At 66.3% G+C, this 56,788-nt stretch carries 54 protein-coding genes and 5 tRNA genes (1 of these 59 cut by a window edge); 24 read left to right on the top strand and 35 right to left on the bottom strand.

What is annotated here, in order from left to right:
• From nusA to rnr, 7 genes are all read right to left on the bottom strand, one after another.
• Positions 1 to 86, bottom strand: partial view of a transcription termination factor NusA gene (gene nusA / locus BV908_RS12900; RefSeq protein ID WP_047350559.1) — the start only. Its footprint begins 1,399 nt before the window's first position; the window shows 86 of its 1,485 coding nt (coding positions 1–86); the start codon lies at positions 84 to 86; its stop codon lies beyond the left edge, outside the window.
• Between the two features lie 69 nt (positions 87 to 155).
• The gene (rimP, locus tag BV908_RS12895; RefSeq protein WP_047350597.1) at positions 156 to 749 is read right to left on the bottom strand and encodes a ribosome maturation factor RimP; all 594 of its coding nucleotides are present in this window, start codon (positions 747 to 749) and stop codon (positions 156 to 158) included.
• A gap of 189 nt (positions 750 to 938) precedes the next feature.
• Positions 939 to 1,328, bottom strand: coding sequence for a thioredoxin domain-containing protein (locus tag BV908_RS12890; protein WP_103738370.1), 390 nt, complete (start codon positions 1,326 to 1,328; stop codon positions 939 to 941).
• A gap of 10 nt (positions 1,329 to 1,338) precedes the next feature.
• Positions 1,339 to 2,613, bottom strand: coding sequence for a cytochrome c (locus tag BV908_RS12885; RefSeq protein WP_103738365.1), 1,275 nt, complete (start codon positions 2,611 to 2,613; stop codon positions 1,339 to 1,341).
• Positions 2,610 to 3,296: a cytochrome c4 gene (locus tag BV908_RS12880; RefSeq protein WP_210434026.1), complete on the bottom strand. Its 687-nt coding sequence runs from the start codon at positions 3,294 to 3,296 to the stop codon at positions 2,610 to 2,612. The genes BV908_RS12885 and BV908_RS12880 overlap by 4 nt, the downstream gene beginning before the upstream one ends.
• Positions 3,297 to 3,339: 43 nt before the next feature.
• A complete protein-coding gene (locus BV908_RS12875) occupies positions 3,340 to 4,095 on the bottom strand; it encodes an SDR family oxidoreductase (protein ID WP_041838809.1) in 756 nt (251 codons plus the stop codon).
• A gap of 41 nt (positions 4,096 to 4,136) precedes the next feature.
• A complete protein-coding gene (gene rnr, locus BV908_RS12870) occupies positions 4,137 to 6,431 on the bottom strand; it encodes a ribonuclease R (protein WP_103738364.1) in 2,295 nt (764 codons plus the stop codon).
• Between the two features lie 19 nt (positions 6,432 to 6,450).
• Here rnr and BV908_RS12865 point away from each other — a divergent pair.
• From BV908_RS12865 to BV908_RS12855, 3 genes are all read left to right on the top strand, one after another.
• A tRNA-Leu gene (locus BV908_RS12865) sits at positions 6,451 to 6,535 on the top strand.
• A gap of 180 nt (positions 6,536 to 6,715) precedes the next feature.
• Positions 6,716 to 6,800 (top strand) — tRNA-Leu (locus tag BV908_RS12860).
• Between the two features lie 117 nt (positions 6,801 to 6,917).
• Positions 6,918 to 7,292 carry a hypothetical protein gene (locus BV908_RS12855; protein ID WP_103738363.1) on the top strand — a complete coding sequence of 125 codons (375 nt, stop codon included), beginning with the start codon at positions 6,918 to 6,920 and terminating at the stop codon, positions 7,290 to 7,292.
• Positions 7,293 to 7,349: 57 nt separating this feature from the next.
• Here the strand turns inward: BV908_RS12855 and BV908_RS12850 are convergent, their stop codons facing one another.
• The 16 genes from BV908_RS12850 to rpsB all read right to left on the bottom strand — a co-directional run bounded on the left by BV908_RS12850 (position 7,350) and on the right by rpsB (position 22,525).
• Positions 7,350 to 8,132 carry an RNA methyltransferase gene (locus BV908_RS12850; RefSeq protein ID WP_011805765.1) on the bottom strand — a complete coding sequence of 261 codons (783 nt, stop codon included), beginning with the start codon at positions 8,130 to 8,132 and terminating at the stop codon, positions 7,350 to 7,352.
• A 30-nt stretch (positions 8,133 to 8,162) separates the two neighbouring features.
• Positions 8,163 to 8,792: a ribonuclease HII gene (rnhB, locus tag BV908_RS12845; RefSeq protein WP_011805766.1), complete on the bottom strand. Its 630-nt coding sequence runs from the start codon at positions 8,790 to 8,792 to the stop codon at positions 8,163 to 8,165.
• Positions 8,767 to 9,924: a lipid-A-disaccharide synthase gene (gene lpxB / locus BV908_RS12840; protein ID WP_103738362.1), complete on the bottom strand. Its 1,158-nt coding sequence runs from the start codon at positions 9,922 to 9,924 to the stop codon at positions 8,767 to 8,769. Before lpxB ends, rnhB begins: the two co-directional genes overlap by 26 nt.
• Before the next feature lie 15 nt (positions 9,925 to 9,939).
• A complete protein-coding gene (lpxA, locus tag BV908_RS12835) occupies positions 9,940 to 10,731 on the bottom strand; it encodes an acyl-ACP--UDP-N-acetylglucosamine O-acyltransferase (RefSeq protein ID WP_011805768.1) in 792 nt (263 codons plus the stop codon).
• Positions 10,732 to 10,748: 17 nt separating this feature from the next.
• Positions 10,749 to 11,189: a 3-hydroxyacyl-ACP dehydratase FabZ gene (gene fabZ / locus BV908_RS12830; RefSeq protein WP_011805769.1), complete on the bottom strand. Its 441-nt coding sequence runs from the start codon at positions 11,187 to 11,189 to the stop codon at positions 10,749 to 10,751.
• 15 nt (positions 11,190 to 11,204) lie between these two features.
• Positions 11,205 to 12,185, bottom strand: coding sequence for a UDP-3-O-(3-hydroxymyristoyl)glucosamine N-acyltransferase (gene lpxD / locus BV908_RS12825; RefSeq protein WP_047351155.1), 981 nt, complete (start codon positions 12,183 to 12,185; stop codon positions 11,205 to 11,207).
• Positions 12,186 to 12,209: 24 nt separating this feature from the next.
• Positions 12,210 to 12,731, bottom strand: coding sequence for an OmpH family outer membrane protein (locus BV908_RS12820; protein ID WP_047351154.1), 522 nt, complete (start codon positions 12,729 to 12,731; stop codon positions 12,210 to 12,212).
• The gene (gene bamA / locus BV908_RS12815) at positions 12,731 to 15,028 is read right to left on the bottom strand and encodes an outer membrane protein assembly factor BamA (protein ID WP_015912869.1); all 2,298 of its coding nucleotides are present in this window, start codon (positions 15,026 to 15,028) and stop codon (positions 12,731 to 12,733) included. Before bamA ends, BV908_RS12820 begins: the two co-directional genes overlap by 1 nt.
• A 45-nt stretch (positions 15,029 to 15,073) precedes the next feature.
• Positions 15,074 to 16,438: an RIP metalloprotease RseP gene (rseP, locus tag BV908_RS12810; protein ID WP_103738361.1), complete on the bottom strand. Its 1,365-nt coding sequence runs from the start codon at positions 16,436 to 16,438 to the stop codon at positions 15,074 to 15,076.
• A 119-nt stretch (positions 16,439 to 16,557) separates the two neighbouring features.
• Positions 16,558 to 17,730, bottom strand: coding sequence for a 1-deoxy-D-xylulose-5-phosphate reductoisomerase (gene ispC, locus BV908_RS12805; protein ID WP_103738360.1), 1,173 nt, complete (start codon positions 17,728 to 17,730; stop codon positions 16,558 to 16,560).
• Entirely contained in the window at positions 17,727 to 18,581 is an 855-nt protein-coding gene (locus BV908_RS12800; protein ID WP_103738359.1) for a phosphatidate cytidylyltransferase, read from the bottom strand. The genes ispC and BV908_RS12800 overlap by 4 nt, the downstream gene beginning before the upstream one ends.
• A gap of 33 nt (positions 18,582 to 18,614) precedes the next feature.
• Positions 18,615 to 19,349, bottom strand: a complete 735-nt coding sequence (uppS, locus tag BV908_RS12795) for a polyprenyl diphosphate synthase (protein WP_015912865.1) — start codon at positions 19,347 to 19,349, stop codon at positions 18,615 to 18,617.
• A gap of 28 nt (positions 19,350 to 19,377) precedes the next feature.
• Positions 19,378 to 19,938, bottom strand: coding sequence for a ribosome recycling factor (gene frr / locus BV908_RS12790; RefSeq protein ID WP_103738358.1), 561 nt, complete (start codon positions 19,936 to 19,938; stop codon positions 19,378 to 19,380).
• Between the two features lie 48 nt (positions 19,939 to 19,986).
• Positions 19,987 to 20,709: a UMP kinase gene (gene pyrH, locus BV908_RS12785; protein ID WP_011805778.1), complete on the bottom strand. Its 723-nt coding sequence runs from the start codon at positions 20,707 to 20,709 to the stop codon at positions 19,987 to 19,989.
• 57 nt (positions 20,710 to 20,766) lie between these two features.
• Positions 20,767 to 21,663, bottom strand: a complete 897-nt coding sequence (gene tsf / locus BV908_RS12780) for a translation elongation factor Ts (RefSeq protein WP_011805779.1) — start codon at positions 21,661 to 21,663, stop codon at positions 20,767 to 20,769.
• A gap of 109 nt (positions 21,664 to 21,772) precedes the next feature.
• A complete protein-coding gene (rpsB, locus tag BV908_RS12775; protein ID WP_011805780.1) occupies positions 21,773 to 22,525 on the bottom strand; it encodes a 30S ribosomal protein S2 in 753 nt (250 codons plus the stop codon).
• A gap of 201 nt (positions 22,526 to 22,726) precedes the next feature.
• Between rpsB and BV908_RS12770 the strand changes: the two genes are divergently transcribed.
• From BV908_RS12770 to BV908_RS22455, 4 genes are all read left to right on the top strand, one after another.
• On the top strand, positions 22,727 to 24,073 hold the full coding sequence (locus BV908_RS12770) for an amidase (RefSeq protein WP_103738357.1): 1,347 nt from the start codon (positions 22,727 to 22,729) through the stop codon (positions 24,071 to 24,073).
• A gap of 51 nt (positions 24,074 to 24,124) precedes the next feature.
• Positions 24,125 to 25,372: an FAD-dependent oxidoreductase gene (locus BV908_RS12765; RefSeq protein ID WP_103738356.1), complete on the top strand. Its 1,248-nt coding sequence runs from the start codon at positions 24,125 to 24,127 to the stop codon at positions 25,370 to 25,372.
• 309 nt (positions 25,373 to 25,681) lie between these two features.
• Positions 25,682 to 27,199: an NAD(P)H-hydrate dehydratase gene (locus tag BV908_RS12760; protein WP_103738355.1), complete on the top strand. Its 1,518-nt coding sequence runs from the start codon at positions 25,682 to 25,684 to the stop codon at positions 27,197 to 27,199.
• 176 nt (positions 27,200 to 27,375) lie between these two features.
• Positions 27,376 to 27,549: a hypothetical protein gene (locus BV908_RS22455; protein ID WP_172751389.1), complete on the top strand. Its 174-nt coding sequence runs from the start codon at positions 27,376 to 27,378 to the stop codon at positions 27,547 to 27,549.
• 67 nt (positions 27,550 to 27,616) lie between these two features.
• Here BV908_RS22455 and BV908_RS12755 read toward each other — a convergent pair whose 3' ends face one another.
• The 4 genes from BV908_RS12755 to BV908_RS12740 form a co-directional block, all read right to left on the bottom strand.
• Positions 27,617 to 28,297: a hypothetical protein gene (locus BV908_RS12755; protein ID WP_103738354.1), complete on the bottom strand. Its 681-nt coding sequence runs from the start codon at positions 28,295 to 28,297 to the stop codon at positions 27,617 to 27,619.
• Positions 28,294 to 29,304: an MlaD family protein gene (locus BV908_RS12750; protein WP_103738353.1), complete on the bottom strand. Its 1,011-nt coding sequence runs from the start codon at positions 29,302 to 29,304 to the stop codon at positions 28,294 to 28,296. Before BV908_RS12750 ends, BV908_RS12755 begins: the two co-directional genes overlap by 4 nt.
• Before the next feature lie 15 nt (positions 29,305 to 29,319).
• On the bottom strand, positions 29,320 to 30,129 hold the full coding sequence (locus BV908_RS12745; RefSeq protein WP_011805787.1) for an ABC transporter permease: 810 nt from the start codon (positions 30,127 to 30,129) through the stop codon (positions 29,320 to 29,322).
• A gap of 109 nt (positions 30,130 to 30,238) precedes the next feature.
• Positions 30,239 to 30,697, bottom strand: a complete 459-nt coding sequence (locus tag BV908_RS12740) for a MerR family transcriptional regulator (protein WP_103738352.1) — start codon at positions 30,695 to 30,697, stop codon at positions 30,239 to 30,241.
• Between the two features lie 40 nt (positions 30,698 to 30,737).
• Here BV908_RS12740 and BV908_RS12735 point away from each other — a divergent pair, with 40 nt between their 5' ends.
• The 13 genes from BV908_RS12735 (at position 30,738) to BV908_RS12675 (ending at position 43,807) form a co-directional block, all read left to right on the top strand.
• Positions 30,738 to 32,759 carry a cation-translocating P-type ATPase gene (locus BV908_RS12735; protein WP_103738351.1) on the top strand — a complete coding sequence of 674 codons (2,022 nt, stop codon included), beginning with the start codon at positions 30,738 to 30,740 and terminating at the stop codon, positions 32,757 to 32,759.
• Complete coding sequence (locus BV908_RS12730) at positions 32,756 to 33,175, top strand: DUF3703 domain-containing protein (RefSeq protein WP_047351140.1); 420 nt, start codon at positions 32,756 to 32,758, stop codon at positions 33,173 to 33,175. Before BV908_RS12735 ends, BV908_RS12730 begins: the two co-directional genes overlap by 4 nt.
• A 147-nt stretch (positions 33,176 to 33,322) precedes the next feature.
• Positions 33,323 to 33,949 carry a YitT family protein gene (locus BV908_RS12725; protein ID WP_011805791.1) on the top strand — a complete coding sequence of 209 codons (627 nt, stop codon included), beginning with the start codon at positions 33,323 to 33,325 and terminating at the stop codon, positions 33,947 to 33,949.
• A 75-nt stretch (positions 33,950 to 34,024) separates the two neighbouring features.
• Complete coding sequence (locus BV908_RS12720) at positions 34,025 to 34,426, top strand: hypothetical protein (protein WP_015912855.1); 402 nt, start codon at positions 34,025 to 34,027, stop codon at positions 34,424 to 34,426.
• A 103-nt stretch (positions 34,427 to 34,529) separates the two neighbouring features.
• The gene (locus BV908_RS12715; RefSeq protein WP_103738350.1) at positions 34,530 to 34,877 is read left to right on the top strand and encodes a hypothetical protein; all 348 of its coding nucleotides are present in this window, start codon (positions 34,530 to 34,532) and stop codon (positions 34,875 to 34,877) included.
• Entirely contained in the window at positions 34,874 to 36,307 is a 1,434-nt protein-coding gene (locus tag BV908_RS12710; protein ID WP_103738349.1) for a TolC family protein, read from the top strand. The genes BV908_RS12715 and BV908_RS12710 overlap by 4 nt, the downstream gene beginning before the upstream one ends.
• 1 nt (position 36,308) lies before the next feature.
• Positions 36,309 to 37,697: a copper oxidase gene (locus tag BV908_RS12705; protein ID WP_103738348.1), complete on the top strand. Its 1,389-nt coding sequence runs from the start codon at positions 36,309 to 36,311 to the stop codon at positions 37,695 to 37,697.
• Between the two features lie 16 nt (positions 37,698 to 37,713).
• Entirely contained in the window at positions 37,714 to 38,196 is a 483-nt protein-coding gene (locus BV908_RS12700; RefSeq protein ID WP_011805796.1) for a cupredoxin family protein, read from the top strand.
• Positions 38,197 to 38,263: 67 nt separating this feature from the next.
• Positions 38,264 to 38,725, top strand: coding sequence for a DUF411 domain-containing protein (locus BV908_RS12695; RefSeq protein ID WP_210434027.1), 462 nt, complete (start codon positions 38,264 to 38,266; stop codon positions 38,723 to 38,725).
• A gap of 23 nt (positions 38,726 to 38,748) precedes the next feature.
• Positions 38,749 to 39,132, top strand: coding sequence for a copper-binding protein (locus BV908_RS12690; protein WP_246867507.1), 384 nt, complete (start codon positions 38,749 to 38,751; stop codon positions 39,130 to 39,132).
• A gap of 55 nt (positions 39,133 to 39,187) precedes the next feature.
• Positions 39,188 to 41,398, top strand: a complete 2,211-nt coding sequence (locus tag BV908_RS12685; protein ID WP_103738345.1) for a copper-translocating P-type ATPase — start codon at positions 39,188 to 39,190, stop codon at positions 41,396 to 41,398.
• A gap of 55 nt (positions 41,399 to 41,453) precedes the next feature.
• Entirely contained in the window at positions 41,454 to 42,467 is a 1,014-nt protein-coding gene (locus tag BV908_RS12680) for a P1 family peptidase (protein ID WP_103738344.1), read from the top strand.
• Positions 42,468 to 42,469: 2 nt separating this feature from the next.
• A complete protein-coding gene (locus tag BV908_RS12675) occupies positions 42,470 to 43,807 on the top strand; it encodes a TAXI family TRAP transporter solute-binding subunit (RefSeq protein WP_047351132.1) in 1,338 nt (445 codons plus the stop codon).
• A 29-nt stretch (positions 43,808 to 43,836) separates the two neighbouring features.
• Here the strand turns inward: BV908_RS12675 and BV908_RS12670 are convergent, their stop codons facing one another.
• Entirely contained in the window at positions 43,837 to 46,062 is a 2,226-nt protein-coding gene (locus BV908_RS12670) for a DUF1631 family protein (protein WP_103738343.1), read from the bottom strand.
• 57 nt (positions 46,063 to 46,119) lie between these two features.
• Positions 46,120 to 47,781 carry an energy-dependent translational throttle protein EttA gene (gene ettA, locus BV908_RS12665; RefSeq protein WP_015912846.1) on the bottom strand — a complete coding sequence of 554 codons (1,662 nt, stop codon included), beginning with the start codon at positions 47,779 to 47,781 and terminating at the stop codon, positions 46,120 to 46,122.
• A 256-nt stretch (positions 47,782 to 48,037) separates the two neighbouring features.
• On the opposite strand from ettA, the gene BV908_RS12660 reads away from it, so the two are divergent.
• From BV908_RS12660 to BV908_RS12645, 4 genes are all read left to right on the top strand, one after another.
• A complete protein-coding gene (locus BV908_RS12660) occupies positions 48,038 to 49,771 on the top strand; it encodes a DEAD/DEAH box helicase (protein WP_011805804.1) in 1,734 nt (577 codons plus the stop codon).
• Positions 49,772 to 49,907: 136 nt separating this feature from the next.
• A complete protein-coding gene (locus BV908_RS12655; protein ID WP_011805805.1) occupies positions 49,908 to 51,728 on the top strand; it encodes a M14 family zinc carboxypeptidase in 1,821 nt (606 codons plus the stop codon).
• Positions 51,729 to 51,938: 210 nt separating this feature from the next.
• Positions 51,939 to 52,015 (top strand) — tRNA-Arg (locus tag BV908_RS12650).
• 147 nt (positions 52,016 to 52,162) lie between these two features.
• Positions 52,163 to 52,465, top strand: coding sequence for a hypothetical protein (locus BV908_RS12645; RefSeq protein WP_088887115.1), 303 nt, complete (start codon positions 52,163 to 52,165; stop codon positions 52,463 to 52,465).
• Positions 52,466 to 53,026: 561 nt separating this feature from the next.
• On the opposite strand, the gene BV908_RS12640 is transcribed toward BV908_RS12645, so the two are convergent.
• The 6 genes from BV908_RS12640 to BV908_RS22635 all read right to left on the bottom strand — a co-directional run.
• Positions 53,027 to 53,102, bottom strand: a tRNA-His gene (locus tag BV908_RS12640).
• Between the two features lie 49 nt (positions 53,103 to 53,151).
• Positions 53,152 to 55,074 (bottom strand): SurA N-terminal domain-containing protein, encoded by a 1,923-nt coding sequence (locus tag BV908_RS12635; RefSeq protein ID WP_103738342.1) that lies wholly within the window; start codon positions 55,072 to 55,074, stop codon positions 53,152 to 53,154.
• 59 nt (positions 55,075 to 55,133) lie between these two features.
• A tRNA-Val gene (locus tag BV908_RS12630) sits at positions 55,134 to 55,209 on the bottom strand.
• A 14-nt stretch (positions 55,210 to 55,223) separates the two neighbouring features.
• On the bottom strand, positions 55,224 to 55,496 hold the full coding sequence (locus tag BV908_RS12625) for an HU family DNA-binding protein (RefSeq protein WP_011805814.1): 273 nt from the start codon (positions 55,494 to 55,496) through the stop codon (positions 55,224 to 55,226).
• A 406-nt stretch (positions 55,497 to 55,902) separates the two neighbouring features.
• On the bottom strand, positions 55,903 to 56,469 hold the full coding sequence (pgsA, locus tag BV908_RS12620; protein WP_041836028.1) for a CDP-diacylglycerol--glycerol-3-phosphate 3-phosphatidyltransferase: 567 nt from the start codon (positions 56,467 to 56,469) through the stop codon (positions 55,903 to 55,905).
• Positions 56,470 to 56,482: 13 nt separating this feature from the next.
• The coding region (locus BV908_RS22635; RefSeq protein WP_210434001.1) for a hypothetical protein at positions 56,483 to 56,788 on the bottom strand (306 nt) is incomplete at its 5' end.

Here is a 56,788-nt window from a genome sequence, read left to right as displayed (position 1 = left end):
GACTCCACAGCGCCCAGGACCACATCGCGCTCCACGTTCTTTTCGCGCGAAATGGCTTCTACCAACATCAACAACTCGCGATTCATGCGACGGCTCTCCTGTTTCTCAATTCCTGACGAACTGCCCGTTCAGAGGACAGTCCGGTTATGCAACCTTCAGCCCGGCTCTCCGGGCTTGATCCCTCGTCCTTTGAAATCCACGATCGGCGCAAGCCGCGCCTCGCGCAACTCATCCAAAGTGAAACCAAGGGCCTGCAAAGGCGCTGGCACGCGCTTCTTGCTGATGCGCTGCCCCGGCTTCACGGGCGGCTCATCGCTCCAGACAATCTGCCAACCGCCCGAATCGGCATGCTCGAGCGTTCCCCGGAATTTCTTGCGGTTGGCATGCACTTGCCCTCCCGCCGCAGCGCCCATGGGCTGCTTGAGGGTGATGTCGATCACCTCGCCCTCGAAACGCTTGAAGTCCGCCTCGTTGCGCAACAAGCGATCGATCCCAGGGGATGAGACTTCCAACCGCGTGTAGTCCACCCCCTCCACCTCCAGCGCGAACTGCAGCTGACGGGTGACCTTTTCACAATCCTCTACGGTAATGAATTGCTCGACGCCTACGGCAGCGGACACCTCATCCGTGGGCGGCACCCAAACCAGGTCAATGGTAATGCGCAGCAACCCTCCGGCGGAGCGCTCAATCTCCACCAGGTCATAACCCAGCCCGGCCACGGTTTGTTCAACGATTTGCTGCAATGCCACGTGCGTGCGCTCTATCCAATTCCAAGTGATGGCCCCACCGGGGCCGGCAAGGCTGCAAAAACCAAAATCAAACGCCCAAAAAAAAAGGGCGGTAAGTACCCGCCCGTTTTGGTCGTGAAGCCAGTATTGTAGCCAATATGCGAGCCACCTGCAAAGATCAAAGGCACGTATCTTGCATTCGGGCGGGAATCAACCCTGGCGGCTTGACCGTATCCTCTCAAAAAGGTCCTGCGCTGTGCTGTCCATCGTGGCTACTTGGGAAGCCTGCTGCAAGCTTTGAAGCATGCGCCCCAACACTGTGGCCTGAGGCAATAGGGGTCCCAGAAACCGTGCAGCCCTCCCATCGGCAATCAAGACAGTAGGAAAAGTCTCTACATCCAGGTCGCCGACCACTTCTTCCTCATCCTCCACATCCACCCATTCAAAGCGCATTTGCGGCCAAGCGCGCGCAGTTTGCTCGAAGGCTTGACGGTATTCACGGCATACACCGCACCATTGTGCGCACAGGCACACGACCCACCACTGCGGCGTTGCGCTGGCATGTGAAGCAGCATCCGGCAAAAAGGCTTCGGAGCCCATGAGAAGTTCCTTAAGAATCACGCCCCTCACGGGCCCGATGGACATCGATCGTATCGACCCTGGAAGCCGCATTACCCCAGGCGTTGCGAATATATGAAAGCACATCCGCCACTTCTGCGTCACTCAAACGCTGCAGGAATGGCGGCATGCCATGGGGTTGCGGATTACCCCCGGTGGCTGGCAGATACCCGCCCTGCAGCACCATATGCACCAGATTGACAGGATTTTCCAGCATCACCGCCCGATTGCCTGCCAGCGGAGGAAAGGCCTCAGGATCGCCCTGGCCCTCGCCTCCATGGCACTGCACGCATTGACGCTCGTACGTGGCCCGCCCACGCTGCATCGATGCAGGTGAAGGGGGCCGCCGAGGCGCGGCGACCTTGTCCGTTGGCGGCAGCGCTTGCAGATAGTCCGCCATCGCTTGCAGATCGGCATCGCTCAAATACTGAAGGCTGTGGTAGACCACCTCCGCCATGGGGCCGGATACCGCGGCCCGGGGTGAGCGCCCCGCCCCCAGGAGCATGACCACATCCTGCCTGGGCCATTCCGCCACACCTCCTTCATTCGAGGTGTTGAGCGCTGGGGCGTACCAGCCTGCCGCCATCCCCCCGCTCAAACGCCCGTCTGTAGATACCGCCCCCATCGCGTTGCGCTGCGAATGGCATGCAGCACAGTGCCCGAGCCCCTGCACGAGATAGGCGCCTCGATTCCATTCCGCAGAGCGGGACGGTACGGGCTCGAATACACCAGGCCGAAAATACAACGCTCGCCACACTGCCAATGCCGCTTGGGTATTGAACGGGAAGCGCATGCGCGACGGCACGCTGGGTTGCACCACCGGCGGCAAGCTTTGCAAGAAGGCAAAGATGGCATCCGAGTCTTCACGGGTGACGCGCGTATAGCTGGGATAAGGAAAGGCCGGCGAAAGCAGCCTGCCATCGCGCGAACGGCCATTGTGCAGGGCACGCCAGAATTCCGATGCAGACCACGCTCCGATACCCGTTTCCCGGTCGGGTGTCAGGTTGGGGGCGTAAATCACGCCAAAAGGCGTCTCTATCCCACGGCCCCCTGCGAATGCCACGCCTCCCTGCCGGGTGTGGCAGGCGAGGCAGTTACCAGCACGTGCCAAGTACCGGCCTCTGGCAATGTCGAGAGAGGCCGTGGTGGTCACGCGTTCGGCGTGCGGCAGCGGAGCCTCATCCAGCCGGTTCAATACCCAGATCCCTCCCGCAACCAGCGCTACGGAAAGCCCCGCCGTCGCAAGCCTTTTGCGCCAAGCACTCATTGCACCTGCTCCGCGCCAGCCCGCAACGCCGGAGAATCCATGCCGCCACAGGGTATTGGCAGCGGCGCCTTGATTGCCGGCGCCGGTGTGAACCTTGAGGGAACAGGACGGGAGGACAGCCACGCCGCGATGGAACTTATATCGGCAGCGGTCAGTTTGCTGGCGATGCGCGCCATGCAATCTGGCGCATGGGCGCGCCGCAGACCGGTCTGCCAGGCCCCCAACTGGGCGCTCACATAATCGCGAGACAGTCCCAGCAACCCTGGAATGAAAGGCGCGACGCCCGCCAGAGCATCGCCATGGCACTGCACGCAGGCCGGCAATTGGCGGCTCGCATCCCCCCACAGCACAAGCCTCTCTCCCTGCACCAGTGTGGCTGCTGATACAGCTGCAGCCACCGGTGGCGCATAAGGCAGGTCCAATCTTGCGAAGTAGTCCGCCATCTCCCGGAGATAGTCGTCCGTCAGATGCTGCAGCAAGTACGCCATCTGCGGATAGCTGCGCCGGCCATCCCGGAAATTGAGCAGTTGGTTGTGCAGATATCCCGCCGGCTTTCCCGCGATGCGAGGGAAATAACCGTCAGGAGTGGCACGCCCCTGCTTGCCATGGCACGCGGTGCAGGCCTGCACACGCGGCGCCATATCCACGGCCGGCGCGGCGGCCACCGAGGCAGCGAGCAGCATGCACAGCGCCCCTGCCGCGTGCAACAAGGCGCGTATGAATTTCTCAACCACGTCCGACAAAAGGCATTTTGGTCGCCATGACGGTATGGAACAACACATTGGCCTCCAGCGGAAGATTGGCCATGTAAAGCACGGACTGCCCCACGATGTCCACGTCCATCAGAGGTTCCGCCGCAATCTGGCCATTGGCCTGTTGCACGCCCTGCGTCATGCGCTGGGCCAGCTCGGTCTGGGCGTTCCCGACATCGATTTGTCCCACCGCAATATCGTACTTGCGCCCATCGAGAGCCGCTGTCTTTGTCAGGCCCATCACCGCATGCTTGGTGGCGGTGTAGGCAATGGAGTTGGGCCGCGGGGCGTGCGCTGAAATCGAGCCGTTATTGATGATGCGCCCGCCCCGTGGCGACTGCGTCTTCATGACCCGAAAAGCGTTCTGCATGCAAAAGAACATGCCATTGAGGTTGACGTCGACCACCTGCCGCCACTGCTCCACCGCCAGATCCTCCAGCGGCACGGCGGGAGCACTCACGCCCGCATTGTTAAACAACAGATCCACGCGCCCGAACTGAAGCACAGCCCGGTCAAACAGCGTGCGCACCGCAGCGGGGTCGGATACATCGGTGGGAACGGCGAGCGCACGCACCCCACCCTCGGATTCGCCCACGACCTCCTGCAATAGCGACTCACGCCGCCCAGCGAGAACAACGCTCCATCCATCGCGCAGCAGCGCCAAAGCCGCCGCCTTGCCAATCCCTGACCCAGCCCCCGTAACGATGGCCACCTTCGATGCTTTAACCATATGCGACGCTTGTCTCCTGTCCTTCATACCCATCAATCTACTCAACCGCGGGATTTGCGGCCCTTAGAAGGGTTCTTGCCACCTGCCGCTTTTTTGCCGGCCAAGGCCTGCTTATGCGGGCGCCGCCGGCTCCCCTCCTCTCTGCCTTCCCGGGCCGTGGGCACCGAGGCAGATCGACCATCCAAGGCCGCTGCCGAGGAACCGCGTTTCGCGCCATCCCTGGACTTGGGGCCTTTGGTGGAGAAACCGTCGCCGGCTTCGTGCACCAGCCGGAAGTCGATCTTGCGGCCATCGAGGTCGACGCGGCTGACCTGAACACGCACGCGTGCACCAATCGCATAGCGGATACCCGTGCGCTCCCCCCGCAGTTCTTGCCGCGCCTCATCGAACTTGAAGTACTCCCCACCCAGTTCCGTGATGTGCACCAGCCCTTCCACATAGAGGGCATCAAGCGTCACGAAGATGCCGAAGCTCGTCACCGCGCTGACGACACCGCTGTATTCCTCACCCAGATGCTCACGCATGTACTGGCACTTGAGCCATGCTTCCACGTCACGACTGGCCTCGTCCGCACGGCGTTCGTTCGCACTGCAGTGCAGTCCCGCGGCCTCCCACGCCTGCGTCTCCCGGACGCTGATAACGCCACCCGTCTTGGAAGGGCGTGCAGAGGATTCCCCCCCCTTGGAAGCCAGACGCTTGGCCAGCTTGAACTGAGCCCCCCCCGGCGTCGGCAGCGCGGGCAGCACATATTTTGTGCCGCTCAAGATGGACTTGATCACGCGATGCACCAGCAGATCCGGGTAGCGGCGAATAGGACTGGTGAAGTGTGTATAGGCTTCGAATGCCAAACCGAAGTGACCGCTGTTGACAGGCGTGTAGATCGCCTGCTGCATCGAACGCAGCAGCATGGTGTGGATTTGCTGCGCATCCACCCGGTCCTTGGTGGCCTCGGCAATCGCCTGGAATTCTGCCGGCCGCGGGTCGTCCCCGATCGACATGCCAACACCCATGGCTTTGAGATATGCACGCAGGATCTCTTGCTTCTCCGGCGTAGGCCCCTCATGAACGCGATACAGCCCCGCCCGGCCGGCATGACCGATGAAATCGGCGCTGCAGACGTTGGCGGCGAGCATCGCCTCCTCAATCAGGCGGTGCGCCTCGGTGCGTACACGCGGGACGATTTTCTCGATACGGCCATTGTCATCACAGACGATTTGCGTCTCGGTCGTCTCGAAGTCCACGGCGCCGCGCGCCTGCCGCGCGGCCAGCAATGCGCGGTAGACCTCGTAGAGATTGAGCAGGTTGCCCACGCGCTCTTGATGCTTCAGCGCTTCCGGGCCGCGCGTATTGGCCAGCACCGCAGCCACCTCGGTATAGGTAAGCCGCGCGTGGCTGAGCATGACCGCAGGATAGAACTGATAGGCGTGAATTTCACCCTTGGCGGTAACCATCATGTCGCACACCATGCACAGGCGCTCGACATGGGGGTTCAGCGAGCACAGCCCGTTGGAGAGCTTCTCCGGCAGCATGGGGATAACGCGCCGCGGGAAATAAACGCTGGTCGCCCGGTCGTAGGCGTCAATATCGATGGCGCTGCCCGTCTCCACATAGTGGCTCACGTCCGCGATGGCCACGAGCAGGCGCCACCCCTTGGCGCGCCCGATCTTGGCGGGCTCGCAATACACCGCGTCGTCGAAGTCGCGCGCGTCTTCACCATCGATGGTGACCAGGGGGACATCTGTCAGATCAACGCGTCGACGCTTGTCCTGAGCGCGCACCTTGTCCGGCAGCGCCTTCGCCTGGTCAAGGCACGCTTCGGAGAATTCGTGCGGAACCCCGTATTTGCGCACGGCAATTTCCACCTCCATCCCGGGGTCATCTACCTCCCCCAGCACTTCGACCACCCGCCCCACGGGTTGCCCAAACAAAGCCGGCGGCTCGGTCAGTTCCACCACCACGACCTGTCCCGTCGCAGCAGCCCCCGTGGCACCCTTGGGAATCAGCACGTCCTGGCCGTACCGTTTGTCCTCAGGAGCGACCAGCCAGACACCGCTCTCCTGAAGAAGGCGCCCGATGATGGGTTGGGGCGGGCGCTCCAGAATCTCAACCACGCGGCCTTCAGGCCGGCCGCGCCGGTCCTGGCGCGCGATGCGCACGCGCACCCGGTCCTTGTGCAATACCGCCCGCATCTCATTGGCAGGAAGGTAGATGTCAGGCTGGCCGTCATCGCGCAGGACGAAGCCATGCCCGTCGCGGTGTCCCTGGACGGTGCCTTCGATCTCGTCCAGTGAAACTTTGGCGACGGATGATTCAGAGTGATTTTTTTTGATATACAATCTATGACTTTCCTGAAATGCCCAGGTGGCGGAATTGGTAGACGCACTAGTTTCAGGTACTAGCGAGTAACATCGTGGAGGTTCGAGTCCTCTCCTGGGCACCAAGTTTAACGAGAACCCGCCAGGGTTCTGACAGCAAAGGCCACTTCATTTGAAGTGGCCTTTTTTGTTACCCGCGTCTCAACAATGTGGGCGTGTTGGAGCAGCGCGAGGGATACATAAAATTTTTTGAAATGCCGTTCAGGCGAACAAAAAGGCTCCTATAATCTGAGCTTCCCTGAAATGCCCAGGTGGCGGAATTGGTAGACGCACTAGTTTCAGGTACTAGCGAGTAACATCGTGGAGGTTCGAGTCCTCTCCTGGGCACCAAAGACAAGCAAAAGCCGCTGTTTTTTTCAGCGGCTTTTTTGTTTGTAACGCCCCTGCAGGCCCGAGATTCACTGCTGGCGCAGCGAGCCACACAATAAACATTACCGGAGGAGGATCATGAAGCGGCCCACTTTCGCCCTGCTGGGACTGATGCTCACACTAAGCGCCCCGCATGCCCTGGCCCAAGATGCCGTGATCGGCCAGTATGGCCATCATGTGTATGTGATGGTGCCGACCGACAAGGCAGGCAACCGCGCCTATGTGCAGCGCGCCGCGGCGAATGCCTGCGAAGGCAAGAGCCTGTGCCATGCCTCCGTGTGGGCCGAGAGCCTGGACCGCCCCGAAGGCGCGCCGCCCCATCCGCGCTACGAAGAGAACAAGCTGGCGGCATTTCAACGCAACCGCAACGCCGGCGTGGAAGCAAGCCACTCGATCAATTGCCGGCTGTTCGCGCGCGACATCAATGTGCCCTGTCTCGCGGGCACTGAGTAGGCTCTCCCACCCATTAGCCCTACCGCCGGCGGACGCGCGGCCAGGGCCGTGAACGCCTCAGCCAGCCGAGTCGCGCGCCGCAGCGCTGGCATGGAGGCAGATGGCCGCGGCGGCCCCCACGTTGAGCGACTCCTCGCCCCCAGGCTGCGCAATGCGGATGTGGCGCCGCGCACGCTGCTGCAGGGCGGGCGAAACGCCCTGCCCTTCGTGGCCCATGATCCAGCCACACGGCCAGGGCAAGGCTGCGCGATGGAGGAAGTCGCCCTCGTGCGAGCTGGTTGCCAGCAACGGGACCTCCAGCCGGTCGATGTCTGCGGGCGCCAACCCCTCGACCAGCCGCAAGGCGAAATGGGCGCCCATGCCCGCGCGCAGCACCTTGCCACTCCAGAGCGCAGCGGTGCCTTTCAGCGCCGCCACTTGCGTGAACCCGAATGCCGATGCGCTGCGCAGGATGGAGCCCACGTTACCCGCATCCTGCAGGCGGTCGAGCACGACAGTCGGCATCCTGCCGTCCAACCCCTCCGCTTCAGGCAGCGGCAACACAAAACCCATGGGCGCCGGAGATTCCAGAGCACTGATGTCACTCCAGAGCACATCAGCGATCACTACATTTTTTATAGCCGCTCGCGCATATTCAGCGGGCGCTTGGCGCCAAAATGACTCCGAGAACACCGCTACCGCTGGCTTTTGTCCACGCGCCAGCGCAGCGCTGCACAGATGATCTCCCTCCAGCCACACACGGCCCTGCTTGCGGTATGCGGAACTGTCCTGCGACAGGCGGCGCAACTCCTTGAGCAGTGCGTTGTCGCGCGATTGGATGAAAGCAGGCGTGGCGTGCATAGGAAACGCAAAGGGGGATAGCGATCTGACTCAGGCGGCGACGGGCGCCTGCAAGGCGCGCGCCACCGGCGCGAACGAGCGCCGGTGCTGGGGACAGGCCCCATGCACTTCCAGCGCGGCCAGGTGCTCTGCCGTGCCGTAGCCCTTATGGCCGGCAAAGCCATACACCGGGTATTGCTGGTGCAATTGCGCGCACCAGCGGTCGCGCGTGACCTTTGCAAGAATGGAGGCGGCTGAGATCGATGCGACCAGCGCATCGCCCTTGACGATGGCCTCCGCCGGAACGTCCAGCGGCGGCAAGCGATTGCCATCCACCAACACCCGCACCGGCTTCAGCCGCAGCCCCAGCACCGCACGGCGCATGGCCAGCATCGTGGCTTGCAGGATATTGTGTTGATCGATCTCCTCCACCGATGCTTCCGCAATGCTGCAGCACAGCGCCTTGGCGCGGATCTCGTCGTAGAGCTTCTCGCGCCGTGCGGCCGTAAGCACCTTGGAGTCGGCCAGGCCAGCGATGGGCTGCAGGTCGTCCAGGATCACCGCAGCCGCCACCACGGGGCCGGCCAACGGCCCACGCCCGGCCTCATCCACGCCGGCAACGAGGCCGGGCGGATGCCAGTCCAGGGCGGCCTGTTCAAGCAAGGAGGTTCTGGATCGCATGGGCAGCCAGTCGCGGGGTATCGCGCTGCAGATCGTCGTGCAATGCCGTGAAGCGCTGTTCCAGCCGTTGGATACGGGCCGGATCCTGCAACCGCGCGTCCAGCCAGTCCTGGACCGCGGTGGCCAGTGCGTCGGGCGTGGCGGCGTCCTGCAACAGCTCGGGCACCACGAACTCCCTGCACAGGATGTTGGGCAAGCCCACCCAGGGCTGCAACTGCTTGCGGCGCATGAGGCGCCAACTGATCGGATGCATGTGGTAGGAGATGACCATCGGCCGCTTGAACAGCGCGGCCTCCAGCGTGGCGGTGCCACTGGCAATCAGCGTCACGTCGCAGGCCGCGAGCACCGAGTGCGATTGGCCCGTGACGATGGTCAGCGCATCCAGCACCCCGCATTCGCGCGCGATCTGCTCGATACGAGCCCTCAGGGCCGGCACCGCGGGTACTACTATTTTTATAGCTGGTCGCGCTTTTTTGATAAGCGCTGCAGCCTGAAAGAACGGCTTGGCAATGTAGGCCACCTCTGCCGAGCGACTGCCCGGCAGGATGGCCAGCACTTCATCGTGTACCGCCAGGCCGAGCTGTGCGCGCGCAGCCGCCTTGTCGGGCACCCGGGGGATGACACTGGCCAATGGGTGGCCGACATAGGTGGCGGCGACGCCCTGGCGCGCGAGCAGTTCCGGTTCAAACGGAAAGATGCACAGGACATGGTCCGCGCTGGCACGAATCTTCTCGACCCGATCGGCGCGCCACGCCCAGATCGAAGGGCAGACGAAGTGCACCGTCTTTATGCCCGCGGCACGCAGATCCGCCTCCAATCCCAGGTTGAAATCGGGCGCATCCACGCCGATGAAGACGTCGGGCTTGTCCGCCAGCAATCTGGCACGCAGCTGCCGGCGGATCCGCAGAATGCCCAGCAGGCGCCGCACCAGCTCGACGCTGTAGCCGTGCACGGCCAGCCGTTCGCTGGGCCACCAGGCCTGAAAGCCCCGCTCCTGCATGCGCGGCCCGCCGATGCCCATACTGGCCACGGCGGGCCACCGCGCACGCAGGCCGTCCAGTAGCAGGCCGGCCAGCAGGTCGCCGGAGGTTTCGCCAGCCACCATTGCGACGCGGGGAGACTCAGCCACCATGGCGCCAGTGGCGTCTCAGCGCGCGATACCGCGCTGCGACGCGATCACGAAATCACGCAGCAGGGCGATATCGCCTTCCGCCTCGGGATGCGAATGCGGCACGTCGGCCATGGCCGACAGCGCGGCCTCCAGCGTGAGGCCCTGGCGGTACAGCAGGCGGTAGGCCTGCTTGATGCCCGCCATGCGCTGCGCGGAAAAACCCCTCCGGCGCAGCCCTTCCAGGTTCAGCCCGCGCACGGCCAGCGGATTGCCGTCCACCATCATGAAGGGCGGAACATCTTGCGAGATGCGGCTGGCAAAGCCCGCCATGACGTGGGCGCCGATGCGTGAAAACTGGTGCACGCCGGTCAAGCCGCCGATGATGGCCTGGTCACCCACCTGCACATGTCCGGCCAGCGTGGCGTTGTTGGCCAGGATGGTCTGGTTGCCCACCACGCAGTCGTGCGCGATGTGCACATAGGCCATGATCCAGTTGTCGTCCCCGATGGTGGTGACGCCCCGGTCCTGCACGGTGCCGACGTTGAAGGTGCAGAACTCGCGGATCGTATTGCGGTGGCCGATCTCCAAACGCGTGGGCTCGCCCGCGTATTTCTTGTCCTGCGGAGCTGCTCCCAGCGAACTGAACTGGAAGATGCGGTTGTCTTCGCCAATGCGCGTATGGCCCTCGATCACGCAGTGCGCGCCAATCGACGTGCGCGCGCCGATTTGCACGTGGGGGCCGATAACGGCATACGGCCCCACCGTAACAGTAGGGTCCAACTGCGCGGCCGCATCAACGAGGGCCGTGGAATGGATGTTGGGCGCCAAGCGAAATCCTCGGCCCGTCAGGCCACCGTGCGCATGGTGCACATGATCTCGGCCTCGCACGCGACGCTGTCGCCCACGCGCGCGACGCCCTTGAATTTGTAGATGCCGCCCTTGATGCGATCCAGTTCCACGTCGAGGATGAGCTGATCGCCTGGCTCCACGGGGCGCTTGAAGCGCGCACCATCGATACCGACGAAGTAAAAGACCTTGTCGTCGCCCGGCGCCTCACCCATCATGTCGAACGACAGCAAGCCCGCCGCCTGCGCGAGTGCTTCGAGAATCAACACCCCCGGCATCACCGGGCGTGCGGGGAAGTGCCCCGTGAAAAACGGCTCGTTGATGGTCACGTTCTTGATGGCCAGGATGCGCTTGCCGCGTTCGAGCTCATTCACCCGATCCACCAGCAGGAACGGATAGCGGTGGGGCAGGAGTTTGAGAATTTGGTGGATATCCATCATTTTTCTGTGAGCGGCCTAGCCGTCTTTTCGTGTTTGTTCGAGAGCCTTGATGCGTTCACGCAGCCGGTACAGCTGCCGCAGCGTGGCCGCGTTCTTTTCCCACTTCGCATTGTCGTCCATGGGAAACACCCCGGTGTACTGCCCCGGTTGCGTGATCGAGTGCGTCACCACCGTGTTGGTGGAGATGTGCACATTGTCCGCCAACTGCAGGTGCCCCACGATGGACGCGGCCCCTGCAATCGTGCAGTGCGCGCCGATGCGGGTGCTGCCCGCCACCGCGGAACAGCCCGCCATGGCGGTGTGGCGGCCGATGTGCACGTTGTGCGCGATCTGGATCAGGTTGTCGAGCTTGACGCCGTCTTCGATGACCGTGTCGTCGAGCGCTCCGCGGTCGATGCAGGTGTTCGCACCGATCTCCACATCGTTGCCGATGCGCACCGCGCCCAGTTGCTCGATCTTGATCCATTCGCCGCGCTGCTGCGCAAAGCCGAAGCCGTCGGCCCCGATGACCACGCCAGGGTGCAGGATGCAGCGCTCGCCAACCGTGCAACGCTCGCCGACCGTCACCCGCGACTTGAGCACCGTGTGCGCTCCAATCACTGCGCCGCGCTCGACCACGCACAGGGGACCGATGGAGGCCGTCGGGGCCACCTGGGCTTGAGGATCAACCACGGCGCTGGGGTGAATGCCCGCAGGCGCACCTTGGCCATGCGCGCGCACCCACAGCTGCGTCACGTGTGCAAAGTACGTGTAGGGCTGCTCCACAACGATGCAAGCGCCGCGCTCCAAGGCTGCATTGCGCATCGCGGGGGCCACAATGACACAGGCCGCCTGGGAGGCGGCCAGTTGTGACTGGTAGCGCGGATTGCTCAGGAAGGACAGGTCACCCGGGCCGGAGGATTCCAGCGGGGCGATGCGGAGGATTTCGGTATCCCTGTCCCCTCCTTCCAGGCTGCCCCCAAGTGCATCGACGATCTGCCCGAGTCGCAAGCTCACGCGCTACTGCCTCGTGCCGGTGCTTTACTTGCCGCCGTTGGCAGCGTTCATCGCCTTGATCACCTTGTCGGTGATGTCGTGCTTGGGATTGATGTAGACGGCCTCCTGCAGGATCACGTCGTACTTCTCCTGCTCGGCCACCTGCTTGACGACGCGGTTCGCGCGCTCGAGCACCTGGCCCAGTTCCTCGTTCTTGCGCGCGCCCAGGTCCTCCTGGAATTCGCGGCGCTTGCGCTGAAATTCGCGGTCCTGGTCCACCAACTGGCGTTGCCGTGCGGTGCGCTGGCTCTCGGCCATCGTGGGCGCCTCACGCTCGAACTTCTCGGTGGCGGACTTGAGCGAATTGCCCATGTCCACCAGTTCTTTCTCCCGGCGGGAGAACTCCTGCTCCAGCTTGGCCTGCGCCGCCTTGGCGGTGTTGGCTTCGCGGAAGATGCGGTCGGTATTCACAAAGCCGGCCTTGAACTCCTGTGCCTGTGCAGGCACGGCGGCAGCCAGGGAGCCCAACAGGACGACCAGGGGAATGTGGCGGGAAAGGGATTTCATTAGAAAGACGTTCCGATCTGGAATTGCAGTTTCTGGATTTTATCGCCGGCGAACTTGCGCACCGGTTGCGCGATGGCGATACGTAGCGGGCCCAGCGGGGAAATCCAGCTCAGGCCCAGACCAGCCGAGACGCGCATGTCGCCCAGCTCCCAGCTCTCATCCTCGCCGTACACGTTGCCCGCGTCCACGAAAGTGAACCAGCGCAGCGTGCGGTCGTTGCCGGCGCCGGGGAACGGCGCGATGAGTTCGGCATTCAGCGTGATCTTCTTGGGGCCGCCCAGCGACGCACCGGTCACGTCCCGCGGACCCAGTGTACCCTGGTCGAAGCCGCGCACCGAGCCCAGGCCGCCGGAGTAGAAATTCTTGAACACCGGGAAGGGACGGCCATTCATGCCCTTGCCTAAGCCCAACTCGCCGTTGAAGGCGATGGTGAACTGCTTGTTCAAGGGAATGTACTGCTGGTATTGGTAGTTGGCTCGCACATAGCGCGCATCGCCGGCCACGGACCATTCGGAGTTCAGGCGCTGGTACCGCCCGGAGTTCGGTGCCAACGCACTGTCACGGTCATCGCGCGACCAGCCAATGGTGAGCGGCACGGATAGGCTGGTTTCACCAAACTGCTGCGCATAGGCGAGGTAGGCGGCGGGGATATTGGTACCGGCCTTGATGCGCGTCTGCTCCACTCCCCCCCCGAAGAACACGGTGTCGGTCTCGCTGAAGGGTACGCCCAAGCGCACACTGGTGCCCGCGGTGACCAACTCATAGTTGCCGCCCTGGTCTTCATAGGGCTTGGCCGTGCGGTAGTACACGTCGAAGGTACGGGAGATGCCATCCTGCGTGAAGTACGGATCGGTGGTGGAAAACACCAGCGTGCGACGGTACTTGCTGGTGTTGACGTCCACGCCAAGGTAGTTGCCTGAACCGAAGACGTTCTCCTGCTTGATGGCAAACGACACCGAGACCTTCTCGGCGCTGGAAAAGCCCGCCCCCAGTTGCAGCGAGCCCGTAGGCTTCTCGGCCACGTTCACCACCAGGTCCACCTGGTCGGGCGCGCCCGGCACCTCCTGGGTTTCCACATTCACCTCAGTGAAATAGCCCAGGCGGTCCACGCGGTCGCGCGACAGCTTGATCTTGTCGCCGTCGTACCAGGAGGCTTCAAACTGGCGGAATTCGCGGCGGATGACTTCGTCGCGCGTGCGGTTGTTGCCGCTCACGTTGATCCGGCGCACATAGGCGCGGCGCGAGGGCTCTGCGCGCAGCACCAGGGCCACGCGGTTGTTCTCGCGATCGATCTCGGGCACGGCCTCCACACGCGCGAAGGCAAAGCCGAAGTTGCCGAAGTGGTCAGTGAAAGCCTTGGTGGTTTCGGCCACCTTATCGGCGTTGTAGGGCTCGCCGGGGCGGATGGTGATGAGCGACTTGAACTCGTCATCGCGGTCCAGGTAGTTGCCTTCCAACTTCACCCCTGAAACCACATAGCTCTGGCCTTCGTTCACGTTGACGGTGATCGAGATGTCCTGCTTGTCGGGCGAGATTGCCACCTGCGTGGACTCGATGCGGAACTCCAGGAAGCCGCGCGCCAGATAGTACGAGCGCAGCGTCTCCAGGTCTGCATTGAGCTTGGCGCGCGAATAGCGGTTGGATTTGGTGTACCAGCTCATCCAGCCGCCCGTGTCCTGGTCGAACAGCCCCTTGAGCGTGGATTCGCTGAAGGCCTTGTTGCCGACGATGCGGATTTCCTTGATCTTGGCGGGCTCGCCCTCGGTGACGGTGAAGGTGAGGTTGACACGGTTGCGCTCAATCGGCGTGACGGTGGTCACCACCTCCGCGCCGTACAGGCTGCGGTTGATGTACTGGCGCTTGAGTTCCTGCTCGGCGCGGTCGGCCAAGGCCTTGTCGAAGGGGCGCCCCTCGGTCAAACCCACGTCGCGCATGGCCTTCTTGAGGGTGTCCTTGTCGAACTCCTTGGTGCCGGCGAAATCCACGTCGGCGATGGTCGGGCGCTCTTCCACCACCACCACCAGCACGTTGCCGGAAGCCTCCAGGCGCACGTCCTTGAACAGGCCAAGGGCAAACAGCGCGCGGATGGCTGCTGCACCCTTGTCGTCGTTGTACTCGTCACCCACGCGCAGCGGCAACGACGCGAAGATGGTGCCCGGCTCCACACGTTGCAGGCCTTCCACACGGATGTCCTGCACCTTGAACGGCGCCAGCGCCCATGCGGCTTGGGAGGCAAAAACCATGGCTGCGAGGGCGGATGCCGTACGCACGCCCAGGCGATTGATATGTTTTCTCATGGATGAAGCTGGAGCCGACAGTGCAGCGCAACGGCGGCGAAAAGGTTAGCCAAAAAGCCGGGTGAGGTCGTTGAACAGGGCGATGGACATCATGAGGAGAAGCACCGCGACGCCTGTGCGCTGCAGCCGCTCCATCCAGGCTTCGGACACGCCCCGTCCCGTCACCCCCTCCCAAAGATAATACATCAGGTGCCCCCCATCCAATACGGGCAGCGGAAGCAGGTTCAGCACTCCCAGGCTCACGCTGATGAGTGCGAGGAAGCTGAGGTACTGGGTCAGCCCCATGCTGGCGGAACGGCCTGCGTAATCGGCGATGGTCAGCGGCCCGCTGAGGTTCTTGAGCGAAGCCTCACCGATCACCATGCGGCCCATCATGCGCAGCGTGAGGACCGACACCTCCCATGTGCGCACCGTGCCTTTCCAGAGCCCTTCCAAGGGGCCGTAATGCACGTTCACCATCTCGGGCGGCGCGCCCACATAGGCGCCGACGCGTCCCACGGCGCCGCCCGCCTCCTGTGCCACTTCGGGCGTGACTTCCAGGTCGCGCGGCTGACCGTCGCGCTCGATGCGCCAGACCTGCGTGAGCGGCTGGCCCGCCTGCACGGACGCGCGTATCAGCTCGCGCAGTTGCGCGCCATCCACCACCGCCGCACTGCCCAGGCGCAGAACCACATCGCCAGCGCGCAGCCCCGCACGCGCAGCCGCGCCGCCTGGCACGACCTCACCCAGCACGGGACGCGTCCAGGGCGCGGTGATGCCGATGCGGCGATACAGCTGCACATCGGCCTCGCGCACGTCCAGCTGATCTAAGCGCAACAGCACCTCGCGCGGCGTCGTTCCGCGCTCAGGCTGCAGCAGCAGCCGCACGTTCTGCCCGTCCAGCGCGCCGCGCGTGAGCGTCCAACGCAGGTCTTCGAACGAGCGCACGGGCTCGAAATCGCCCTCGCCCAGCCCGGCGGACACCACCAGTTCGCCGCCGCGCAGGCCCGCCTGCTCGGCCACCGAGCCCGCTACAGGGCTGGCCAGGTAGGCCTTGGGCTCGTCCACGCCGCTCCAGTTGACGGCGGCATACAACAACACCGCCAGGAGCAGATTGGCCAGCGGCCCCGCGGCAACGATGGCGGCGCGCGAACGCAGGGGCTGGGTATTGAAGGCCAGGTGGCGTTCATGCGGCTCGACGGGCGCCTCGCGCTCGTCCAGCATGCGCACGTACCCTCCCAGCGGAAAGGCGCCGATGACGAATTCCGTGGGTGAGCCCTTGGGCTGCCAACGCAGCAAAGGCTTGCCAAAGCCGACCGAGAAGCGGAGGACCTTGACACCGCAGGCCACCGCCACGCGGTAATGGCCGTACTCGTGCACGGCGATCAGCACGCCCAACGCGACGATGAAGGCAACGACAGTCAACAGCATGCCTGGGGTTTCCTACAAAAATCAGAGCGCCTTGCGCTTATCCAGCAATGGTTTGAATATAAAACGCACCTGCAACCCTTATGTGACAATCGCAAAACGCTCACCTTTTAAGAGCATCCTCACAAGCGCACCATCAACTCCGCGGACCGCGCACGCGTGCGCGCATCCAGCGCCAGCAGTGCGTCCAGCGAGTCCGGGTTGGACGGTTCGACGGCTTCCAAAGTTGCAAGGTTGAGCGCATGGATCTGGTCGAAACGTATGCGCTGCTCCAGGAAAGCCGCCACTGCCATCTCGTTGGCGGCATTGAGCACGGCCGTGGTGCCGGGCGCCGCGCGCAACGCCTGCCAGGACAGGTGCAGCCCGGGAAAGCGCGTGGCATCCGCTTCTTCGAAGGTCAGCGCCGCCAGTTGCGTGAAATCCAGGGGTGCCGCGCCGCTTTCCACCCGCTCGGGCCAGGCCAGGCCACAGGCGATGGGCACGCGCATATCGGGCGTGCCCAACTGGGCAATGATGGACGCGTCCACGAATTGCACCATGGAGTGGATGATCTGCTGCGGGTGGATGACCACCTTGATCTGCTCGGGCGCCAGGTTGAACAGCCAGCGCGCCTCGATCACCTCCAGCGCCTTGTTCATCATCGTGGCCGAGTCGATGGAAATCTTGCGGCCCATCGAGAAGTTGGGATGCGCGCAGGCCTGCGCCGGCGTCACGTCGCGCAGCGTGGCCGGGTCGCGCGTGCGAAACGGCCCGCCCGACGCGGTGAGCAGCACGTGGTCCACGCGCCGCGGCCAGGTGGCGGGGTCTTCGGGCAGGCTCTGGAAGATGGCGGAATGCTCGCTGTCGATGGGCAGCAGCGTGGCGCCGCCTTCGCGCACCGCGGCCATGAACACCTCGCCCCCGACGACCAGCGCCTCCTTGTTGGCCAGCAGCAGGCGCTTGCCCGCACGCGCGGCCGCCAGGCACGGCGCCAGGCCCGCCGCGCCCACGATGGCCGCCATGACCGCGTCCACCTCTTCGTGCGAGGCAATGGCTTGCAGCGCATCGGGTGTTTGCAGCACCTCGGTGGGCAAGCCACTCTGCTGCAGTTTGTCTGCCAGCTGCCGCGCATGCGCACTGCTGGCCATCACGGCATAGCGCGGACGGAACTGCGCGCATTGCGCCAGCATCAGGTCCACCTGCGTGGCCGCGCTCAGCGCAAAGACTTCGTAGCGATCGGGGTGGCGTGCCACCACGTCGAGGGTGCTGGTGCCGATGGATCCCGTGGAACCCAGCACCGTGAGACGTTGTTTCATGCGGATGCGAAATGAGAAAGCATCATGGCCAGGGGCAGCGTGGGCAGCAGCGCATCAATGCGGTCCAGTACGCCGCCGTGACCGGGCAGCAGGCCGCTGCTGTCCTTGACACCGGCGCTGCGCTTGATGAGCGACTCCACCAGGTCACCTACCACGCTCATGGCGGCCATGAACAATGCGCCAACGACCAGCAGCCATACGCCCTGGGCTGCCAGGCGTGAGTACAGGCTGGGCACGCTGGCCTGCCAGGCCCCATCGGCCGCGGTCCAGGCCGCGGCCAGCACCAGCACACCCAGCATGCCACCCCACACCCCTTCCCAGCTCTTGCCGGGGCTGATAGAGGGAGCCAGCTTGTTGCGCGTGAAGCGCAGGCCAAAAGCGCGGCCGGCAAAGTAGGCAAAGATATCGGCCGCCCACACCAGGGTCAGAACCGACAGAAGGAAATTGACCCCCACCACGCGCGCCTGGGCCACGGCCAGCCAGGCCATCCACAGCGCCAGCACGCCGCCGGCCACGCGCAGCCCGCGCGGCAGCTGCGGCCAGCCGGCCACGCCCACGCGCAGCAAGGCGGCCCCACCCAGCACCCAGGCAGCGCCGCCCACCAGCCACAGCCAGGGCAGCGGCTGGTGCAGCCAGCCCGCGGCCCACCCGAGGCCGCACAGCACTACACACGCCGCCCCCAGGCCGATGCTGGCGCCGCCGCCGAGACCGTTGAGCCGACCCCATTCCCACGCCGCCGCAGCCATCATGACCAGCGTCACCACGGCAAAGGGCACGAACGAGGGATAGAACAATGCCGGCAGCAGAATGGCCAGCAGGACCAACGCGGTGATGACACGTTGCTTGAGCATCCAGGCCCCTTCAGCGATGTGCGGTGGACGGAATCAGGCACGCAGCGAACCGGGCTGCTGCGCTTGTACCTGGTCGGAGGTTTGGCCAAAGCGGCGCTCGCGCGCCGCGAAGTCCGCGATGGCTTCATCCAGTGCGGCCTCGTCGAAATCGGGCCACAGGCGGTCACTGAAATACAGTTCGGTATAGGCGGCCTGCCACAGCAGGAAGTTGCTGATGCGCCGCTCGCCACCGGTTCGGATCAGCAGATCCGGATCGGGCACATGGGCCATGCCCATGGCGGCATGCAGGCTGGCCTCGGTGATGGGCTCGCCCCGCGCTGCAAGCGCAGCTGCGGCCTGCGTGATGTCCCAGCGGCCGCCGTAGTTGAAGCAGACATTGAGCACCAGGCGCTGGTTGCTTGCGGTGGCCGCCTCGGCACGCTGGAGCCCTTCGCGCACCTGCGCCGAAATGCCCGATTTTTCCCCCACGAAGTGCACCTGCACGCCATCCCGGGCCAGTTGCGGCACCTCACGTGTCAGCGCCTTGGCAAGCAGATCCATGAGACCGGACACCTCGTCCGCCGGACGGTTCCAGTTCTCGGAGGAAAACGCGAACACGGTAAGCACGCCCACGCCGCGTTGGACGCAGGCATGCACGCAGCGCCGCAGCGATTCCACGCCCTGCCGATGCCCCGCCAGGCGCGGCAGGAAGCGGCGCGTCGCCCAGCGGCCGTTGCCATCCATGACGATGGCAATGTGGTGGGGAATGGCTCCCTGCACGGTGGGCATGAATCCAGGATCTATCCGCAAAACCGGATCAGATCGCCATGATTTCCTGCTCCTTGGCCGCCACCAAGGCATCGATCTCTGCAATGTGCTTGTCGGTGGTTTTCTGCACATCGGCCTCGGCGCGCTTTTGGTCGTCCTCGGAGGCGAGCTTGTCCTTGACCAGCTTCTTGACGCCCTCATTGGCGTCGCGGCGCAGGTTGCGGATGGCCACCTTGGCGCCCTCGCCTTCGCTGCGCGCCAGCTTGGTCATCTCCTTGCGGCGCTCTTCACTCATCGGCGGCATGGGCACGCGGATCAGGTCGCCCATGGAGGCCGGGTTCAGCCCCAGATCGCTTTCACGGATCGCCTTCTCGATCTTGGCACCCATGTTCTTTTCCCAGGGCTGCACACTGATGGTGCGCGCGTCGAGCAAGGCCACGTTGGCCACCTGGGACAACGGCACCATGGATCCGTAGTACTCGACATGGATCGTGTCGAGCAGCTGCGGGTTGGCGCGGCCGGTGCGGATCTTGGCCAGGTTGTTCTTGAAGGCGGCGACGGACTGGTCCATCTTCGCCTCGGTCGTCTTCTTGATGTCGGCAATCGTCATGTGTGGTTCCTCTGCAAGCGGGCAATCAGGCCAGGCGCGGCAAAGCCATCAAGCGTACACCAACGTGCCTTCGTCTTCGCCCATCACCACGCGCTTCAGCGCGCCATGTTTCACGATGGAGAACACGCGGATCGGCAGCTTCTGGTCGCGGCACAGGGCAAAGGCCGTCGCGTCCAGGATGCCCAGGTTGCGGCTCATGGCCTCGTCGAACGTGAGCTTGGCATAGCGGGTGGCCGACGGGTCCTTCATCGGATCGGCCGTGTACACGCCGTCGACCTTGGTCGCCTTGAGCACCACCTCGGCGCCGATCTCGGCGCCGCGCAGCGCGGCGGCCGTGTCGGTGGTGAAGAACGGGTTGCCGGTTCCGGCGGCGAACACCACCACTTTGCCCTCTTCGAGGTACTGCAGCGCCTTGGGACGCACGTAGGGCTCCACCACCTGCTCGATGCCGATGGCGGACATCACGCGGGCCGTCAGCCCCTGCTTGTCCATGGCGTCCGCCAGGGCCAGCGCGTTCATCACGGTGGCCAGCATGCCCATGTAGTCGGCCGTGGCGCGGTCCATGCCCACGGACCCGCCCGCCACACCGCGGAAGATGTTGCCCCCGCCGATCACCACCGCCACTTGCACGCCCAGGCGGGTGACCTCGGCGATCTCCTCGACCATGCGCACGATCGTGGCACGGTTGATGCCGAATGCGTCATCGCCCATGAGCGCCTCACCAGACAACTTGAGCAGGATGCGCTTGTGGGCTGGCGTGGCGAGGGTCATGGGCAATTCTCCGTAAGGCTGGACTGGGGGGATGAAGGGCGTGGGCGGCAGGCGCTATCAGGCGCCCGACTTGGCGGCAGCGACTTGCGCAGCCACCTCGGCGGCGAAATCGTCCACCTTCTTCTCGATGCCCTCGCCCACCACGTACAGGGTGAAGCCCTTCACTGTGGTGTTGGCGGCCTTGAGCATCTGGGCCACGGTCTGCTTGCCATCGGCGGCCTTCACGAAGACCTGGTCGGCCAGCGAGACTTCCTTGAGGTACTTCTGCACCGAGCCTTCGACCATCTTGGCGGCGATATCGGCCGGCTTGCCGGACTCGGCGGCCTTGCCCTCGGCCACGGCACGCTCCTTGGCGATCAGGTCGGCAGGCACGTCGGCGCTGGTCAGCGCCACGGGCTTCATGGCGGCCACATGCATGGCCACGTCCTTGGCGGCCACGGCATCGCCGTCGAACTCCACCACCACGCCGATGCGCGAGCCGTGCAGGTAGGCGGCCAGGTTGGAGCCGCTGAAACGCTTGAAACGACGGAAAGACATGTTCTCGCCGATCTTGCCGATCAGGCCCTTGCGCACATCTTCCAGGGTGGGGCCGAAGCCATCCTGCTCATAGGCCAATTGGCCCAGGGCTTCGATGTCCGCGGGGTTGTGCTCAGCGACCAGCTTGGCGGCGGCGTTGGCCATGGCGATGAAGCTGTCGTTCTTGGACACGAAGTCGGTTTCGCTGTTCACTTCGATCAGCGCACCCACGTTGCCGTTGATGAACGATGCCACCACGCCTTCGGCCGTCACGCGGGAAGCGGCCTTGCCGGCTTTGGTACCCAGCTTGACGCGCAGCAGCTCTTCGGCCTTGGCCATATCGCCGTCGGCCTCGGTCAGGGCCTTCTTGCATTCCATCATGGGGGCATCGGTCTTGCCACGCAGTTCGGCAACCATGCTTGCGGTAATTGCAGCCATCGTGTTTCTCCAGTTTTTGAGTTCAGTTCGTTACAGGATCAGAAGCTAAAAAAAAAGGGGGCTCACCAGGGGCCCCGCTTTTTTTGCGACGCATCGCGCGGCCCTTGACTTAGGCGGCGTTCTCGTCCACTTCCACGAATTCGTCGGAGCCTTCGGCAGCCACAGCCTTGGCCACTTCCGTCACGGCGTTGGCACGGCCTTCAAGGATAGCGTCGGCGATGCCGCGGGCGTACAGAGCCACAGCCTTGGCCGAGTCGTCGTTACCCGGGATCACGTAGTCAATACCCTCGGGCGAGTGGTTGGAATCCACCACACCGATCAGCGGGATACCCAGCTTCTTGGCTTCGGACACGGCGATCTTGTGGTAGCCCACGTCGATCACGAAGATAGCGTCGGGCAGCGCAGCCATGTCCTGAATGCCCCCGATGTCCTTCTCGAGCTTTTCCAACTCGCGCGAGAACATCAGCTGCTCCTTCTTGCTCATGGACTCCAGGCCGGCTTCCTGCTGTGCCTTCATGTCCTTCAGGCGCTTGATGGAGGTCTTGACGGTCTTGAAGTTGGTCAGCATGCCGCCCAGCCAGCGCTGGTCAACATAGGGCACGCCAGCGCGCTGGGCCTGCTCGGCCACCAGTTCGCGGGCCTGGCGCTTGGTGCCGACCATCAGGATCGTGCCGCGGTTGGCGGCCAACTGCTTGGCGAACTTCTGCGCCTCCTGGAACATCGGCAGCGACTTTTCCAGGTTGATGATGTGAATCTTGTTGCGATGGCCGAAGATGAAGGGGGCCATCTTGGGGTTCCAGAAGCGCGTTTGGTGGCCAAAGTGGACACCGGCTTCCAGCATTTCACGCATGGTGACGGACATGAGGCTTCTCCGAAGGTTGGGTCTAAAATCCAGCCTCAATACTTGCCCACTGAATTGCTCTTGCGTGGAACTTGCAGTCCCACGAGAGGGCAGAGGGCAACACCTTGAGAGGGCTGGTTTGCGATTAAGTTCTGCATGGTGCCTGGCAGCACGGCGGCGGCGCAGCTCTCAGCAAAACCCAAAGATTCTAGCATATCCCCCATGTTGGCTGACCTCGTCTCCACCCGCAGCCACGTAGCTGCCGGGCACAGCAGCGCACGCGATGAAATCGAGCGCTGCATCGCCGCCGCCGAAGGGCCCACCTGCGCCCATGTGTTCCGCCAGACCAGCTTCGACCAGGCCCGCCCAGCAGCCGCCGTGCCCGGCGTGGAGCGTCTGCCGCTGGCGGGCCTTGCCGTGTCGGTCAAGGATCTGTTCGACATCCAGGGCATGACCACCGCCGCGGGCTCCACCGTGTTGCGGGATGCGCCGCCCGCGCCGGCCGACAGCCCGGCCGTGGCGCGCCTGCGCCGCGCGGGCGCAGCGTTCATCGGCCGCACGCACATGGTGGAGTTCGCCTTCTCCGGCGTGGGTGTGAATCCGCACTTCGGCACGCCCGCCGCATTTGACGCCCGCCACGGCGCGCTGCCCGGCCCCGCGCGGGTGTGCGGGGGCTCGTCGTCGGGCGCCGGGGTGTCGGTGGCCACGGGCGCGGCCTTCATTGGCCTGGGCTCCGATACGGGCGGCTCGATCCGTATCCCGGCCGCGCTGAACGGCATCGTGGGTTTCAAAAACACCGCGCGCCTCGTGCCCACCGAAGGCGCTGTCCCCTTGTCCACCACGCTGGACACGGCCTGCGCACTCACCCGCACGGTGCGCGATGCCGTCGTGGCACACGAGATCCTGGCGGCACGGCGCGTCACGCGCAGCCCCGCAACGCTGTCGGCCTGGCGGCTGGCCGTACCCGCCACACTGTTCCTGGACGGACTGGACGCCACCGTGGCACGTGCCTTCGACCGAACACTGTCACGCCTGCGCGCGGCCGGCGCGCAGATCACCGAGATTGCCCTGGCAGAAACCGCCCAGTTGGCCGATGTGAACGCCACCGGCGGGTTTTCCGCCGCCGAAAGCTACGCCTGGCACCGCACGCTGCTGGCACGGCACGGCAACGCCTACGATCCGCGCGTGAAGAGCCGCATAGAGCGCGGCGCTGGCATGTCCGCGGCCGACTACATCGATCTGCTGCACGCGCGGCGCGCCTGGATCGCACGCATGCAGACCGCCATGGCCGGCTTCGACGCCCTGCTCTCGCCCACCGTCCCCATCGTGGCGCCCCCCATCGCATCGGTCGCGCCGGGCAGCGAGCGCGACGCGGAGTTCTTTCGCGTCAACGGATTGCTGCTACGCAACACCAGCGTGGTCAACATGCTGGACGGCTGCGCCCTGTCCCTGCCGTGTCACGAAGCGGGCGAACTGCCCGTGGGTCTGATGGTGTGGCACGGCGCACTGCGCGACGACCCGGTGCTGAACATCGGCCTGCTGATCGAACAAGAACTACAAAAACAATAGCTACTAGCGCTTATCCTACGGGCGCTAGAGGCATATTTCGCTTCAATTTTCATGCACATCATCATCGTGGGCGCCGGCATCGTCGGCGCGGCCACTGCTTATGAACTGGCCGCGGACGGCCATCAGGTCACCGTGGTTGAGCAGCGCGGCGCCGCGGCAGAGGAGGCGAGCTTCGGCAGCTCCGGCCTGCTGGCGCCCTCGCTACTCATGCCGTGGGCGGCGCCGGGCCTGGGCGGGCCGCTCGGCCGCTGGCCTTGGAGCCGCGATGCCACGCTGCGCCTGGTACGCGGCGCCGGCATGGCAGGCCGGCGCTGGCGCTGGCGCTGGTCCCAGGCGGGTCGCCGGCCCGAGACGGCGGCGCGGCTGGCCGCGCTGGAAGGTCTGGGCCGCTACAGCCTGGCACGCACGCGCGAACTCATCCACCAATGGGACGTGGACCTGGAAACCAGCCGCGGCACTCTGGTGCTGCTGCGCCGCCCCGAAGATGTGGAGCGCCTGCAGCCCGCGTTGAAGGTGCTGCGCGACGCGGGCGTGGGCCTGCGCGATGTGGATGCCGACACCGCGCGACTCATCGAGCCCGGCCTGTCCACCGACGTGCCGCTGGCGGGCGCCGTGCATGTACCGGATGGCGAGTCCGGCAACTGCCGGCTGTTTGCGCAGATCCTGCGCCACGCGGCGCAGGAGCGCGGCGCACAGTTCGTGTTCGGCGCGCATGTCCGCGCTCTCAGCGTATCGCCGCCCGGCGTCCACGTCGTAGGCGAAGCCGCCCCGCGTCAGGCCGACGCCGTGGTGCTGTGCGCAGGCGTGGCCAGCGCCGCGCTGCTGCGCCCGCTGGGGCGCCACCTGCCCCTGGAGGCCGTACATGGCTACACCGTCAGCGCGCCGGTGCGCGAGGACAGCCATGCACCCCAGGGCTCGGTGATCGATCCGCTGCACCGCATCACCATCACCCGCCAGGGTCAGCGCGTGCGTGTGTCCGGCGGCGCCGAGATCGGGCACGGCAACGGCAGCCACCACGCGCCCACGCTGCAGACGCTCTACCTCGCGCTGTCGGGCTGGTTCCCGGGCGGCGCACTTACCTCGTCCCCGCAGGTGCAGGTCTGGCGCGGCGCGCGCCCCACGCTGACCGATGGCGCCCCTGCCATCGGCGCGAGCGATGTGTCCGGCCTGTGGATCAACACCGGCCATGGCGCTTGCGGCTGGGCCCAGGCCTGTGGCAGTGCCCGCGCCCTGGCGGACCTGATCGCCCAGCGCAGTCCGGCGATTGACCTGCAGCCCTTTGCGCCGCAGCGCTTCTAGGGCCTGTTCACACTATTTTTGCCAGTGCGAATGGCGTGAAAACCGCGCCAATCTAGGCGCGTGACGACGCCAAGGCCGGGGCCTTGGCTAGGAGGGCAACGACGAATGGCGCGGTTTTCACTCCGTTCCCTCCGGGTTGCGATCAAAAAGGGCCATTCGCGGCGTTGCCAAGCCTCGCTGGGGTAGCACCCCAGCTTCGTTTGGCGCCTTGCGCCTGGCCCTTTTTGATCGCAACGCATCTGGCAAAAATAGTGTGAACAGGCCCTAGCGCGCTTCGCACGCCCCCCGCCCGGCGCCACAATGCCGGGCATGCAGCGCATCGCACCTGACCGGCCCCATCCCCTGTTCGACACCGCGGCCACGCGCCGCCTGGAGGCCAGCGCCGCCGCTGCCCTCGCGCCCCACACGCTGATGCAGCGCGCCGGCCAGGCCACGGCCCGGTTGGCGCTCGCGCTGGCTCCACATGCGCGCACCTTCTGGTTCGCCTGCGGCGGCGGCAACAACGGCGGCGATGGGCTGGAGGCCGCCCTGCTGCTGCACCGCGGCGGCCACCCGGTCGTGGTGACCTGGCTGGGAACGCCCGAGACGGCGCCTGCCGACGCGCGCCAGTCCTGGCAGCGCGCACAAGAGGCCGGCGTGCCGTTCGCGGCTGAGCCGCCCTCCCTCGGTCCGCAGGACCTGTGCGTGGATGCGCTGCTGGGCATCGGCCTGCGCGCCGATCCGCGCCCCCGCAAGCCCGACGCGCGGCTGCTGCAATGGCTGGCCCGCATGCGCGCCTGCGCGGCACCCACGCTGTGCGTGGACCTGCCATCGGGCCTGGTGGCGGAATCAGGCCAGTACATCCCGGGGCTGGCGCCGGCCCATCCAGGTGCCACGGCGGCGCGCCACACGCTGAGCCTGCTCACGCTCAAGCCAGGCCTGTTCACCGGCCAGGGCCGCGACGCAGCGGGCAGCGTGTGGTTTGATGACCTGGGCGTGCCGGCATCAACCGAAACCCCTTGCGCCTGGCTCGCCGGCCCCCCCGCCCCGGCCGTGCGCGCCCATGCCAGCCACAAGGGCAGCTACGGCGACGTGGCCGTCATCGGCGGCGAAGGCCTGCAGGCGCGCGGCATGGGCATGACGGGTGCGGCCCTTTTAGCCGCCAGCGCGGCGTTGCACGCCGGCGCGGGCCGCGTGATGGTGGCGCTGCTGGACGCCGGCGCACTCCCCGCCCTGCCGCAGCAGCCTGAACTGATGCTGCGCCGTTGTGACGCGCTGGCGCTGGACCACGCCACCGTGGTCTGCGGCTGCGGCGGCGGCGCGGCCGTGGCGGCCGTGCTGCCAGACGTCCTGCAGCAATCGGCACGCCTGGTGCTGGACGCAGACGCGCTGAACGCAGTGGCCGCCGACCCCCATCTGCAGCATCTGCTGCGCGAGCGTGGCCGGCAGGGCCGCCCCACCGTGCTGACTCCGCACCCCCTGGAGGCCGCGCGGCTGCTGGCCGGCACCACGGCCACCGTGCAGGCCGACCGCCTGGCCGCGGCGCGCACGCTGGCCGATCAGTACGGCTGCACCGTGCTGCTCAAGGGCTCGGGCAGCGTGATTGCCGCACCGGGGCGCACGCCCCTCATCAACCCCACGGGCAATGCGCGTCTGGCCACGGGAGGCACCGGTGACGTGCTGGCCGGCCTGTTGGGGGCGCGCCTGGCCGCGGAGCCTGCACAGGCCGGTGCGGCATTTGCGGCGGCGGGCCGCGCCTGCTGGGAGCACGGCGCTACCGCCGACCGCTGGCCCGCCGGGAGGTCCCTCACCGCGGGAGCGCTCGCACGCGCACTGAACGCTGGTTGACCGCGCAGCGCGCCGCGCGGTCCGGTCGCCGCACGATTGCATCCAACGGTAACGGTGGTTTCCAAGCTGCGCATATCTACCTTGTCTTACAGACGTTGCGAGGACTGAAGCGCTTTAATCGCTCCATGTCTTGGTATGCATGCATACCGTGTGTTCCACCCACCTGAGGTACTGCCATGAAACGCCATTTCCGCCCCGGATCGCGCGCCTACGTGGCCTTTGTGGTCACCGTGGTCCTGGCCTTCGCGGCCAGCGTCATGACCCTGGTGCCCCACCAGACGACCCAGGTGGCCGACTCGCAGGTGCACAGCCAGCTGGAACAACTCGTTCCCGCTGGCGTCTTCGACTGAGCTCCCTCTCACTCCTCCCCTCCAGCCGCCTTCGGGCGGCTTTTTTGCGGGCCGCCCGGGCCGGGCTTCAGGGCACGGCGCTGGCGGGTGCGCCGCCGCTTTCCACCACAGCGACGCGCCGCCGCAGCGCGGCCTCCAACGCGGTATCGCCCGCCGCACCCGCCCGTTCGGCGCGCAGCAGCAGCCAGGCCATCAACGGGCGGCGCCATCCCTGCGCCGAGGCGGTGTCGGTGGCCAGCACCATGACTTCCGGCGTAGCGCGCCCGGCGCGCACGGCCGCACCCGCTGCCACCAGGCGCGCCAAGGGGTCGGCAATCCCGGCAATGGACTGGGGGCTGGCTGCGGCGGCGCGTTGTGCCTCGGGCAGCAGCGCCGCCTGCGCGGGCGTGGCGCGGCCTGCCAGGTAGTCGGCATAGGCCTGCTCCGGCGGCGCCGCATCGGCGCGCAGCGGCTCGAAAGCCGTGCAGGGCTGCAGTTGCAGGCTGGCCACCTGCGCGGCGCAGCGCATCAGCTCCACGCGCGCCAGCAACTCGGGCCGGCCGGTGCGTGCCACCTCGGCGCGTGCGCGGGTCCATTCCTGGTCGGCCACGCGGGTGTTGCCGGACAGGTAGGCCTCGGTCGCCCGCTCGGCCGCGCCGTGGGCATTCATCTGCCAGTCGGGCACCGGCGCCTTGCCGGCGCAGGCCGACAGCACCACGGCCAGCGCGGGAGCCAAGCCCCGGCACAAGAGAAGCTGCAGGGAGGTCATGGCAGTTTTAGCTCCGTTTCGCGGGCAAAGGGCCACTTGCGGTTGATCTCGTTCACCAGCGCATCCACCTTGCGCAGGCTGCCTTCCACTTCGGCGCGCAATGCGCCCAGGTCGGTCGTGGCCTCGCGCGCATTGGCGCCCACGGCCTGGGCCTCGGCCAGCACGGCGTCCACCTTGGTGAGGCTCTGGCGCGCGTCGGCCAGCAAACCGTTGAGCTGCACCACGGCGGCCCGCACCTCGGGCACCAGCCCGGGGTCGCTCCCCGCACCGAAGACCTGCCTGTCCGCCTTGGCGGCCATGCCGTCGATGCGCGCGAGCAACTGGTTGGTGCGCTCCAGCGTGGTGAGGATCTTCTTCGCGTCCGCCTCGTTGCCCATGAGCACGCCCAGGGCGCCGCCAGGCGCGTTGAGCCGCTCGGTGAGCGTGCGCACCTGGGCCATGGCGCCGCCCAGGGCGGACTCTGCGCCGGTCATGGCGTTCAGGTTGTCCAGCAGCTGGCGCGCCGATGACATGAGCTGCGGAATCTCCGCCGTGGCGTCGCCGCGCAGCACGGGTCGCTCGGCGCCGTCCTCCAGCGGCGGGTCGGCCAGCATGCCGCTGTAGGCCTTGATGGTGGTGCCGCCCACCAGCCCGCTGACCAGGGTGAACACGCTGGAGGTGCGCAGCCAGTGCGCGTCGCGCTGGGCCACGTCGATGAGGATGCGCACGTTGCCGGTCTCGGCCAGTTCGATGCGCCGCACCCGGCCGATGGGAAAGCCCGAGAACGTCATGTCCATGCCCACGACCACGCCCTCGGAATCTTCGGCCGTGAGCACCAGCCGCTGCGTGGGCTCGAACGCGCCGCGCGCGTACAGCAGGTACAGGCCGGCACCCAGCACGAGCACCAGCGTGAACAGCAGCAGCGCCGCGGCCTTGCGCTCCAGATGGGCCACGGGCCGCAGCAGCTCGACCGGCGCGTTCGCCGGCGGTTCGGACAGCGGGGGTTGGGGACGTTGCGGATCGGTCATCGCGTGGCCATGAAATCAGTAGTAATTGCCCATCAGCGAGATCACCTCGATGAGCAGCAGCACGGCGAACATGCGCGCCAGCCCGCCCAGCTCCGAGTCGGGCTGCTGGGCCTGGCGTGCGTCGCCGCTTTCGTAGAGCCCCGAAGCCATGGGAATCAGCGCCACGGCCAGGCTGAAGAACACGGTCTTGAGCACGAACACCAGCGTGATCTGCGGCGCGAACACATGGCCGAACATGCGCGTGTACACCGGCAGCCCCGCCGTGTTGAGCCCATACACGCCCAGGTAGGCCATGACCAGCGCCACTACGCACGACAGCGCCGCCAGCGTGATGCTGGCATACACGCCAGCCACCACGCGCGGCAGCAGCTCCATGCGCACGGGGTCGGCGCCGCGTTGGCGCAGAGCCTGAAGGTGGCCCGACTGGCGCATCAGCGCCAGCTGCGTGCCGTTGGGGATGGTGGCGCGCATCGCCACGAACAGCGCGGCGGTCAGCGGGATCAGCTCCAGCACCAGTACGCGGATCACCATCTCCAGCGCATAGCGCGACAGGCCGTAGCTGAGCGCCGTGACGACCACGATGCGCGTGATGACCAGACTGATGAGCGCGGCCAGCACCGTGAAGCCCAGCAGGATGGGCGCGGTGTCCTGGTACATGTGGCGCGCCAGCCGCCAGCGCGTGGCGCGGCCGTAGCTGGACGGCGAGAGCATCAGCACCATGACCACGGCGCCCAGGTAGATGATGCGCCACCACGCCACGGCCCAACGCCGCGCCTGGGCCCACAGGCGCCGGGGCACGATGGAAGGGTGCAGGCTGGCGTTCATGCGCGGATCATAGGCGAAGGCTGCATTCGATAAGTAACAAATTAGCCGCTAGCGCTTATGCAGCAAGCGCTAGCAGCTATTAACACCATAGCAACCTGTGCCATGGGCCTCATACATGCCTGCGGGTCGCCGGCCCTGCGGGCGGCACGGGATCGGCATCGGCGCGTGCATGCAACGCCTCGATCACGTGGCACTGCCCTCCCGTGCCGTCGCAACGGCTGCGCAGCGACAGCAGTTCCTGCTCCAGCGTCGCCAGCTCGGCCATGCGCGTGCGCACGTGCGCCAGGTGCTCGTCCAGCGTGACGCAGGCGGCATGGCCGTCGGCGGTACTGCAGGCGTCCAATGCCAGCAGGCCGCGCACCTCCTGCAGCGACATGTCCATGGCGCGGCACAGCCGCACGAAGCGCATGCGGTGGACCTCCTCGTCGCTGTAGAGGCGGTAGCGGTTGTCCGCGCGGGTCTGCGCGGGCAGCAGGCCTTCCTTTTCGTAATAGCGGATGTTGGCTGGTGGCACGCCCGAGAGCCGGGCGGCATCACCGATACGGTGGCGGGGGCTTTGTCGCAGCATGGCTTGACCTTGGAGTGGCTTCAAGGTTTCCAATCATGGCATGAGCCAAAGCCATTCCTCCCATTCCGCGTCCCATTCCCATGGCCCGGGCGCGGCAAACCTGCCTCCTTCGCCTGCATCCGCATGCAGCGGCTGCGCCTGCAGCACATCGGCGGGCGACGGCCACGACCACGGCACCCTGCCCGGTTGGCCGCGCATCGCCGCGGCGCTGGCCCTGGCCGCGGGCGCCGAGGCGGCGCACTGGATGCAGCAGGACTACGCCGGCATGGCCCTGGCCGTGGTGGCGATTGCACTGTCGGGCCTGGGCGTGTACCGGGTGGGCCTCAAAGACCTTGCGCGCCTGCGCCTGGGCATCCACGCGCTCATGGCCGTGGCGGTGACGGGCGCCTTCCTCATCGGCCAGTGGCCCGAGGCAGCGATGGTCATGGCGCTGTACGTGGCGGCCGAGCGCATCGAGGACGGCGCCATGGACCGCGCGCGCCATGCCATACGCCAGCTGCTGCAACTGGCGCCCGCCACGGCCGACGTGCTGCAGCCGAATGGCAGCACCCTGAGCCTGCCTGTGGACCAGGTGCCGCTGGGTGCCACTGTGCGCATCGCCCCGGGCGCGCATGTGCCGCTGGACGGCACCGTCACCCACGGCAGCAGCAGCGTGAACCAGGCCCCCATCACCGGCGAGAGCCAACTGGCCGACAAGGCCGCCGGCGACCCGCTGTACGCGGGCAGCGTGAACCAGCAGGGCGAGCTGCTGATGCAGGTGAACACCCCGCCCGGCGACACGCTGATTGCGCGCATCGTGCGCGCGGTGGAGCAGGCGCAAGCCAGCAAGGCCCCCATCCAGCGCTTCGTGGACCGCTTTGCCGCCATCTACACACCCATCGTGTTTGCACTGGCCGTGCTGCTGGCGCTGCTGGCCCCCCCGCTGATGGGCTGGACCTGGACGCAGTCCACCTACCAGGCGCTGGCGCTGCTGGTCATCGCCTGCCCCTGCGCACTGGTCATCTCCACGCCGGTCACGGTGGTCAGCGCGCTCACGGCCGCCGCGCGGCGCGGCATCCTCATCAAGGGCGGCAGCGCGCTGGAGGCCGCGCGCGGCCTGCGCGTGGTGGCGCTGGACAAGACCGGCACGCTGACCACCGGCAGCCCTGCCCTGGTGCAGTGGCGTGCCCTGAACGGCGCCGATGCCGACGCCGTGGCAGATGTGGCCTGGCAGTTGGCCAGCCGGTCTGAGCACCCCGTCTCGCGCGCCATCGCCGCCGGCCTGCCCGCGGCCACCCACAACGGCGTGCAGAACCTGCAGGCCCTGCCCGGTCGCGGCGTGCAGGCCGAGGTGGGCGGCCAGCGCTGGTGGCTGGGCAACCTGCGCCTGATGCGCGAACAAGGCCTGGCCGACGCTGCGCTCGAAGACGCCCTGGCCCAACAGGAGCGGCAGGGCCGCACCGTCACCTTGCTGGCCGACGCGCAAGCCGTGCGCGCGCTGTTCGCCGTGGCCGACCCGCTGCGCGGCCACGCGCGCCAGGCCGTCGCCGAACTGCGCGCGCTGGGCGTGCACCCGGTGGTGTTGAGCGGCGACAACCCGGCCACCGCACAGGCCATCGCGGCCGAGGCGGGCATTACCGACGCGCTGGACGCGCTCGGCGGCCTGCTGCCGCAGGACAAGCTCGACACCCTGGCCGCGCTGCAGCGCACGCGCGGCCCCACCGCCATGGCGGGCGACGGCATCAACGATGCGCCCGCGCTGGCCCAGGCCGACGTGGGCTTCGCCATGGGCGGCGCACACAGCACCGGCATGGCCATGGAGACGGCCGACGTAGTACTCATGAACGACGACCTGCGCCGCATTCCCGACACCGTGCGGCTGGCACGCCGCGCACACGCCGTGCTGTGGCAGAACATCACCCTGGCGCTGGGCATCAAGGCCGCGTTCTTCACCCTGGCGCTGCTGGGCATGGCCAGCATGTGGATGGCCGTGGCAGCCGACATGGGCGTGAGCCTGCTGGTGGTGGCCAACGGGCTGCGCCTGCGCCGCGGTGCCTCTATCGCGGCGAAGGAGGCCGCATGACCATGACCCAATCACCACAAAGCCGCCAGCGCGCCGCCTACGACTACCTGCTGCAGCGCTGGCGCACCAGCGTGGATGCGCCCACCGAACAGCGTTGGCGCTACCTGGAGGCCGCCCATGTGGTGGGCCAGAACCGCCTGGGCCTGCACTGGCGCGCGCACTGGCAGATGCTGCGCTTTGCGCGCCAGTTGGGCGACGCGCCGGAGGCTCGGGGCCAATGGGCGCGGCTGGGCCTCACGCTGGTGGGCCACCTGGTGCGCCGGCTGCCGCAGGGCAACATCGGCCGTGCCAGCGTGCCCGCGCTGCGGCCCATGGTGCCCAGCGTGGCCGTGCGCGCATGCATCACCGAAGCCATGCAGGCCACCCAGCCCCCCGGCACGCCGGGTGCGTCAGAGATGAGTCAAATCGACCTCTAGCGCCCGCCTGACAAGCGCAAACAGCTCACCTTTTAGGAGCATCACACCACCCAGACACGGGAATTTGACCCAGCGCAAGACACAACGACCGATGCCGTGGTGCAATCGCGCCCCCGCCGGTCACCACGGCGACTGCCGATCCCGCCCATGTCCACCACCACCGCCAACGCCGCTCCCGCCATGGTCCCGCACACCCGCACCGAAGACGCCGTGGCGATTGGCGTGGGCGTGACGCTGATCTCCGTGGGCGTGGCCTTCCTCGCCAGCGCCGGGCTGCTCACCGGCGGCATGGCGGGGCTGGCCTTCGTGCTGCACTACGCCACGGGCATCGGCTTCGGCAAGCTGTTCTTCGCGCTCAACCTGCCGTTCTACTGGCTGGCGCTGCGCAAGCTGGGCCTGGCCTTCACGCTCAAGACCTTCGCGGCCGTGGCGCTGCTGTCGGTGCTGTCGGAGCTGCAGTCGCAGTTCCTGCAGATCAGCGAACTGCAGCCGCTGTATGCGGCCATCACCGGCGGGCTGATCATGGGTATGGGCTTTTTGGTGCTGTTCCGCCACCGCTGCAGCCTGGGGGGCGTGGGCATCATGGCGCTGTACCTGCAGGACCGCTTCGGCTGGCGCGCCGGCAAGGTGCAGATGGCCGTGGACTGCTGCATCGTGCTGGCGGCGCTGGTCACAGTGGAGCCGCTGCGCGTGCTGTGGTCGGTCATCGGCGCCGTGGCGCTCAACCTGGTGCTGGCCATGAACCACCGGCCAGGGCGCTACATGGCGGTCTGACGGCACGCGGCCGGACCATCGCCGGGCGCTCGCTCTGGCGGGAACTTCCTGCACCGCGCCGGTATCATTCGCTGCATGCGCCACGCCGTTGCCATGATCCTGGGTCTGCTGCTGGTCCTGCGGGGCCTGCTGGGCGACGCCATGGCCATGGGCGTTGCACCGGCCACGCCCGCGCAGCCCACCATTGCGGCAGCTGCTACCCACCACGCTATGGCAAGCGACACGCACGACCACGGTGGTCATGACGGCGACCATGCCAGCGCATCAGCACAGCCGCACTGCTGCGATACCGGCGGGGCGGTCCACGCGGAACACCCCGCCGGCTGTTCGGCCTGCGGCGCCTGCCATTCGGCCTTCTACGCGCCGGTCTGGGCGCCCGCCTTTCATGGACGGCACGACAGCAGGTTGCAACCGCACCCTGGCACCCACTTTGCCAGCGCCACGGCTGCGCAAGCCATCAAGCCACCCATCTCCTGAGCACTGACGCCCGAAGTGCGTCCGCAATCGGCTGCATGTCCCTCGACGGGGCCGCAGCCGAGTGTCGCGGACGCGGTTTTGTCATGTTTGACGGGAGACTCCCATGCGCTTCGCGCACCCCACCAGCCCTGCGGCCATGATGGCCCTGGCGGCCCTGGCCGGCATCGCACCGCCGACCTGGGCGCAGGTTGACAATGTTCCTGCCGCCCCATCGCAGACCGCCACCGCCGACTCGGCACAGGCCCCCAGTCTGCCCTTGCACCACCAGCCCCTGCTCCCCAGCGGCGACGTGGCTGAGGCCGACATCGGCTGGAAGGCCGCCAACACCGCCGTGGGCGCCTTTCCCGGTGGCCACTCCGACATCGTGCGTTGGGAAGCCGAGCAGGCACGCGCCGCGCCGCCCAGCCCTGGCATGCCCACCCCGAAACACCACCACGGAGGCCGGCCATGAGGCGCCCTCCGCTCGCCCTGGCTGCGCTGGCCGCTGCACTGGTGTTGGCCGGCTGCGCCAGCGTCGCCCCCGATGGGCTGCGCGGCGACGTGCAAAGCCATGTCCAGCCCCGCCTGCCCGACGGCGCGCAACTGCCCGCGCCCGATGCGCAAAGCCGCAGCGACGCGCAGGCCCAGATCACCGAATGGCTGCGCCTTCCCGTGGATGCGGACACTGCCGTGCGCGTGGCGCTCTTGAACAGCCCCGCGCTGCAGGCCCGCCTGGCCAATCTGGCCGCGCAGGATGCGCAGCGCGCACAGGCGCTGACCCTGTTCAACCCCACGCTGACGCTGGGGCGATTCACCAGCGGGCATGAGCGCGAGATCGAGCGCCAGCTCGGCTTCAGCCTGGTCAACGTGATCACCCTGCCCTGGCGTACGCGTTGGCAAGGCTGGCAGATGGAGCAGGCCACGCTGGCCGCCGCACAGGACGTGCTGCGCCTGGCCGCGGACACACGCCGCGCCTGGCTGCGCGCCGTGGCCGCCCGGCAGGTGCTGGCCGCGCGCGAACGCATGCACGAGGCGGCCGAGGCCGGCGGCGAGCTGGCGCGGCGCATGGCGCGCGTGGGCAACTTCAGCCGGCTGCAGCAGGCACGCGAAATCGCCATCACACAGGACGCGGCAGCACAGCTGGCCCGCGCGCGGCTGCATGCCGCGCTGGAGCGCGAGCAACTGGCGCGGCTGATGGGGCTGTGGGGTGCGCAGGCCGACTTCACGCTGCCCGATGCGCTCCCTGCCTTGCCCGCGGCGGATGCACTGCGCGGCGGCGACGACGCCGAAGCCACGGCCCTGCGCGAGCGGCTGGACCTGCGCGCGCTGCGCCGCGACCTGGACACCACCGCCGACCGCAGCGGCTGGGCCGGTGTTGGATCCGTGTTCGGCGACATCGGCCTGAGCTACAGCCGCAACACTGCCACCGAGCGCGCCTCCGGCCACCGCGAGACCACACGCGGCTGGGAGGTAGAGCTGCCTCTGCCGCTGTTCGACTGGGGCGGAGCTGCCACGGGCCGCGCGCGGGCCGAGTTGCAGCACAGCGCCGCGCAACTGCAGGATGCCGCCATCCGCGCGCGCAGCGAGGCACGCAGCCACTGGCTGCGCTACCGCACCGCCTGGGACCTGGCGCACCAGCAGCAGGCCGAGGCTTTGCCGCTGGCGCGTTTCATGCAGGACGAGGCCGTGCTGCGCTACAACGGCATGTTCATCAGCGTGTGGGAGCTGCTGGCCGAGGCGCGCCGCGCCAGCCAGGCCGTGGCTGCCGCCACCGAGGCGCAGCGCGACTTCTGGCTCGCCCAGACCGACCTGCAACTGGCTCTCACGGGCACATCGCCCGGCGCGCCCACCGGCCTGCCGTCCGCTCCCACCACCTCCAACGCCCCTTCGGAAGGCCACTGACATGCAGCGCCGCCACTTCTTCTCCGGCGCCGCCACGGCCGTGGTCGCCGCCTCCGCCGCATCGGTGAGCCGCGTGGCCTTGGCCGCGCTGCCCGAGGCGCCCTCGCAATCCTCTGCCGACACGGCCGCGCCGCTAACCCCGTCCAGCGGCCGGCCCTACCAGCCCGTGGTCACGCTCAACGGCTGGACGCTGCCATGGCGCATGAACGCCGGCGTCAAGGAATTCCACCTGGTGGCCGAGCCGGTAGTGCGCGAGGTGGCGCCCGGCTTCATGGTCAACATGTGGGGCTACAACGGCCAGAGCCCGGGCCCGACCATCGAGGTGGTGGAAGGCGACCGCGTGCGCATCTTCGTCACCAACCGCCTGCCCGAGCACACCAGCGTGCACTGGCACGGCCAGCGCTTGCCGAGCGGCATGGACGGCGTGGCCGGGCTTACCCAGCCGCACATCCCCGCGGGCAAGACCTTCGTGTACGAGTTCACGGCGCGCCGCCCCGGCACCTTCATGTACCACCCGCATGCGGACGAAATGGTGCAGCTGGCCATGGGCATGATGGGCCTGTGGATCACGCACCCGAAGGCGCGCCACCCCCTGATCGCTCAGGTGCAACGTGACTACGCCTTCCTGCTCAGCGCCTACGACGTGGAGCCGGGCAGCCTCACGCCCAAGGTCAACACCATGACCGACTTCAACATCTGGACCTTCAACAGCCGGGTGTTCCCCGCCATCGACCCGCTGGTGGCACGACAGGGCGACCGCGTGCGCATCCGCGTGGGCAACCTGACCATGACCAACCACCCCATCCACGTCCATGGGCATGAGTTCGAGATCACGGGCACCGACGGCGGGCCGACCCCGAAGGCCGCGCGCTGGCCCGAGGTGACCACCGACGTGGCCGTGGGCCAGATGCGGCAGCTGGAGTTCATCGCCGACGAGCCCGGCGACTGGGCGCTGCACTGCCACAAGAGCCACCACACCATGGGCGCCATGGGCCACGGCGTGCCCACCATGATCGGCGTGGACCATCGCGGCCTGGTCGGGAAGATCCAGAAGATCATTCCCGACTACATGGTCATGGGCGAGCGCGGCATGGCCGACATGGGCGCGATGGAAATGCCGCTGCCCGACAACACCTATCCCATGATGACCGGCACCGGCCCCTTCGGCCCGCTGGAGATGGGCGGCATGTTCACGACCCTGAAGGTCCGCCAGGGCCTGGCCGCCCAGGACTGGCGCGACCCGGGCTGGTACCAGCACCCGGCGGGCACGGTGGCGCACGAATGGGCCGGTGCGCCCTTGGACGCCACAGCCCCGCGGCAGACCCCGCCCGGCCGGGCCCCCGGCGCCCCCAGCGTGCGCAAACCGGGCGCCAGCCACGAACACCATTGAACTCTCGGAGAAACCCATGAAATCTATCAAATTCATAGCTGCTTGCGCTTTACTGGCGGGCGCTACAGCCAGTTTTGGCCATGAGAACATGCACAACAGCCACCCTGCCGTCGCACCCCAGCAGCAAGAATGGGGGATTGCGGGAGAGGTCAAGGGCGCAAAGCGCACCATCACCTTGCGCATGACGGACGACATGCGCTTTACCCCCTCGCACTTCACCGTCAAGCAAGGCGAGACCGTGCGCCTGCGCGTGGAGAACAAGGGCCAGGTCATGCATGAGGTGGTGCTGGGCACACAGGGCACGCTGGACCAGCATGCGGCCATGATGCGCCAGTACCCCGACATGGAGCATGCCGAACCCCACATGGCCCACGTGGCCCCGCGCGCCAAGGAAGACCTGGTCTGGCACTTCAACCGGCCCGGCCGCTTCGACTTCGCCTGCCTGATCCCCGGCCACTACGAAGCAGGCATGCGCGGCACCTTCACCGTCACGCCCTGAACAACACCACCACCCGCATCATCAGGAGTCCACCATGCGAATCACGCAACCCACCCGCCGCCAATGGATGACGGCCCTCGCCGGCGGCTTGGCCGGCGCTGCCCTGCCCGCCCTGGCCCGTGCCGCCGCCCCGCAGACTGCCGTGGAGGTCTGGAAAGACCCCAACTGCGGCTGCTGCAAGGATTGGGTGACCCACATGCAGGCCAACGGCTTCACGGTCACCGTGCACGAAACGGGCAACGCCGCCGTACGCGCCAAGCTCGGCCTGCCCACGCGCCTGGGCTCATGCCACACCGCGCTGGTGGGCGGCTACCTGCTCGAAGGCCATGTACCCGCTGCCGACGTGCGCAAGCTGCTCAAGGACAAACCCAAGGCCCTGGGCCTCACCGTCCCGGGCATGCCGGTGGGCAGCCCCGGCATGGACGGGCCCGAGTACAACGGCCGCAAGGACCCGTACGACGTGCTGCTGGTCACCAAGAACCTGGTGAACAGCGACGTCTCCACGCGCGTATTCACCAGCTACCGTTGATGCACACCATGAAAGGCCACGCCATGCCATCGCACACCCTGCCTGCGCGCGCGCCGCGCATCGCCCTCGCACCCGTGGCCGCTCTGGCACTGCTGGGCCTGCCCGGCAGCTGGGCACATGCCCAGGGCTCGGACCACGACGCCCATCACACCGAAACGCCCGCCGCGTCCGGCGACAGCACGCAGGATCTCAGCGAGGGTGAAGTCACGCGTTGGGATGCACGCAGCGGCAAGATCACGCTGCGCCACGGCGAGCTCAAGAACCTTGCCATGCCGCCCATGACCATGGTGTTCACGTTGCGCGACCCGGCACAGGCGGCCACCTTCAAGCCCGGCGACAAGGTGCGCTTTCGGGCCGAACGGGTGAAGAGCGTATTCGTCGTCACCCATATCGAACCATTGCGCTGACGCCCCACGGACCGGGCGGCAGTTGCCCGGCCCCTTGCCGCACCAAGGAGCCCTCATGCATTCCCACAGCACGCCGCCCGCGGCTGCCCCACACGGGCAGCACCGGCACCACAGCCCCCAAGTGCCCCGGCCATCGGCCGCTCCACCCGCCCCACCAACCGCCGACACGGTCTACACCTGCCCCATGCACCCGCAGGTGCGACAGAGCGGCCCCGGCCACTGCCCCAAGTGCGGCATGGCGCTGGAGCCGGTACTGCCCAGCCTGGACGCGGCCGATGACAACCCCGAACTGCGCGACTTCTCGCGCCGCTTCTGGTGGACGCTGCCGCTCACCATGGTCGTCACCACGCTGGCCATGGCCGGGCACCGGCTGGGTTGGGTCGGCATGGCCACGCAAAGCGGGGTGGAGCTGGTGCTGACGCTGCCCATCGTGCTGTGGGCCGGCGCGCCGTTCTTCGTGCGCGGCTGGCAATCCGTGGTGCAGCGCAGCCCCAACATGTGGACTCTGATCAGTCTGGGCACGGGCGCGGCCTTCCTCTACAGCGTGGTGGCCACCGTGGCGCCGGGCGTGTTCCCGGCCTCGTTCCAGTCCATGGGCCGCGTGGGCGTGTACTTCGAGGCGGCCGCGGTCATCATTTCGCTGACGTTGCTGGGCCAGATGCTGGAGCTCAAGGCGCGATCACAGACCTCGGCCGCCATCCAGTCGCTACTGGGCCTGGCGCCCAAGACTGCGCGCCGCATCGCCGCCGACGGCAGCGAGGAGGACGTGCCGTTGGCCCACGTGCATGAGGGCGACCTGCTGCGCGTGCGTCCCGGCGAGAAGGTGCCGGTGGACGGCGTGGTCGTCGAAGGCAGCAGCGCCGTGGACGAGTCCATGCTCACGGGCGAGCCGCTGCCAGTGAGCAAGCGCACGGGCGACAAGCTGATCGGCGCCACGCTCAACACCAGCGGGGCGCTGGTCATGCGCTCCGAACTCGTGGGTGCGGCCACGATGCTGTCGCAGATCGTGCAACTGGTGGCGCAGGCCCAGCGGTCGCGCGCGCCCATGCAGCGCATGGCCGACCGCGTTGCGGGCTGGTTCGTATTGGCCGTGGTCGGCGTGTCGGTGCTCACGCTGCTGGGCTGGGGCCTGTTCGGGCCCGAGCCCAGGTGGGTCTACGGCCTGATCAACGCTGTGGCGGTTCTCATCATCGCCTGCCCCTGCGCGCTGGGCCTGGCTACGCCGATGTCCATCATGGTGGCCACGGGGCGCGGCGCCACGCAGGGCGTGCTGTTCCGCGATGCGGCCGCCATCGAGCATATGTGCCGCGTGGACACGTTGATCGTGGACAAGACCGGCACCCTGACCGAGGGCCGGCCGCGCTTTGAGCGCACCGTGGCCGCGCCCGGCTGGGGCGAGGCGGAGGTGCTGCGCCTGGCCGCCAGCCTGGACCAGGGCAGCGAGCATCCGCTAGCGGCGGCCATCGTCGCCGCGGCACGCCAGCAGGGGCTGGCGCTGGACGCGGCCGAACAGTTCGACTCGGCCTCGGGCATCGGCGTGCGCGGCCGGATCGCGGGCCGCACCTTGGCGCTGGGTAACACGGTGCTGATGCAGCAGTCCAACGTGAATACGGGACCGCTGGCGCAGACCGCCGAGGCATTGCGCGGCGAAGGCGCCAGTGTGATGTTCCTGGCCGTGGATGGGCAACTGGCGGGCCTGCTGGCTGTCTCCGACCCCATCAAGGCCAGCACGCCCGACGCGCTGGCCGCCCTGCATGCGGCCGGCCTGCGCATCATCATGGCCACCGGCGACGGGCTGACCACGGCAGGTGCCGTGGGACGGCGCCTGGGCATCGACGAGGTGCACGGCGAGGTATTGCCCGCCGATAAGCTGGCCCTGGTCGAACGCCTGCAGGCCGAGGGACGCACCGTGGCCATGGCCGGCGACGGCATCAACGACGCGCCGGCACTGGCGCGCGCCGACGTGGGCATCGCCATGGGAACCGGGACGGACGTGGCCATGAACAGCGCCCAGCTCACCCTGGTCAAGGGCGACCTGCGCGGCATCGCCACGGCGCGCGCACTGTCGCAGGCCACGGTGGCCAACATGCGCCAAAACCTGGGCTTTGCCTTCGTCTACAACGCGCTGGGCGTGCCGCTGGCCGCCGGCCTGCTCTACCCGTTCACGGGCTGGCTGCTGTCGCCGATGATCGCGGCGCTGGCCATGAGCCTGAGCTCGGCCTCGGTGATCACGAATGCCCTGCGGCTGCGCCGCACCCGGCTTTGAGAGCACCCCGCAAGACGCGGGGACAGGTGCCGGCGCGGCACCATAATCGGCGCCCATGCAAGCTTGCTCCCTGCACAGCGCCTGCGGCGCCATCACCGACGTTGCCGGCATCGAGGTCGGCCACTTCACCGACCCACGCCGCCCCACCGGCTGCAGCGTGGTGATTGCGCGCGAGGGTGCCGTGGCAGGCGTGGATGTGCGCGGCGCCGCCCCCGGTACGCGCGAGACCGACCTGCTGGCCCCGGGCAACCTGGTGGAGCAGGTGCACGCCATCATGCTAGCGGGTGGCAGCGCCTGGGGGCTGGAGGCCGCCACGGGGGCCGTGCGCTGGCTGGAGGAGCAGGGCGTAGGGCTGGACGTGGGCGTGGGCCGCCTGCCATTGGTGCCAGCGGCCGTGCTGTTCGACCTGCACGTGGGCGACATGAAAGTGCGACCCGATGCGGCGGCCGGCTATGCGGCCTGCGCCGCCGCCACACGCGAGCCGCCAGCCGAGGGCAACGTAGGCGCCGGCGCTGGCGCCGTGGTGGGCAAGATGTTCGGCCTGCAGCACGCCATGAAGGGCGGCGTGGGCACAGCCTCGGTCACCGTCGCGGGCGTCACGGTGGGTGCGCTCATTGCCTGCAACGCCGTGGGCGACGTGGTCGACCCGGACACCGGGCGCCCACTGGCGGGCGCCCGCGCTGCCGACGGGCTGACGCTGCGCGATACACGGCACGCGCTGCTGCGCGGCGAGCCCCCTCATCCCCTGCTGGCCGGCAGCAACACCACGATCGGCGTGATCGCCACCGACGCGCGGCTGACCAAGGTTCAGGCTCAGCGACTGGCCGTTGCCGGCCACGACGGCCTGGCCCGCAGCATCAACCCCGTGCACACCATGAGCGACGGAGATACGCTGTTCACGCTGGCGACGGGCCACGTGCCGCACCACCCCGGCATGATGGTGTTGGCCACGATGGCGGCCGAGGCGGTGGCCCGCGCCACCGTGCGCGCCGTGCTCGCCGCGCGCACCCTGCGCACGGCCGAGGGCCTGGCACTTCCGTGCCATGCCGATCTGGCTGCCGGGAGCTAACCATGGGACAGATGTCACGCCGCCTGCGCATGGCGCTGCTGTCGCTGCGCGACCTGTTGGTGTCTGCCGGGCCGCTGGCGCTACTGGGCGCGGGCCTGGTGCTACTGGCCTATTGGTGGCTCAACCCCACGCCGCCGCGCACGGTGACGCTGGCCACCGGCCCCGCGCAGAGCGCCTACGAGGCCTTCGGCCAGCGCTATCGTGACGCACTGGCGGCAAGCGGGATCAACGTGGTCTTGCTGCCCAGCGATGGTTCGTCATCCAACCTGCAGCTGCTGCGCGATGGCCACGCCGACCTCGCCTTCGTGCAAGGTGGCACGGGTGAGTTGCGTCCCGAGGACAGTGATGAGCTGGTCTCGCTGGGCAGCCTCTTCGTGGAGCCCATTTGGCTGTTCTACCGCGGCGATGTGGCGCGCCGCATCCACCGATCGGCCCGGCTGGAGGGGCTGCATCAGCTGCGCGGGCTGCGCGTGAACGTCGGCTCGCCCGGCAGCGGCGTACCAACGCTCATGGAGCGCCTGCTGGACGCCAACCACATTCCGCTGGATGCCCTGACGCTCACGCGTCTGGAGCAGACGCCCGCCACGGTGGCGTTCCTGGCGGGGCGGCTGGACGCCCTGGTGTTCGCCTCCGCCCCCGAGTCATTGATGGTGCAGATGCTGCTGCAAACGCCCGGCGTGCAGCTCATGCACTTCCCGCAGAACGAGGCCTACAGCCGCCGTTTTCCGTTCCTCACGCCGGTAGTGCTGCCACGCGGCGTGGTGGACCTGGCGGCCAACGTACCTCCGCGCGACGTACGGTTGGTGGCATCCACCACATCCCTGCTGGCGCGTGAAGGTACCCACCCTGCCCTGCTGCAATTATTTGCCCAGAGCGCGCAGGGCATCCATGGCAATGCGGGCTGGTTCAACCGTGCGCGCGAATTCCCCAGCACCCGGCACGCGGAACTGCCCATTGCCAAGGAGGGCGAGCGCGCCATCAACGAACCGGCGCCGCTGATGCAGCGCTATCTGCCATTCTGGATCGCCAACCTCGTCGAGCGCATGTGGCTGGTACTGGGTATCTTGATTGCCATCATGCTGCCGCTGTCGCGCGTGGTGCCGCCGCTGTACCAGTTCCGCGTGCGCTCGCGCGTGTTCCGCTGGTATGGGCATCTGCGCGACATAGAAGACGACATGGAACGAGGAGAGGCCACCCCCGACGCGCTGCGCGAACGGCTGGACCGCATGGAGGCGCAGGTGGAAAAAGTGAGCGTGCCACTGTCCTATGCCGACGAGCTCTACGCCCTGCGCAACCACATCCAACTGGTGCGCCGGCGCCTGCCACGCGCGGCAGGCTGAACGGCAGTCCCCGCGACCTGCGGAGCGCCCTAGCGCAGCTTGGCAGGCTTGGTGCGCACGGCGCGCAAAGCGCGGTCCACCACCGGCTGGTCGGAAATCAGGCGGAATGCCCCGTCAGAGGACAGTTTGTCGATCATGCGCCGCGTCATGGACTGCGTGCTCGCGTCGGCTCCGGTGAACAAAAACAGCGTGTTGTGCGGGCTGCACCAGGTGAGCTGGGTTCGCACCGCACGCTGGTTGGTGATGATTTCCACCCACTGGCCGATGCGCAATGCGGGCTGAGCCACTGCTCCGGCCATCGACGGGTCCGCCGCGGCGGCCGTATCGGAGGACAGCACATCGTCAGCGCGGGTTTCGGGGCTGACCTCTTCCGCCGGCGTGTCGCCAAAGACGCTCGCCGCTGCGTAGTTCAGCGCTTCACCCTGAAGCTGCGCTAAGCGCTGCGTCACTTCGGCAATACGCTCGATCGGGTGGTCAATGCTCTCCAGCCCACGCACCAACACCGGCACCATGTCGGCAATGGCCTGGCCCAGGCGCTCCGGGTCCGAGCGCAACTGCTCGGGCTGCGCGCAGCACAGCAGCAGCGGCACCAACGCCAAATAGCCTCCGGGATCTCCGCCGGTTTCCTGGGGCTGGCTGCTTTGCGCCTGCGCCACCACGTCCGCCCACGGGCCGGTCACGAAGGCCAGCAGGTCGGCCGGCACCTTGTCCGCATCGGGCAGGCGGCGGAAGTCGGCGGCAATCTTCTCGGCCAGCAATTCCCGCTGCTCCCGCTGGAGCAGTTCGCGCTGCTGCGCTTCATGGCGCTCAAGCTGTCGACGCTCCTGCGCGGTCCAGGCCTTTTCCAGCGCCTTGAGCACTTGGGCGAACGGTGCGGCATCCCGGATCTCAATGGAAGCCAGGTGGCCTACGGCTTCGTTCACCAGCCGCATGAAGCGGCTGAACGCGGGCCCATCCTCGGCGTTGAATGCCAGGCTGCGCTGGGTCAACTCGTCCAGCAGGCGCCGGGCGGGGTGCTGCTCATCCGTGAAGAACCGCGTGTCGTGCTGCACCAACTCCTTCAGCGCGGGCTCCAGGCTTTGCACGGCACGCTGCATGGGGGGCAGCAGCCGCGAATCCTGCGCAATGTTGTCCATCATGCGGCTCACGACCTCATGCGCCGTCCGCGTGGGGGATGCCGCCACCGGCGCATGTGCAGAGGTGCCGTTCCAGCCCGTCACCGGGACCGCAGCCCCCCCCGACAGACGGCCCACGATGCGTTCCAGCTGCGCAATGTCTTCCATTGCTTCCACCGCGGCCGGCGTGACGTACGCGTTGGCCGGAGTAGCTGCCGCATAGCCGCCGCGTGCATCGTAGGCGAAAGGGTCACCACCACCGGCCAGCATCTGGCGCAGGATACCCACCGTCAGCAGCGCTTCTTCGGCCTGCGGCGCCAAGGCCACGTTGCCCGAGGCGCCTCCCCAACCTGCCCCGTAACCTTGGCCATAGGCGCTCGCGGCACCATATTCGCTGGCCGGCGCACCATAGGCCGAGGGCGCGTAGCCCACGCCCATCTGGGAACTGTGGGCATATCCACCACCATGACTGCTACGCACACCCGGGGCTCCCGCCACCGCGTAGCCCACGGGCTCGACGCCATGCTCGCGCAGGCTCTGGGCGGCGCGCTCATAGGCGCTTACCAGTTGCATGCCCAGCAGTTCGCGCATCTGGCTCATCCACAGCTGCCGCACTTCCCCGCTTACACCGGTATCGCTCACCACTTGCTGCAGCGCGCGGATGTAGTTCTCGGGGCGAAAAGGGTTGCTTTCGGGTTGCACGCTGTGCAGGCCCTGCGCCGAACTGACGAGCGTGTTGAGTTCCGCCAGCGTTGCCTCTGTCGCCAGAGCGGCGATCTGCTGCGCCCGCGACAACTCCACCTGGACCAGCACGTCGGCATCGTCCATGAGGGCGAGCTCGCCCAGGTCCATTCCGCCGGGCTGCCCGGCCCTCGTCTTCGCGGCCGAGGGGCCTTCGGCAAAAATCTCCAGCAAGGCCATGGGGTAGGCCTTGGGCAACGACGCCTCGTGCTGCTTGAGCAGGCGCAAGGCATCGCTGATCTGGGTGCGCTTGTGAAGGTCGCGGGTGGAGGATTCCTGCGCCGTGAGCGCTTCGCGCGTACCAGTCACCAGCGCCTCCATCAGGGCCTCGCTGTCCCTGACGGCGTTGACAACGCAGGCGCGAAAAACCGTACGGGCGCGGGACGCGGAAAGGGACATGGTGGGGACGGACGAAGAATGGGCGGCGGTCCGCCCGATGCTACTACCTGTAAGTGCTTATTTGAGGGCCTTGTAGCGCATACGCTTCGGTTTCGCACCCTCTTCACCCAATCGTTTTTTCTTATCAGCTTCGTATTCTTGGTAATTGCCGTCAAAGAATACCCATTGGCTGTCGCCCTCGGCGGCCAGGATGTGCGTCGCGATACGGTCGAGGAACCAACGATCGTGGCTGATGACCAGCACGGTACCAGCGTATTCCAGCAACGCGTCTTCCAGCGCACGCAGGGTTTCCACGTCCAGGTCGTTGGACGGTTCGTCCAGCAGCAGCACGTTGCCGCCCTGGATCAGCGTCTTGGCCAGGTGCAGGCGGCCGCGCTCGCCCCCGGACAGGTTGCCCACCTTCTTCTGCTGGTCCTGGCCGTTGAAGTTGAAGCGCCCGGCATAGGCGCGCGACGCCATTTGGAACTTGCCCACGTTGATGATGTCCAGCCCGCCGGAGATGTCCTCCCACACGGTCTTGTCATCGGCCAGTGCGTCGCGGTGCTGATCGACAAAGGCCATCTTCACGGTCTGACCGATTTCCACGGTACCGGAATCAGGTTGCTCCTTGCCCGCGATCAGCTTGAACAGGGTCGACTTGCCGGCACCGTTCGGGCCGATGATGCCGACGATGGCGCCGGCAGGGATGTTCATGCTCAGGTTGTCGATCAGCAGGCGGTCACCAAAGGCCTTGGAGACATTCTTGAATTCGATGACCTTAGAGCCCAGGCGATCCGCTACAGGAATGAAGATCTCCTGCGTTTCGTTGCGGCGCTGGTATTCGTAATCGCTCAGCTCTTCGAAGCGGGCAATACGCGCCTTGGACTTGGCCTGGCGGCCCTTGGCGTTCTGGCGCACCCACTCCAGTTCCTTCTTCAAAGCCTTGGCGCGAGCCTCCTCGCCTTTTTGCTCGGCTTCCAGACGGTTGCCCTTCTGGATCAGCCAGTCAGAGTAGTTGCCCTTGTAGGGGATGCCGTGGCCTCGGTCCAGTTCCAGAATCCACTCAGCGGCGTTGTCCAGGAAGTAGCGGTCGTGGGTGATCGCCACCACGGTACCGCTGAAGCGGTGCAGGAATTGCTCCAGCCAGTCCACGGATTCGGCGTCCAAGTGGTTGGTGGGTTCGTCCAGCAGCAGCATGTCGGGCTTGGACAGCAGCAGCTTGCACAGGGCCACGCGACGCTTTTCGCCACCCGATAGCTTGCCAATCACCGCATCCCACGCCGGCAGACGCAGCGCGTCGGCCGCAATTTCCAACTGGTGTTCGGAATCGGTACCGGCCGCGGCGATGATGGCCTCCAATTCACCCTGTTCTTTGGCCAGCGCGTCAAAGTCGGCATTCTCTTCCGCGTAGGCAGCGTATACCTCTTCCAGGCGGGCTTTGGCGTTGTTCACCTCGGCCATGGCTTCTTCCACGGCCTGGCGCACGGTGTGCTCGGGATTGAGTTGGGGCTCCTGGGGCAGGTAGCCGATCGACAGCCCGGGCATGGGCAGTGCCTCGCCTTCGAATTCCTTGTCCACGCCCGCCATGATCTTGAGCAAAGAGGACTTGCCGGAGCCGTTCAGGCCCAGCACGCCGATCTTGGCGCCCGGAAAGAAGCTAAGGGAAATGTCCTTCAAGATCTGCCGCTTGGGCGGCACGGTCTTGGTGACGTGGTTCATCGAGAAAACGTATTGGGCCATGGATTTATTCAGGAAACGGGCAGAAGAAGGCGCCAAAATTTTTTGGGCACAAACGCGGATTATCGGCGCATGCGACAATAGACCCCGTCTTGGGCTCCAGTTGCCCACGGCATCAGCCTAGACAAGCTGGGGACGAAGGAAGAATTTTCCGGGCTCCCACCCTTGCAATCATCTGCCTAACAAACTGGCTCGGCGGCCCGTAAAGTCGCCTGCGACAGGCCGATACCCAGCGCCCCGGATGGGCGCATCCAATTACATGACATTTGAAGAACTGAAGCTGGCGCCGGCCATTTTGCGGGCCGTGCAAGAACAAGGCTACGACAACCCGACCCCTATCCAGGCCCAGGCCATCCCGGCCGTCCTCGCTGGACACGACCTCCTCGCCGGCGCACAGACCGGCACCGGCAAGACCGCCGCGTTCACGCTGCCCATGCTGCACCGCCTGGCCGAAGGCCAAGCCCCACGCAGCCAGTTTGGCGGCAAGGGTGTGCGCGCCCTGGTGCTCACGCCCACGCGGGAGCTGGCAGCGCAGGTCGAAGAATCCGTGCGCGGCTACGGCAAATACCTGGATCTGAACTCCACCGTGATCTTCGGCGGCGTCGGTATGAACCCCCAGATCGAACGCATCAAGCGCGGCGTGGACGTGCTGGTGGCCACCCCTGGCCGCCTGCTGGACCTGCAGCAGCAAGGCTTCATGGACCTGTCCACCGTCGAGATCCTGGTGCTGGACGAAGCCGACCGCATGCTCGACATGGGCTTCATCCACGACGTGAAGAAGGTGCTGGCGCTGCTGCCCCAGTCCAAGCAAAGCCTGCTGTTCTCGGCCACGTTCAGCGACGACATCCGTGAACTGGCCAACTCACTGCTCAAGAACCCGCAGAGCATCCAGGTCACCCCGCGCAACACCACGGTGCAACGCATCAGCCAGGTGATCCACCCCGTGGGGCGCGGCAAGAAGAAGCAGGTGCTGCTGCACATCATCCAGGAACACGACTGGAGCCAGGTGCTGGTGTTCACGCGCACCAAGTTCGGCGCCAACAACGTGGCCGAGTACCTGACCAAGAACGGCGTTTCGGCCATGGCGCTGCATGGCAACAAGAGCCAGAGCGCCCGCACCCAGGCGCTGGAGGGCTTCAAGACGGGCCAGATCCGCGCCCTGGTGGCTACCGACATCGCGGCACGCGGCATCGACATCGACGACCTGCCGCACGTCGTGAACTACGAAATCCCCAACGTGCCCGAGGACTACGTGCACCGCATCGGCCGCACGGGCCGCGCCGGCCGCGAGGGCCATGCCGTGAGCCTCGTCTGCATGGACGAGGAAGGTTTCATGATGGAGATCGAGCGCTTCACCAAGCAGGAAATCCCCGTGCAGGTGATCGACGGCTTTGGCCCGGACGAGGGAGAGAAGGCCGAGCCCATCGCCATGGGCCGCCAGACCATCTGGGGCGGCGCGGGCAAGCCGCCCAGCCGCGAAGTCATGCAGGCAGCGGCCAAGGCGGCACGCCAGGAGATGATGGAGCGCATCCGCACCAACAAGGCGGCCACTGGCGGCCAGCGCGGTTCGCGCCAAGGCGGTGGCCAGGGCGAAGGCCAGCAGCGCGCCGGGGGTCAGAACGGCAGCGGGGGCCGCGGCGGCAACGCAGGCAATGCGGGCCGTCCTGCCGGTCCACGTGATCAGCAACGTCCGCAGAACACGGCCGGTGGCCGCCGCCGCGGCGGTCCCGCTGGTGCAGGCAATGGCGGCGGTAATGGCGGAAATCGCCGTTTCGACGACAGCCAGCCTCGCAGCGAGAACGCCCACCTGGGCACGCAGCTCGGCAACATTGGCATCGGCCCACGCCATGGCAGCGGCCGTGCCAGCCAGCCGGACCCCATGCGCACCAGCGTGGACAGCATGGCGGACCGCGGGCGTCGGGGCGGCTTCGGCCGTGGCAACGGCGGCGGCGGTGGTGGCCGCGGCCCACGCGGCGGCGGCTTCGGCCGCTGAGACCTTCACGACAACAGAAAGCCCGGCACAGCCGGGCTTTTTTCCATGGCCCCTGAGCCAACCACCCCGCCGCACGCGCAGGACATCAAAGCTGCCGGGTAACATCCGCCCCAGCACCACTTCCGCCACGCCCACCATGACGCCGAAGAATCTGCTCTCCCACCCATACGCGCTGCCAATCGCCGCAATCGCTGCACGGCACCGCGCTACCGCGCTGCTGGGCGCATTCCTGCTGTCCGCCTGCTCCAGCACGCCCCTGCCTCCGTGGCCCGCGCAGTCCTCCCCCCCCGCGCCCACTGGTCCGCAAACGTCCCGCGCCGTACCGCCGCCGCTGGGAACAGTGCAGCGTGGCGAAGTCGTGCCCAGCCCAGTCACGGTAACGCCCGTCGCCCCGGCCACCGAGCCGGCCTCCACCGCGCTCCCCTACAGCGCGGCTGTCGCGGCACGCTTTCCCGCGCCTTCCGTGCGGTACGAAACGCCGGGGCTCGCCGAGGGGCGCCAGGCTTTCACCACCAACGCTGAACTCACCCAATGGCTGCGTAATCTGGCCACGGCGCAGCGCGGCACGACCCGTGTGCAAATGCTGGACCTGGGGGTATCGCAGCGCGGCACACCCTTGCACGGCCTGGTGCTGACCCGCGCGGCTGGCACCAACGTGGCCGCGCTGGACGCCAGCCGCCGCCCCACGGTGCTGCTGCTTGGGCAGCAACATGGCGACGAACCCGCCGGCAGCGAGGCATTGCTCGTACTGGCGCGCGAACTGGCACAGGGTCTGCTGGAGCCCATGCTGGAGCGCATCAACGTGATCGTCGTTCCCCGCGCGAATCCCGACGGAGCCGAGGCCGGCACACGAGCCACGTCCAACGGCATCGACATGAACCGGGACCACCTGCTTTTGCAAACTCCGGAGGCCCAGGCACTCGCCAAACTGGTGCGCAACTATCGCCCGATCGCCATTTTCGATGCGCATGAATACACCGTCACCGGACGGTTCCTCGAGAAATTCCATGCCATCCAACGCTACGACGTGCTGCTGCAGCACGCAACGACGGCTAACCTGCCGGAATTCATGACCAAGGCAGCTCTGGAATGGTTCCACCACCCCATGATCAGGGCCCTGGAAGCGGAAGGCCTGAGCCAGGAGTGGTACTACACCACCTCGACCCGCGCCGAAGACCTTCGCCTGTCCATGGGAGGGACGCAACCCGATACCGGCCGCAACGTGAATGGTCTGAAGAACGCCGTCAGCATGCTCGTGGAAACGCGCGGCGTGGGCATTGGCCGCACCCACATCCAGCGGCGCGTGCACTCGCAGGTGACGGCCCTCACCAGTGCACTGCGCAGCACCGTGGACCGCGCCGCCGACTTGGAGCAGGTGCGCTCCTATGAAGCGCGGGACATTGCCTCCCAGGCATGCCGCGGCGAGATCGTGGTGGAAGCCACGCAAACCCCTGGCCAGCGCGACCTGGTCATGCTGGACCCACAGACCGGCGCAGACCGGACCCTGCGCGTGGATTGGAATTCCTCGCTGCAACTCAAGCCGGTCAAAAAACGCCACCGTCCCTGCGGTTATTGGTTGGCAAGCGGCGCAACGGATGCAGTGGAGCGCCTGAAGCTGCTGGGCATCCAGGTGATGCACGTCGCCGAGGCGGGCTCCGTACTGGCCGACATCTATGAGGAAACCAGCCGGGAGAGCTCCGAGCGAGAGGACGTGCGCGGAGCCATCCCTGGCGCCCGCCCGATCATCCGCGCCACCGTGACCCCCATGCGCAGCGCCATCGACGTGCCGGGGGGCAGCTATTACGTGTCTCTCAACCAGCCCTTGGCCAATCTGGCCGTGGCAGCGCTGGAGCCCGATACGCAGAACAGCTATTTCGCCAACCATGTCATCGGCCAGCTCGGCGATGTGGCACGGGTCATGGCACCTCCATCGCTGGTGTTTGAGGAGATGGACTGAAGAGCACGCCAGACTGCGGCCACTCTTTAAATGATAGCTGCTTGCGCTTGCTGGATAAGCGCTAAAGGCATATTTGGCATCATACAAAGCACCCGCATGCCGTCTTCTATTTCATGGGCTGCGCAGGCTGGCGCGGAAGCGCTCCGGGCGCCTGTATGATCCTGCACTCCGAGCGCGCACATCACCGCGCGCACCGCATACCTGCATCATCTGCCCGTAGCTCAACCGGATAGAGCAATTGCCTTCTAAGCAATAGGTCGGGGGTTCGAGTCCCTCCGGGCAGGCCACCTCACTTCGGCTGTGCCTCGGCATCCTGCGAAGACATCTTTCTACGGCCGAGGTGCCACTGTCGGGCGGAAATGCGGGACGCCGTCCGACACTCTACAGCGCGTTGCGCGCTCTATGGTCTTGCTACCCCTTCACAGGAGAAGACCATGCTCAAGCGCCTCTTTGATCCCGCTGCCATGTATGCCCGCCGTCTCGAGACCAGCCTGAATGAAGCGCGAATGGCGGCATTCGAACACGAAAACGCTGCCGAACACCATGCTGCACTGGCACGGATGTACCGGCAGCGCATTGCACGGCTGGAAGCCGAGCTGGCTCCCGCAACTGCGGGTATACCTTCGCGGTTGATCCTCGACCCTGCGGGGCCCATTCCACGTGTGACACCGCTCAAGAAGCCTCGGGAGCCCCACCAACGCATGCCAGCTTATCTGCCTCAAGGGGCGGGAGGATAGTGTGCGGTGCGACTGTGCAGAGCAACCTTTGGTACCCCCGTCCCTTCCCAGAATTCACGCCATGACGCCCCACGACCCGACAGAACACCCGCTGCACACTGTGCCAGACGACTTACCGCGCCCGCCCGGTGATCTGCCACCGGCCCCACCACCGACCTCGCCACCGCGGCAGCCCAACGAGGAAATACCAGCCAACTTACCGGGTTAAACCACCTGCAGGCTCCACTAGCTTGGTTCTTGCATAGGGTCACCGGGCAGTTCGATGGGCGGCGTATTGTCGGGCGGATCAATGGGAATAGGTCGCGGCGGCACCTCGCCGGGATTTGGCGGGACGGGCGGGACCGGTTGAGGGGCGGGGGTTGCTGGCATGGGGCATCCTTTGTGCTGGTTGTAGTGCCTTTGCACTTGGCACTCCGTCGGACAAAACCGTATGCAGGCGAACGGCTTCCGGCACGATCCGTATGCTGTTCGGAAGTGCCTCTTCAGTCAGGCCACCGGTCACACCAACCTTGTTGAATGCAAAAGGCCCCCGCAGCTTGCGCTGCGGGGGCCTTTGTTATTTGGGGTGGCTGATGGGACTCGAACCCACGACGACAGGAATCACAATCCTGGACTCTACCAACTGAGCTACAGCCACCGTAGCCTTGAATTATAGCCTGATAAATCTACCCTCTGAGGTAACCGGCTTAGTTTTGTAGCTCTGCCTGGGCCACCGGTCGGGGGGCCTTGATCTGGACCTTGAAACGCTGCTTGAGCAAATCGTAATACGCTAGCGCCTCGGCCGACGCCCACGATTGCAAGTATTGCTCTCGCTCCATACGCGCACGAGCGTCGTCCACACCGTCCCGGGGAACGACGCGGTTGATTTTCACCACGGCATAGCCCTGCGCACCAAGGTCCACACCTGTCCAGGCCGGGAGTTGGTCCACATTGGCACGCAAGGCGGCATCCACCACGGAACGAGGCTGATCCTGCAGCCGGTCCCGCGACACCGTCAACGCAGCAGTCAACCCGGAGGCTGCATCCGGCGCGGCCTTCCAAGCGGTCAGTTTGGCTTGGCCTTCCTGCCGCGCAAGTTCAGCGGACTTCTCGGCGATATAGATCGCGCGCACCTGGTCGCGCGCCTTGTCCAGCGGCAGCGTCATGGCGGGCTGGTATGCCGTAACGCGGCCGGCTGCCAGCACACTTGTACCGATCTCGATGGCCTCGGTATTGCGCTTGTTCTGCAGCGAGTCCGACTGGAACAGCGCCTCCAGGAAGCGTGCGTTGGCAAGCGGCCCCGCGCCGCCGGCAGCCGGAGTACGGGTAACCCCGTCGGCCGTCTGAATCTTGAGCTTGAGCTTGTCGGCAACGGGCTGCAGGCTGTCCGCCTGTTCATACACACCATTGGCAAACGCCTCGGCCACTTCTGCGAACTTGCGTTGAGCCTGCTGCTGCTTGAGTTCTGCCTCGAGCGAGGGGCGCAGCTCCTCGAAACTGGGCTGGCGCGGAGTCTTGATATCGGAAAGCAGGATGATGTGGAAGCCGAAGTCGGTTTCCACTACGTCGCTAATCTCCCCCTTCTTCATGGAAAAAACGGCGTCTTCAAAGGGTTTGACCATGGCTCCCCGGCCAAAAAAACCGAGGTCACCGCCGGACGGTGCTGAGCCCGGGTCCTGCGACTCCTTTTTGGCAATCTCCGCGAAGCTGCCCGGCGCTTTGCGTACCTGCGCGAGCAGTTCCTCCGCCTTGGCCTTGGCCTGGGTGCGCGCATCCGCAGGGGCGTCCTTGCTGGCGTTGATCAGTATGTGACTTGCGCGGCGCTCCTCCTTGCCCGCGAGGCGATTCAGGTTTTCCTTGTAATAGGTGCGCAGGTCATCTTCGCTGAGCGTGATTCCCGCTTTCACAGCATCAAGGTCAAGCACCACATACTCCACTGACGCTTGTTCAGCCTGCTGGAATTTCGCAGGATGGGCGGTGTAATAGGCCTCCAGGTCGGAATCCGTCACCACGACCTTGGACACAAACGCCGAAGCATTGAAACGAGCGATTTGGATTTCACGGCGCTGGAACAGTGCATCCAGTGCCAAACGTGCTTCCGCCGGGCCGCTGAATGCCGAACCCATTACACCGCCCATGACCTGGTTGACCGACAAGTCCTGCCGGATGCGTGCTTCAAGCCCCTCAGGGGTGAGTCCCTGCGCACCAGCCAGGGCGCGATAGGCTTCGGCATCCAGCGTGCCGTCAGCTCGTTTCAACGCCGCTATCTGCGGAATGCTCTGCAGCTCGCGTGCCAACCGCGCATCGCTGGTCAGCATGTGCATGTCCTGCGCCGCGACTTGCAGCACGCGGTCACGCACCAGCCGCTCCAACGTGGCATAGCGTGCCTGCGGTGAATCCAGCAGCTTGGCGTCGATACCTGGCGACTGAGCGCGGATTCGATCACTCTCCATACGGTGAGCGTTGTCCCAGTCGGCTTGGGTGATGTCCTTGCCATCGACCCGCGCTACCACCGGGCTTCCTCCGCTGAAATAGTTGCTGTCGATACCCACGAGGATGAACGACGGGATGATCAGCAAGAACAACAAGAACATGACGATCTTGGAGTGCTTGCGGATGGATTCGAACATGGTCAATCTTTCAACAGCTGCAAAAGAAAAGGCGAACTTGCGTTCGCCTTTGAATGGGGTGGTGGGTGCTAACGGGGTCGAACCGCTGACCTACGCCTTGTAAGGGCGCCGCTCTACCAACTGAGCTAAGCACCCCCCATATTTCACAATCAGTTCAAAGCATCTTTCAGTGCTTTGCCTGGACGGAACTTTGGAACTTTAGCAGCCTTGATTTTAATCGTAGCGCCCGTGCGGGGATTACGACCAGTGCGCGCAGCGCGCTTGCCGACGGCGAATGTGCCGAAACCGACGAGCGACACCGTGCCGCCCTTCTTGAGAGTCTTCTTAACCGCTTCGATCGTGGACTCCAGTGCGCGCGCAGCTGCAGCCTTGGAGATATCAGCGTTGTTGGCGATGTGCTCAATCAATTCGGTTTTATTCACAAGAAGCCTCTCGGGAAAAGAGTGGATGAATGTCTTTATGCAAATCTGGCCTCCGCGCCCCCTGCAACGGAAGCGGTCCGAAAGGCAGAGGCGGAGGGAACTGAAGCAGCGTCAGAAATTGCTGTGTCAGATTAAAGCCATCGCACTGTAGGGTGTCAATAAGACGTACCGCGTGGGCGACAGCATGGGAGCGAATTCTAGTCGTATTTGATCCCCGTCCCGGATTCGAGCACCGCTTTTGTTTCGACCTTGCGCGCTAGGCGCATTCCGTATTGACAAGCACTTTCGCCCTGCGGTGCCGAGTTGCCGCCACCAGCCGTCTCCATGTGGGCGCGGATTGCCTTGCTATGTCATATATAGCAATGAACCCTTTTGACACAAGGCTCTCCCAGCAGTAGCAAGAAACTTAACGGACTCTCGCTCGAATTTCTGGCAGTGCTTTTTGCAGGTAATAAACCATGGACCACACCGTCAGCACTGCGGCGCCCCAGATCAGCCAGGTACCCCACACACCCGTGTCAATGACGCCAAACAACTGCCCGTCATACAACAGGAAAGGAATGGCAATCATCTGCACCGTGGTCTTGAGCTTGCCGATCATGTGCACGGCCACACTCTTGCTCGCCCCGATCTGCGCCATCCATTCCCGCAAGGCACTGATAGCGATTTCGCGGCCGATGATGATGAGTGCCACGAACACATCGGCACGTTGCATATGCACGAGTACCAATAGCGACGCACATACCAAGAACTTGTCAGCCACGGGATCCAGAAACGCCCCGAACGCGGAGGTCTGGTTGAGCTTGCGTGCAAGAAACCCATCGAGCCAATCGGTGGCCGCAAAAACGATGAACATCACCGTGGCGATGAGGTTGCGCATCGCAGGGTCCAGCGGCGCATAGAACACTCCCACGATCAAGGGTATCGCGACAATGCGCGTCCAAGTCATGATGGTGGGAATAGTGAAAAACATGGGTGCCAATTGTCTAGCCGTTCTCGCTAGGAGTTGCTAAGCCAGCAGCTCGGTTCGTTTCAGACCCCTCCCGCCGCAAGGTGAGGAGGGGTTCTTCTTTTCGGACGTCGAACAGTTCAGCCGGCCAGACGCCTGGCGGCAGCGGCTTGGGCTCTGCAGGTTTGGGCGGTGCCCTCCGGCGCGGTGGCAAAGGCGGTTGGTAATAGATGATGTCCTCCGCCGTAATTGGTCCCTTCGCCAATCCGAGCCGCATGGCGGGAGTCTTCCCGTCTTCGCCGACCTCGCAATAATTGAAGTAGGTTCGAAAGATTTCTACCAG

It is taken from the genome of Diaphorobacter sp. LR2014-1, assembly GCF_002916785.1.
GTDB lineage: Bacteria > Pseudomonadota > Gammaproteobacteria > Burkholderiales > Burkholderiaceae_C > Diaphorobacter > Diaphorobacter nitroreducens.
The sequence above is the reverse complement of the archived record's forward strand: the minus strand, read 5'-3'. Positions and strand labels throughout refer to the sequence as shown.

Coding starts and splice junctions, on each gene's coding strand:
- BV908_RS12890 (WP_103738370.1), bottom strand. CDS start 1,328: ATGGGCTCCGAAGCCTTTTTGCCGGATGCTGCTTCACATGCCAGCGCA.
- BV908_RS12885 (WP_103738365.1), bottom strand. CDS start 2,613: ATGAGTGCTTGGCGCAAAAGGCTTGCGACGGCGGGGCTTTCCGTAGCG.
- BV908_RS12880 (WP_210434026.1), bottom strand. CDS start 3,296: ATGCTGCTCGCTGCCTCGGTGGCCGCCGCGCCGGCCGTGGATATGGCG.
- BV908_RS12875 (WP_041838809.1), bottom strand. CDS start 4,095: ATGGTTAAAGCATCGAAGGTGGCCATCGTTACGGGGGCTGGGTCAGGG.
- BV908_RS12855 (WP_103738363.1), top strand. CDS start 6,918: ATGAAGCGGCCCACTTTCGCCCTGCTGGGACTGATGCTCACACTAAGC.
- BV908_RS12850 (WP_011805765.1), bottom strand. CDS start 8,132: ATGCACGCCACGCCTGCTTTCATCCAATCGCGCGACAACGCACTGCTC.
- rnhB (WP_011805766.1), bottom strand. CDS start 8,792: ATGCGATCCAGAACCTCCTTGCTTGAACAGGCCGCCCTGGACTGGCAT.
- lpxB (WP_103738362.1), bottom strand. CDS start 9,924: ATGGTGGCTGAGTCTCCCCGCGTCGCAATGGTGGCTGGCGAAACCTCC.
- fabZ (WP_011805769.1), bottom strand. CDS start 11,189: ATGATGGATATCCACCAAATTCTCAAACTCCTGCCCCACCGCTATCCG.
- BV908_RS12820 (WP_047351154.1), bottom strand. CDS start 12,731: ATGAAATCCCTTTCCCGCCACATTCCCCTGGTCGTCCTGTTGGGCTCC.
- bamA (WP_015912869.1), bottom strand. CDS start 15,028: ATGAGAAAACATATCAATCGCCTGGGCGTGCGTACGGCATCCGCCCTC.
- rseP (WP_103738361.1), bottom strand. CDS start 16,438: ATGCTGTTGACTGTCGTTGCCTTCATCGTCGCGTTGGGCGTGCTGATC.
- ispC (WP_103738360.1), bottom strand. CDS start 17,730: ATGAAACAACGTCTCACGGTGCTGGGTTCCACGGGATCCATCGGCACC.
- BV908_RS12800 (WP_103738359.1), bottom strand. CDS start 18,581: ATGCTCAAGCAACGTGTCATCACCGCGTTGGTCCTGCTGGCCATTCTG.
- uppS (WP_015912865.1), bottom strand. CDS start 19,349: ATGCCCACCGTGCAGGGAGCCATTCCCCACCACATTGCCATCGTCATG.
- frr (WP_103738358.1), bottom strand. CDS start 19,938: ATGACGATTGCCGACATCAAGAAGACGACCGAGGCGAAGATGGACCAG.
- pyrH (WP_011805778.1), bottom strand. CDS start 20,709: ATGACCCTCGCCACGCCAGCCCACAAGCGCATCCTGCTCAAGTTGTCT.
- tsf (WP_011805779.1), bottom strand. CDS start 21,663: ATGGCTGCAATTACCGCAAGCATGGTTGCCGAACTGCGTGGCAAGACC.
- rpsB (WP_011805780.1), bottom strand. CDS start 22,525: ATGTCCGTCACCATGCGTGAAATGCTGGAAGCCGGTGTCCACTTTGGC.
- BV908_RS12770 (WP_103738357.1), top strand. CDS start 22,727: ATGTTGGCTGACCTCGTCTCCACCCGCAGCCACGTAGCTGCCGGGCAC.
- BV908_RS12765 (WP_103738356.1), top strand. CDS start 24,125: ATGCACATCATCATCGTGGGCGCCGGCATCGTCGGCGCGGCCACTGCT.
- BV908_RS12760 (WP_103738355.1), top strand. CDS start 25,682: ATGCAGCGCATCGCACCTGACCGGCCCCATCCCCTGTTCGACACCGCG.
- BV908_RS22455 (WP_172751389.1), top strand. CDS start 27,376: ATGAAACGCCATTTCCGCCCCGGATCGCGCGCCTACGTGGCCTTTGTG.
- BV908_RS12755 (WP_103738354.1), bottom strand. CDS start 28,297: ATGACCTCCCTGCAGCTTCTCTTGTGCCGGGGCTTGGCTCCCGCGCTG.
- BV908_RS12750 (WP_103738353.1), bottom strand. CDS start 29,304: ATGACCGATCCGCAACGTCCCCAACCCCCGCTGTCCGAACCGCCGGCG.
- BV908_RS12745 (WP_011805787.1), bottom strand. CDS start 30,129: ATGAACGCCAGCCTGCACCCTTCCATCGTGCCCCGGCGCCTGTGGGCC.
- BV908_RS12740 (WP_103738352.1), bottom strand. CDS start 30,697: ATGCTGCGACAAAGCCCCCGCCACCGTATCGGTGATGCCGCCCGGCTC.
- BV908_RS12735 (WP_103738351.1), top strand. CDS start 30,738: ATGAGCCAAAGCCATTCCTCCCATTCCGCGTCCCATTCCCATGGCCCG.
- BV908_RS12730 (WP_047351140.1), top strand. CDS start 32,756: ATGACCATGACCCAATCACCACAAAGCCGCCAGCGCGCCGCCTACGAC.
- BV908_RS12725 (WP_011805791.1), top strand. CDS start 33,323: ATGTCCACCACCACCGCCAACGCCGCTCCCGCCATGGTCCCGCACACC.
- BV908_RS12720 (WP_015912855.1), top strand. CDS start 34,025: ATGCGCCACGCCGTTGCCATGATCCTGGGTCTGCTGCTGGTCCTGCGG.
- BV908_RS12715 (WP_103738350.1), top strand. CDS start 34,530: ATGCGCTTCGCGCACCCCACCAGCCCTGCGGCCATGATGGCCCTGGCG.
- BV908_RS12710 (WP_103738349.1), top strand. CDS start 34,874: ATGAGGCGCCCTCCGCTCGCCCTGGCTGCGCTGGCCGCTGCACTGGTG.
- BV908_RS12705 (WP_103738348.1), top strand. CDS start 36,309: ATGCAGCGCCGCCACTTCTTCTCCGGCGCCGCCACGGCCGTGGTCGCC.
- BV908_RS12700 (WP_011805796.1), top strand. CDS start 37,714: ATGAAATCTATCAAATTCATAGCTGCTTGCGCTTTACTGGCGGGCGCT.
- BV908_RS12695 (WP_210434027.1), top strand. CDS start 38,264: ATGACGGCCCTCGCCGGCGGCTTGGCCGGCGCTGCCCTGCCCGCCCTG.
- BV908_RS12690 (WP_246867507.1), top strand. CDS start 38,749: ATGCCATCGCACACCCTGCCTGCGCGCGCGCCGCGCATCGCCCTCGCA.
- BV908_RS12685 (WP_103738345.1), top strand. CDS start 39,188: ATGCATTCCCACAGCACGCCGCCCGCGGCTGCCCCACACGGGCAGCAC.
- BV908_RS12680 (WP_103738344.1), top strand. CDS start 41,454: ATGCAAGCTTGCTCCCTGCACAGCGCCTGCGGCGCCATCACCGACGTT.
- BV908_RS12675 (WP_047351132.1), top strand. CDS start 42,470: ATGGGACAGATGTCACGCCGCCTGCGCATGGCGCTGCTGTCGCTGCGC.
- BV908_RS12670 (WP_103738343.1), bottom strand. CDS start 46,062: ATGTCCCTTTCCGCGTCCCGCGCCCGTACGGTTTTTCGCGCCTGCGTT.
- ettA (WP_015912846.1), bottom strand. CDS start 47,781: ATGGCCCAATACGTTTTCTCGATGAACCACGTCACCAAGACCGTGCCG.
- BV908_RS12660 (WP_011805804.1), top strand. CDS start 48,038: ATGACATTTGAAGAACTGAAGCTGGCGCCGGCCATTTTGCGGGCCGTG.
- BV908_RS12655 (WP_011805805.1), top strand. CDS start 49,908: ATGACGCCGAAGAATCTGCTCTCCCACCCATACGCGCTGCCAATCGCC.
- BV908_RS12645 (WP_088887115.1), top strand. CDS start 52,163: ATGCTCAAGCGCCTCTTTGATCCCGCTGCCATGTATGCCCGCCGTCTC.
- BV908_RS12635 (WP_103738342.1), bottom strand. CDS start 55,074: ATGTTCGAATCCATCCGCAAGCACTCCAAGATCGTCATGTTCTTGTTG.
- pgsA (WP_041836028.1), bottom strand. CDS start 56,469: ATGTTTTTCACTATTCCCACCATCATGACTTGGACGCGCATTGTCGCG.